Origin of the sequence: Clostridium polyendosporum, from assembly GCF_018332455.1 — a bacterium.
Classification (GTDB): domain Bacteria; phylum Bacillota; class Clostridia; order Clostridiales; family Clostridiaceae; genus Clostridium_AY; species Clostridium_AY polyendosporum.
Window position 1 is genome coordinate 1 of record NZ_BOPZ01000003.1, and the last position, 57,671, is coordinate 57,671.

The 57,671-nt window shown below is 30.9% G+C and carries 55 protein-coding genes and 2 pseudogenes (1 of these 57 running past the window's edge); 7 read left to right on the forward strand and 50 right to left on the reverse strand.

The genetic code is table 11. The features are described from left to right. Positions 1–132: 132 nt before the first annotated feature. From CPJCM30710_RS02105 to CPJCM30710_RS02135, 7 genes are all read right to left on the reverse strand, one after another. Positions 133–1,332 carry an ABC transporter permease gene (locus tag CPJCM30710_RS02105; protein WP_212902520.1) on the reverse strand — a complete coding sequence of 400 codons (1,200 nt, stop codon included), beginning with the start codon at positions 1,330–1,332 and terminating at the stop codon, positions 133–135. Then, entirely contained in the window at positions 1,329–2,045 is a 717-nt protein-coding gene (locus CPJCM30710_RS02110) for an ABC transporter ATP-binding protein (protein WP_281413944.1), read from the reverse strand. Before CPJCM30710_RS02110 ends, CPJCM30710_RS02105 begins: the two co-directional genes overlap by 4 nt. Positions 2,046–2,195: 150 nt before the next feature. Continuing rightward, positions 2,196–3,437, reverse strand: a complete 1,242-nt coding sequence (locus CPJCM30710_RS02115; protein WP_212902521.1) for an efflux RND transporter periplasmic adaptor subunit — start codon at positions 3,435–3,437, stop codon at positions 2,196–2,198. A gap of 199 nt (positions 3,438–3,636) precedes the next feature. Continuing rightward, the gene (locus CPJCM30710_RS02120; protein ID WP_212902522.1) at positions 3,637–3,897 is read right to left on the reverse strand and encodes a spore coat protein; all 261 of its coding nucleotides are present in this window, start codon (positions 3,895–3,897) and stop codon (positions 3,637–3,639) included. Between the two features lie 21 nt (positions 3,898–3,918). Continuing rightward, positions 3,919–4,128, reverse strand: a complete 210-nt coding sequence (locus CPJCM30710_RS02125) for a hypothetical protein (RefSeq protein WP_212902523.1) — start codon at positions 4,126–4,128, stop codon at positions 3,919–3,921. Positions 4,129–4,333: 205 nt separating this feature from the next. Next, positions 4,334–5,719, reverse strand: a complete 1,386-nt coding sequence (locus CPJCM30710_RS02130) for a sensor histidine kinase (RefSeq protein WP_212902524.1) — start codon at positions 5,717–5,719, stop codon at positions 4,334–4,336. Further along, positions 5,716–6,396 carry a response regulator transcription factor gene (locus CPJCM30710_RS02135; RefSeq protein WP_212902525.1) on the reverse strand — a complete coding sequence of 227 codons (681 nt, stop codon included), beginning with the start codon at positions 6,394–6,396 and terminating at the stop codon, positions 5,716–5,718. Before CPJCM30710_RS02135 ends, CPJCM30710_RS02130 begins: the two co-directional genes overlap by 4 nt. Positions 6,397–6,959: 563 nt before the next feature. Here CPJCM30710_RS02135 and CPJCM30710_RS18200 point away from each other — a divergent pair. After that, positions 6,960–7,070, forward strand: a pseudogene (locus tag CPJCM30710_RS18200) (hypothetical protein); the annotation flags it as partial. 187 nt (positions 7,071–7,257) lie between these two features. Here the strand turns inward: CPJCM30710_RS18200 and CPJCM30710_RS02145 are convergent. The 5 genes from CPJCM30710_RS02145 to CPJCM30710_RS02165 form a co-directional block, all read right to left on the reverse strand. Further along, positions 7,258–7,557 (reverse strand): spore coat protein, encoded by a 300-nt coding sequence (locus CPJCM30710_RS02145; RefSeq protein ID WP_212902526.1) that lies wholly within the window; start codon positions 7,555–7,557, stop codon positions 7,258–7,260. Positions 7,558–7,592: 35 nt separating this feature from the next. Next, the gene (locus CPJCM30710_RS02150) at positions 7,593–7,811 is read right to left on the reverse strand and encodes a spore coat protein (protein WP_212902527.1); all 219 of its coding nucleotides are present in this window, start codon (positions 7,809–7,811) and stop codon (positions 7,593–7,595) included. 126 nt (positions 7,812–7,937) lie between these two features. Then, entirely contained in the window at positions 7,938–9,509 is a 1,572-nt protein-coding gene (locus CPJCM30710_RS02155; protein WP_212902528.1) for a glycosyltransferase family 39 protein, read from the reverse strand. 164 nt (positions 9,510–9,673) lie between these two features. Beyond that, positions 9,674–10,384 (reverse strand): ATP-binding protein, encoded by a 711-nt coding sequence (locus tag CPJCM30710_RS02160; protein WP_212902529.1) that lies wholly within the window; start codon positions 10,382–10,384, stop codon positions 9,674–9,676. A gap of 170 nt (positions 10,385–10,554) precedes the next feature. Further along, a complete protein-coding gene (locus tag CPJCM30710_RS02165; protein ID WP_212902530.1) occupies positions 10,555–11,358 on the reverse strand; it encodes a type II toxin-antitoxin system PemK/MazF family toxin in 804 nt (267 codons plus the stop codon). Positions 11,359–11,655: 297 nt separating this feature from the next. Here CPJCM30710_RS02165 and CPJCM30710_RS02170 point away from each other — a divergent pair, with 297 nt between their 5' ends. From CPJCM30710_RS02170 to modD, 5 genes are all read left to right on the forward strand, one after another. Further along, positions 11,656–12,621 (forward strand): substrate-binding domain-containing protein, encoded by a 966-nt coding sequence (locus tag CPJCM30710_RS02170; protein WP_212902531.1) that lies wholly within the window; start codon positions 11,656–11,658, stop codon positions 12,619–12,621. A 918-nt stretch (positions 12,622–13,539) separates the two neighbouring features. Then, complete coding sequence (gene modA, locus CPJCM30710_RS02175) at positions 13,540–14,343, forward strand: molybdate ABC transporter substrate-binding protein (protein ID WP_212902532.1); 804 nt, start codon at positions 13,540–13,542, stop codon at positions 14,341–14,343. A 162-nt stretch (positions 14,344–14,505) separates the two neighbouring features. Next, positions 14,506–15,192 carry a molybdate ABC transporter permease subunit gene (gene modB, locus CPJCM30710_RS02180; RefSeq protein ID WP_212902533.1) on the forward strand — a complete coding sequence of 229 codons (687 nt, stop codon included), beginning with the start codon at positions 14,506–14,508 and terminating at the stop codon, positions 15,190–15,192. A 1-nt stretch (position 15,193) separates the two neighbouring features. Further along, complete coding sequence (locus CPJCM30710_RS02185) at positions 15,194–16,255, forward strand: sulfate/molybdate ABC transporter ATP-binding protein (RefSeq protein ID WP_212902534.1); 1,062 nt, start codon at positions 15,194–15,196, stop codon at positions 16,253–16,255. A 16-nt stretch (positions 16,256–16,271) separates the two neighbouring features. Then, complete coding sequence (gene modD / locus CPJCM30710_RS02190) at positions 16,272–17,114, forward strand: ModD protein (protein WP_212902535.1); 843 nt, start codon at positions 16,272–16,274, stop codon at positions 17,112–17,114. 82 nt (positions 17,115–17,196) lie between these two features. On the opposite strand, the gene purB is transcribed toward modD, so the two are convergent. Beyond that, positions 17,197–18,627 carry an adenylosuccinate lyase gene (purB, locus tag CPJCM30710_RS02195; RefSeq protein WP_212902536.1) on the reverse strand — a complete coding sequence of 477 codons (1,431 nt, stop codon included), beginning with the start codon at positions 18,625–18,627 and terminating at the stop codon, positions 17,197–17,199. Between the two features lie 141 nt (positions 18,628–18,768). On the opposite strand from purB, the gene CPJCM30710_RS02200 reads away from it, so the two are divergent. Further along, complete coding sequence (locus CPJCM30710_RS02200; protein ID WP_212902537.1) at positions 18,769–18,999, forward strand: DUF378 domain-containing protein; 231 nt, start codon at positions 18,769–18,771, stop codon at positions 18,997–18,999. Positions 19,000–19,094: 95 nt separating this feature from the next. On the opposite strand, the gene CPJCM30710_RS02205 is transcribed toward CPJCM30710_RS02200, so the two are convergent. From CPJCM30710_RS02205 to dprA, 37 genes and pseudogenes are all read right to left on the reverse strand, one after another. Beyond that, the gene (locus CPJCM30710_RS02205; protein WP_212902538.1) at positions 19,095–19,355 is read right to left on the reverse strand and encodes an HPr family phosphocarrier protein; all 261 of its coding nucleotides are present in this window, start codon (positions 19,353–19,355) and stop codon (positions 19,095–19,097) included. Between the two features lie 93 nt (positions 19,356–19,448). Next, positions 19,449–20,648: a pyridoxal phosphate-dependent aminotransferase gene (locus tag CPJCM30710_RS02210; RefSeq protein WP_212902539.1), complete on the reverse strand. Its 1,200-nt coding sequence runs from the start codon at positions 20,646–20,648 to the stop codon at positions 19,449–19,451. A gap of 1,177 nt (positions 20,649–21,825) precedes the next feature. Further along, complete coding sequence (locus CPJCM30710_RS02215) at positions 21,826–22,086, reverse strand: stage V sporulation protein S (RefSeq protein ID WP_212902540.1); 261 nt, start codon at positions 22,084–22,086, stop codon at positions 21,826–21,828. Positions 22,087–22,249: 163 nt separating this feature from the next. After that, positions 22,250–23,782 carry a ribonuclease Y gene (rny, locus tag CPJCM30710_RS02220; RefSeq protein WP_212902541.1) on the reverse strand — a complete coding sequence of 511 codons (1,533 nt, stop codon included), beginning with the start codon at positions 23,780–23,782 and terminating at the stop codon, positions 22,250–22,252. 263 nt (positions 23,783–24,045) lie between these two features. Then, a complete protein-coding gene (gene recA / locus CPJCM30710_RS02225) occupies positions 24,046–25,080 on the reverse strand; it encodes a recombinase RecA (RefSeq protein ID WP_212902542.1) in 1,035 nt (344 codons plus the stop codon). 205 nt (positions 25,081–25,285) lie between these two features. Next, complete coding sequence (pgsA, locus tag CPJCM30710_RS02230) at positions 25,286–25,876, reverse strand: CDP-diacylglycerol--glycerol-3-phosphate 3-phosphatidyltransferase (RefSeq protein ID WP_212902543.1); 591 nt, start codon at positions 25,874–25,876, stop codon at positions 25,286–25,288. Then, positions 25,863–27,197, reverse strand: a complete 1,335-nt coding sequence (rimO, locus tag CPJCM30710_RS02235) for a 30S ribosomal protein S12 methylthiotransferase RimO (protein ID WP_212902544.1) — start codon at positions 27,195–27,197, stop codon at positions 25,863–25,865. Before rimO ends, pgsA begins: the two co-directional genes overlap by 14 nt. Positions 27,198–27,287: 90 nt before the next feature. Continuing rightward, positions 27,288–29,588, reverse strand: coding sequence for an FtsK/SpoIIIE family DNA translocase (locus tag CPJCM30710_RS02240; protein WP_212902545.1), 2,301 nt, complete (start codon positions 29,586–29,588; stop codon positions 27,288–27,290). A gap of 77 nt (positions 29,589–29,665) precedes the next feature. Beyond that, a complete protein-coding gene (locus tag CPJCM30710_RS02245; RefSeq protein ID WP_212902546.1) occupies positions 29,666–30,364 on the reverse strand; it encodes a ClpP family protease in 699 nt (232 codons plus the stop codon). A 58-nt stretch (positions 30,365–30,422) separates the two neighbouring features. After that, the gene (gene dapG, locus CPJCM30710_RS02250; protein WP_212902547.1) at positions 30,423–31,616 is read right to left on the reverse strand and encodes an aspartate kinase; all 1,194 of its coding nucleotides are present in this window, start codon (positions 31,614–31,616) and stop codon (positions 30,423–30,425) included. Between the two features lie 18 nt (positions 31,617–31,634). Then, entirely contained in the window at positions 31,635–31,910 is a 276-nt protein-coding gene (locus CPJCM30710_RS02255; RefSeq protein ID WP_212902548.1) for a YlmC/YmxH family sporulation protein, read from the reverse strand. Between the two features lie 53 nt (positions 31,911–31,963). Next, positions 31,964–33,259 carry a M16 family metallopeptidase gene (locus CPJCM30710_RS02260; protein ID WP_212902549.1) on the reverse strand — a complete coding sequence of 432 codons (1,296 nt, stop codon included), beginning with the start codon at positions 33,257–33,259 and terminating at the stop codon, positions 31,964–31,966. A gap of 55 nt (positions 33,260–33,314) precedes the next feature. Next, on the reverse strand, positions 33,315–35,426 hold the full coding sequence (locus tag CPJCM30710_RS02265; protein ID WP_212902550.1) for a polyribonucleotide nucleotidyltransferase: 2,112 nt from the start codon (positions 35,424–35,426) through the stop codon (positions 33,315–33,317). An 81-nt stretch (positions 35,427–35,507) separates the two neighbouring features. After that, positions 35,508–35,771, reverse strand: a complete 264-nt coding sequence (gene rpsO, locus CPJCM30710_RS02270; RefSeq protein ID WP_212902551.1) for a 30S ribosomal protein S15 — start codon at positions 35,769–35,771, stop codon at positions 35,508–35,510. Between the two features lie 119 nt (positions 35,772–35,890). Further along, a complete protein-coding gene (locus CPJCM30710_RS02275; protein ID WP_212902552.1) occupies positions 35,891–36,820 on the reverse strand; it encodes a bifunctional riboflavin kinase/FAD synthetase in 930 nt (309 codons plus the stop codon). A 12-nt stretch (positions 36,821–36,832) separates the two neighbouring features. Next, positions 36,833–37,711, reverse strand: a complete 879-nt coding sequence (gene truB / locus CPJCM30710_RS02280; RefSeq protein ID WP_212902553.1) for a tRNA pseudouridine(55) synthase TruB — start codon at positions 37,709–37,711, stop codon at positions 36,833–36,835. Further along, positions 37,708–38,667, reverse strand: a complete 960-nt coding sequence (locus CPJCM30710_RS02285; protein WP_212902554.1) for a DHH family phosphoesterase — start codon at positions 38,665–38,667, stop codon at positions 37,708–37,710. The genes truB and CPJCM30710_RS02285 overlap by 4 nt, the downstream gene beginning before the upstream one ends. A gap of 2 nt (positions 38,668–38,669) precedes the next feature. Beyond that, positions 38,670–39,020: a 30S ribosome-binding factor RbfA gene (gene rbfA, locus CPJCM30710_RS02290; RefSeq protein ID WP_212902555.1), complete on the reverse strand. Its 351-nt coding sequence runs from the start codon at positions 39,018–39,020 to the stop codon at positions 38,670–38,672. A 13-nt stretch (positions 39,021–39,033) separates the two neighbouring features. Next, positions 39,034–41,109, reverse strand: a complete 2,076-nt coding sequence (gene infB, locus CPJCM30710_RS02295; protein ID WP_212902556.1) for a translation initiation factor IF-2 — start codon at positions 41,107–41,109, stop codon at positions 39,034–39,036. Between the two features lie 29 nt (positions 41,110–41,138). Beyond that, a complete protein-coding gene (locus tag CPJCM30710_RS02300) occupies positions 41,139–41,447 on the reverse strand; it encodes a ribosomal L7Ae/L30e/S12e/Gadd45 family protein (protein ID WP_212902557.1) in 309 nt (102 codons plus the stop codon). Further along, positions 41,437–41,706: an RNase P modulator RnpM gene (gene rnpM, locus CPJCM30710_RS02305; protein WP_212902558.1), complete on the reverse strand. Its 270-nt coding sequence runs from the start codon at positions 41,704–41,706 to the stop codon at positions 41,437–41,439. The genes CPJCM30710_RS02300 and rnpM overlap by 11 nt, the downstream gene beginning before the upstream one ends. A gap of 25 nt (positions 41,707–41,731) precedes the next feature. Continuing rightward, positions 41,732–42,778: a transcription termination factor NusA gene (gene nusA / locus CPJCM30710_RS02310; RefSeq protein ID WP_212902559.1), complete on the reverse strand. Its 1,047-nt coding sequence runs from the start codon at positions 42,776–42,778 to the stop codon at positions 41,732–41,734. Positions 42,779–42,795: 17 nt separating this feature from the next. After that, the gene (rimP, locus tag CPJCM30710_RS02315) at positions 42,796–43,257 is read right to left on the reverse strand and encodes a ribosome maturation factor RimP (protein WP_212902560.1); all 462 of its coding nucleotides are present in this window, start codon (positions 43,255–43,257) and stop codon (positions 42,796–42,798) included. Between the two features lie 310 nt (positions 43,258–43,567). Then, positions 43,568–44,611 (reverse strand): annotated as a pseudogene (locus CPJCM30710_RS02320) (helix-hairpin-helix domain-containing protein); the annotation flags it as partial. Between the two features lie 197 nt (positions 44,612–44,808). Continuing rightward, complete coding sequence (gene ispG, locus CPJCM30710_RS02325) at positions 44,809–45,858, reverse strand: flavodoxin-dependent (E)-4-hydroxy-3-methylbut-2-enyl-diphosphate synthase (protein ID WP_212902561.1); 1,050 nt, start codon at positions 45,856–45,858, stop codon at positions 44,809–44,811. An 11-nt stretch (positions 45,859–45,869) separates the two neighbouring features. Continuing rightward, positions 45,870–46,880 (reverse strand): RIP metalloprotease RseP, encoded by a 1,011-nt coding sequence (gene rseP / locus CPJCM30710_RS02330; protein ID WP_212902562.1) that lies wholly within the window; start codon positions 46,878–46,880, stop codon positions 45,870–45,872. A gap of 12 nt (positions 46,881–46,892) precedes the next feature. Then, positions 46,893–48,047 carry a 1-deoxy-D-xylulose-5-phosphate reductoisomerase gene (dxr, locus tag CPJCM30710_RS02335; protein WP_212902563.1) on the reverse strand — a complete coding sequence of 385 codons (1,155 nt, stop codon included), beginning with the start codon at positions 48,045–48,047 and terminating at the stop codon, positions 46,893–46,895. After that, a complete protein-coding gene (locus tag CPJCM30710_RS02340; protein WP_212902564.1) occupies positions 48,047–49,018 on the reverse strand; it encodes an AI-2E family transporter in 972 nt (323 codons plus the stop codon). The genes dxr and CPJCM30710_RS02340 overlap by 1 nt, the downstream gene beginning before the upstream one ends. A gap of 173 nt (positions 49,019–49,191) precedes the next feature. Further along, positions 49,192–49,986, reverse strand: coding sequence for a phosphatidate cytidylyltransferase (locus tag CPJCM30710_RS02345; protein ID WP_212902565.1), 795 nt, complete (start codon positions 49,984–49,986; stop codon positions 49,192–49,194). A gap of 14 nt (positions 49,987–50,000) precedes the next feature. After that, a complete protein-coding gene (locus tag CPJCM30710_RS02350) occupies positions 50,001–50,762 on the reverse strand; it encodes an isoprenyl transferase (RefSeq protein WP_212902566.1) in 762 nt (253 codons plus the stop codon). Between the two features lie 332 nt (positions 50,763–51,094). Further along, positions 51,095–51,652, reverse strand: coding sequence for a ribosome recycling factor (gene frr / locus CPJCM30710_RS02355; RefSeq protein WP_212902567.1), 558 nt, complete (start codon positions 51,650–51,652; stop codon positions 51,095–51,097). Positions 51,653–51,663: 11 nt separating this feature from the next. Further along, the gene (gene pyrH / locus CPJCM30710_RS02360; RefSeq protein ID WP_212902568.1) at positions 51,664–52,377 is read right to left on the reverse strand and encodes a UMP kinase; all 714 of its coding nucleotides are present in this window, start codon (positions 52,375–52,377) and stop codon (positions 51,664–51,666) included. Between the two features lie 86 nt (positions 52,378–52,463). Beyond that, entirely contained in the window at positions 52,464–53,378 is a 915-nt protein-coding gene (gene tsf, locus CPJCM30710_RS02365) for a translation elongation factor Ts (protein WP_212902569.1), read from the reverse strand. A 68-nt stretch (positions 53,379–53,446) separates the two neighbouring features. After that, the gene (gene rpsB / locus CPJCM30710_RS02370; protein ID WP_212902570.1) at positions 53,447–54,148 is read right to left on the reverse strand and encodes a 30S ribosomal protein S2; all 702 of its coding nucleotides are present in this window, start codon (positions 54,146–54,148) and stop codon (positions 53,447–53,449) included. 209 nt (positions 54,149–54,357) lie between these two features. Continuing rightward, positions 54,358–55,134 (reverse strand): GTP-sensing pleiotropic transcriptional regulator CodY, encoded by a 777-nt coding sequence (codY, locus tag CPJCM30710_RS02375; protein WP_212902571.1) that lies wholly within the window; start codon positions 55,132–55,134, stop codon positions 54,358–54,360. Positions 55,135–55,292: 158 nt separating this feature from the next. Next, complete coding sequence (gene topA, locus CPJCM30710_RS02380; RefSeq protein WP_212902572.1) at positions 55,293–57,377, reverse strand: type I DNA topoisomerase; 2,085 nt, start codon at positions 57,375–57,377, stop codon at positions 55,293–55,295. A 42-nt stretch (positions 57,378–57,419) separates the two neighbouring features. Then, positions 57,420–57,671, reverse strand: the 3' portion of a protein-coding gene (gene dprA / locus CPJCM30710_RS02385; RefSeq protein WP_212902573.1) for a DNA-processing protein DprA. It continues 804 nt past the right edge of the window; only the last 252 of its 1,056 coding nucleotides appear in the window; its start codon lies beyond the right edge, outside the window; the stop codon is at positions 57,420–57,422.

The following is a 57,671-nucleotide window of genomic DNA, read 5'->3' on the forward strand; positions in this document are numbered from 1 at the left end:
TAATCCTAACAGAGCTCCGTCAGACCATTACTCCCTAATTGTAAAAAAATAAGTGCAAATGTTCAACATCAGAAATTTGATGCTTAACACTTACACTTTTACAGTACCAAACATAGCTAAAATTTGTTATTTTTACTCGAATCTTAAAGCATCTATTGGATTTAATTTAGAAGCCTTATTTGCTGGATATATACCAAATATTATACCTACTAACACTGCGAAAAGAAAAGCAGCAAGTACTATATTATTTGATATAACAATTGTTGTTTGAAAAAAGGTCTGTCCTAAATATGAACCTAGATATCCTAGAAACACTCCTATTATTCCTCCTAAACCGCTTACACTTGCAGCCTCAATTAGAAATTGTAAGAGTATTGTTGCTCTTTTGGCTCCAATAGCCTTTCTTATGCCTATTTCCCTTGTTCTTTCTATTACTGACACTAACATGATATTCATAATTCCTATACCTCCTACAATAAGAGATATAGCAGCAATTCCCGCAAGCATAGTTGTCATGCTCTCATTAGTGGAATTAGCAGTATCTAAAATGCTTGTCTGACTCATAACTCTATAATAGCTTCTTGTAGAAGTACTATCACTGCTAGTGTTACTAATCTTGTACTTTTTATTTAAGAATAATTGTAGATAAGACATAGCTGTATCAACCTTCTCCTTGCTTTCTGCCTCAATATAGAAGGTTTTAACATCAGCACTCTTTAATAACCTTTTAGCTGTAGATAATGGTAATATTATTCTATCATCACTAGAACCTGAGGTTGAGGTTCCTTCTGATTTAAGAACTCCAACTATAGAAAACTCTATTCCATTTACATACATTTTTTCACCGACTACGTTTGTATTTCCAAAAACATTTTGAGCTGTTTCCGCTCCAATTACCAACACATTATATCTGTTATCAACATCTCTTTCATTTATAAATCTACCTGAGCTTACAGAAAGTTTTCTAATTTCTTCATAGCTTGGAGTAGATCCTTCTAAAGTCGTAGTGGAAGATTTACTTCCCGATTTTATATTTACATTTCCTTGGGATATTGTCGGTGCAATTTCTTTAATACCGGGCTTAGTTTTTAACTCTTCTAATTCCTCATCAGTTATTGTAGGCGTTCTGTTCCCCATAATATTAACAGTTATGAGGTTTGTTCCTAGCTTTTCAATCTGGTCACTAATCTGCTTTTGAGTTCCTTGTCCCATTCCTACAAGTATAATCACTGAAGATATACCTATAATTATACCTAACATAGTTAAAAAGGAACGTACTTTATTATTCCAAACAGAAGATATAGCTATTTTAATGATTTTCGTAAATTTCATGCTCCCACCTGACTTTCATTGAGTATATCAGATGTTATCTTTCCATCCATTACTGTAATAATTCTTTTTGCATGTGAAGCTATTTCTTTATCGTGAGTAATCATTATTATAGTATTACCTTCATTGTTCAAATCAGTTAACATTTTAAGTACTTCTTTTCCTGTTTTACTATCAAGAGCCCCTGTAGGCTCATCTGCTAGAATTATCTGAGGGTCTGTCACTAAAGCTCTAGCTATAGCTACCCTCTGCATCTGACCTCCAGATAACTCAGAAGGTTTGTGCTTTATGTGCTTATCAAGCCCAACCTTCTCAACTGCTATTTTTATCTTTTCTTTAGTTTTGTTGCTTGGATACCCTAAATATAAAAGTGGCAATTCAACATTTTCTAATACATTTAACTTTGGCAGTAGATTATAATTTTGAAATATGAAACCTATTTTCTTATTTCTTATTTCAGCTAGTTTATTATCGCTGCAGTTTGTATTTAAACCATCCAAAATATATTCTCCACTTGTAGGTTTATCTAAACACCCTATAATGTTCATAAGAGTAGACTTTCCAGCACCTGATGGACCAACAATAGCTACGTACTCTCCTTTAGAAATACTTAAATTTACGGTATCTAATGCTTTAAAGCTACTAGTTCCCATTTTGTATACTTTTTCTATATTGGTCATTTTAATTATATCTTTACTGTTTAAATTTTCTCCCATATCCTTCCCCCTATATTTCTACCTTACTAGGTAATCTATATTTACTGACTTCTATTAGCTAGGTAGCCTGTAAAAATCAATTTAAAATTTTAACCATGTATAAATTAGTAATAAACTTGCTTAATCTGAGATTAGTTTCTAGGTGCACCATTATTTATTTCCCCCTTGAGGTCTTGATCCTCCCATACTGCCGCCAAGACCTCCGCCCATGTCTCCGCCAAATCCTCCTAAGCTGTTTTTATTATTGTTATTAGTAGTACTACTTGTCTTCGGTAATTGTACTAAGACTTTTTGTCCTTCAGTAAGACCTTCAGTTATTTCAATATAATTATCAGTTTCAAGTCCAGTTTTAATGGCTACTAATTTGCTGTTACTTGCAGAACTTTGTGCTCTATTATTCCCACTATTACCTGCTTGTCTATTAGTTTGTCCACTCGTAGCTTGACCTTGTGAATTTGATGCAGCAGACTGATCTTTATTCTCAGAAGTGGTGCTGCCTGTATTTTCAACTCTAACATATTTTTGTCCATTACTCTCTACTAAAGCTTCAACAGGGATTACTAACGCATTTTCCTTGCTCTCTACCGCAATAGTTACATTTGCATTCATACCAAGTTTTATTCCTGCAGGATCTTTAACAGCTACAACTACATCATAGGTAGTTACATTATTTGAAGTTGTTCCTGTTTGAGCTATTGTTTCAACTGAACCTTCATAAGTTTTATCTTTGATAGCGTCAAATTTAATATCTGCTTTCTGACCTTCCTTTATCTTACCTATATCCAATTCATCTACTGATACTTTAATTTTTATTGAATTCATATCTACTACTGTAAGAACACTTGTACCAGATTGAACATTATCTCCATTGCTATTATTTACGGCAGTAATAATCCCTCCTATAGGAGCTGTAACTGTCATTTTATTTAATTGCGCATAAGCATCATTTAATTGAGACTTAGCCTCACTCACTGATAATTTATCCGATGCTATTTTATTATCATCTACTTTTTCCGCATTTTCATCGCTTGACAGTGTAAGATTTTGCTTAGTTAAATTGTTTTGTGCAGTGGTTACATTTTTTCTAACATCATCACTATCAGAAACAAAAAGCTTTTGCCCTGAAGTAACAGTGTCTCCTATCTTTACATTAAGATTTTTTAAAGTTCCATTATTATTAGGTGACACATCTTTGGTTATTGCTGCATAGGCAGCACCAGTTCCTTGAACGCTCACCTGTAAATTCATTTTTTGAGTACTTACATTATAATATTGAGTTGCTGCTGATACTGTTTTCTTTGTAAAATAAGTATTATACCCATAGTATCCTCCAAAACCAATTCCCACAACAACTATACATGTAACGATTGCTTTAATTAATCTACTCTTCATCTTTTTCCTCCTCGCTGTACCTTTATCTAAAATTATAACTATGAATTGTTGCACTAATATCAAATAATTATGTGAACTTTATGTGATTAAGAAACTAATTTTTGCGTATATAGATTAAGGTATGAACATAGTAAATACCAAAACTCAAAAAAATAATAAGGTCAGCTTATAGTTGCTGACCTTATTATTTTTATATGTTCTATTTTAATTCATTCATCATTTGATTAGCTTGATTTTTTAATTGATTTACATCATTATCAGGAGCATCTTTAGTTGTATACCATCCCTTTTGTTTCATAGCATCAAATATTTTATACTGAATATCCTGTGCACTCTTAAAGTTATTAACTAGAGTGTCTCTTAAATTAGTACAAGAGGACTCAGTTATTCCTACGCTATAAGCTGATATAGCTTGTTTTTCTGTGGCTAATAAATCATGCATTAAATCCTTTTCATTCATTATTCAATTCCTCCACTATTGTTATTGATGAGAATCAAGATATGATTTCAATGAATTAAAGTTTTGCTTGTGTACTTGGCTAGCTTGATTGCATAGATTTTTTAGTTGAGTGTCAGTACACATTGAAGCATATTCACTGCATTTTTTATTTAATAATGCTTCACAATTAAGCTGATCCTGAATCACTTTTAGGTTGTTAGCCTCTAATTGTTTTGTTGCTGTCATAACCATAAATATATAGCCTCCTTATAAATTTTAGATCTGACACAGAATTATTATTAGCTTTAATATTAGTAATTATATATGGAACTTTAAGAGAAAAAGGTTCAAGAAACTGAACCTTTTTTGTTTGACCTTATTAATACTATGATTTGTTACATATCAATATAAAAACTAATATAGCTAATAATTACAGGAGGTCACTGCTGGTTGTTTTTTATATAGGAAATTTAATTATAAAACTTACACCTTTATATCTATTTATAGCAAATATTTCACCCTTATAAAAATCTATAATCTTTTTAGAAATAGCCAGACCAAGACCAAAGTTTCCAGTTTTATCTTTATACAAATTATCAAAAATATGGTCAATATGCTCTTCGGTAATATTAGGACCATCATTATATATCTCTAGTACCGCAAAGGAATTTTCTTCTTTTAATGTTACACAAATTTTTTCCTCTGCATACCTTAGTCCATTTTCTAATATATTCTCAATAGAAACTTGTATTTTATCAACATTTCCACTAATAATTATTTCATCAATGTCTAAATTCCATTCGATTTTACTATTGACTACTTCAAATCTACTTGTAATATGCAAAAGCAAGTCATATAAGTTAATTTCAATGTTTTCACTGTTATTTTCCAAAACATAATTGAGGGTATTCAAATATAATATCTGTTTAATCTTTTTTTCTAGGCTAATAGCCTCATCCTTTATTATTTCAGCAGTTTTTTCAACAGATTCTATATAAACCCCATCAATAATTGCTTCAGCATGGCTCATAATTACCATAACTGGTGTTTTTAAATCATGAGATATACTTTGCAAAAACATCTTTTCTTCTTCATCAGCCTGCTGTAATTCTTTTTGCATACGATTCATTGAGTTTACCAGCCTTCCAATCTCATCATCAGTTTTAACCTTGATAGGTTCCTTCCAATCCTTATGTGCTATTCTTACTGTATAATCTTCAAGTTCCTTGAGCGGTTTTGAAATATAATTAGCAACTACCTTAGCTGTTAAAAAGCCTATAGCAATAAATATAATCCCTATAACGATCACTAAATATAATAAACTATTATCATGCATATTTGGCATATAAGATATTAAATACGACTTTCCTGTTGTATTGCCTTCAATTGAACTTATTATGAAAAGAAACTTGATATTATTATAAGACTCTTTAAATTGTTTTTGATAAACATTATCATCTTTAATGAAGCTAGACATCCAAATTTTCATTGAAATATCATTACCACCAGGTAGAGGTGGAATATCTTTTTCTTGATGAGGTAGGTAATCCTTTCTTTTGTTTATGCCAACTATTTTAGATATTTTACTATCATCTATTTTTACAATAAAGTGATCGCTTCCCTTAAGATTTCTTAGTTCATCAAATCTGTTTGGCTGATTAAAGTTATCACTCTTTAATAATATATCATGAGCAACTTTTAAATCTTGAATTTTAGCATTTTCATTAATTCTTCTAATAGCCACTAGATATATAAGTGAAATACTACATATAATTATTAAAATAATAGCTGTAAATGTAGTCCATATTCTCATTGTTAATGACTTAAATTTAAAACTCTTCATCGTTTAAACACCAATTTATAACCACATCCATATACAGTTTCAATACTTAGTCTATCCACTTTTCTACGCAATCTTCTAATGGTGTCATCAACTACTCTATCTGAACCAAAATAATCTTCACCCCAAACACTAATTAGAATTTGGTCTCTAGATAGTAGACTATTCTTATTTTCTACCAAATAACTTAATAATTCAAACTCTTTATTTGTTAGCTGAATCTCTTCATTTCCTAGAAAAACTGTTCTTTGTCTTTTACTAATTACATATCCTCCAATATTTAATTCCATATCTATAGATTCATTATTAACTTCTCCATAAACTCTTTCCATAAGCTTATTTGTTCTTATAACAAGCTCCCTAGGTAAAAATGGCTTTGATAAATAATCATCGCTCCCTAATTCCAACCCAACTACTCTATCAAGCTCTTCATTTCTTGCTGACATAAAAATAACAGGAGTATTTTTGTTGTTTTCTTTAATAGCTTTAATTATTTCATATCCATTAACATCTGGTAACATTATATCCAATATCCAAAGATCTGGCATGTCCTCTATTCTTTCTATTGCAGATTTTCCATCTGCAAAAGTAGTCACTTCATAACCTTCCCTTTGTAAATATTTATCTAATAAAATATTTAAGCTCATTTCATCTTCAACAAGATATATTTTTTTTTGCAAGTGTATCACCTCAAATATAATTAATATTTAATTTTTATAAAATATATATCTTTTGTATATATTCTAATACCAATAACTTAGTTTCCTTTTCATAAAACATTCCTAACTTCTAGCCAAATCAACACTGCCTGCGCCTTAGATAATCGTTAATAATTTTTACATTGTTGATTGTATTAAACTTTTCTTCAAATACGTTCTAGTTAAAACTAATTATAACAAAATCAAGTCTGATTTTGATATCATAAATTATTTTTAAACACGTTACTATATTCTTTTTATCTTCCATCAACACTTTATTCTCATTTTAATCATACGTATATAAAACTGTCTAAAAAAATATCATATCTCTTTATTTAGAATTATAACCAGCAATTGTTGCATTAATATCAAGTAATTATGTGAACTTTGTGTGATTAAGAAAAGTAAAAAAATAACACCTTCCAGTGCTCCTTTAAAGTAACGTAATAAAAAAATATTAGAAGATATTTTGAATTAGGTAAGGACAGATTAAATGAAAGACATGGAAACTGCATAGATAATACTTACATAGAAATTTTTTAGGACACCTAAAAAGTGAATTGATTTATCAAAATTCATTCAATACCTTTGAGGAGCTATCTGAAGGAATACATAAATTATTTATTAGTAGCAACAATGAAAAAACCGTACACTAGTTAAATTTAGGTGTACGGCTTAAAAATCATGAACCTCTTTAAATAATGTCTACTTAAATTGTGCTCAGCTCAGTATTACGTCTAGTCAATGAATCTTTTTTATCTTATACAAAATATAAAAGAGCAGTCCTGCTAAGGAATACTCTCTAAAATATAGCATAGGTACATCTATACCAATAAAGAGAAATTATTTGCTGACAAGGTTTAATGTAGTATCTGTTACCTGCATATCTACTCTAAACTGCTCTTGTGGATTATATGCATGATAATACCCATTGTTCATCATGTAGTTTGTTATTTTTTCATGAGTTGCGATAGCGGTATCTAAATGTCTTCTTAACATCTCCCTAACTTCTGGGGTTGCTGTTTCAGAAATTGCAAGAGCATAATTTTTAATCCCAGTTTTTGCTGCTATCAAAAAATCAGTAGCAATAGCTTGATCATTCATCTTATCCATACCTGTAAGTCCTTCGATAATTGCATTCATATAGATAACCTACTTTCCTTGATTTTATTACTGAATTATTGTGTAGATAAAGCCATATTTGATCGACTTATAAGATCTCTTAATTCTTTAATTTCAGATTGGGTTTGTGTAATATCTTGTTGCAAAATATTCTTTAGATTTGAATCAGAAACTAAAGCTGACATAGTAACTGCTTTTGTTAAACATACATTCTTGAAAGTTAAGATTTCATGAAGTTCAAATGCTTCATGTGGTGCAATTCCTTGTCCTGTCATAGTATCACCTCCTAAATTTGATACATAAGTATTGTTTATAATTCGAAAGATAATTATGTGATATTAATATTAATATAAATAACTGGCTCGAAAATAAAAAGTTGCTTAACACAGGGAACTTCACTATCAACGAAATACACATGTTTTTTTCTTAATGACAATATCCAATAAAATCTTTACCAAATAAATAAACAATAGAACATTGAGTAGTGAAGTAAATATAAGTGTTGGATTGAAAGATATGGAATTTATACCTTTTAGTGTTTCATAAAGAACATAATAGGTATTGATATAAATGGTACAGCTAAATCCAGCAGCTAACAGCAGCAGTCTTTTATCCTTAAGATATATAAAAGATAAAATTGATAGGGCTGCAGCAGGAAATAAATATCTTTCATGCATATCTACGGAAAAAGTGAATACACCTGCTATTTGAAGAAGTGCTGCTGCAAAAGCAAATACCCTACTGTTCCCTTTAATGTAAATAAACCATGAAAGTGCTGTGATAATAACAATAAAAATCATCCCCCAGCTATGATAGCTTAATATAAACATTGTAGCTGTATCCTTTGTATAGTTTTTACCAATCAAACTAAAGAAGTTAAATCCATTAACAGAAGCATATGAGTATTCTGACACAGTATTTGAAAACAGCCTAAAAATCCAAAATACATCTTGGTTCAAGGAAAATGGTAGTATGATAATTATCGTCGTAATTAATGCAAAAATAACTGTCTTTAAAAAACTTTTAAGATTTTTTAACCTTATCAATTCAAAGAAAAGTACAGGAAGAAAAATAATTCCTTGCGGCTTCATCATTACAGCAGCTGCAAATAGAGCAGATGAAAGACCTATTTTCTTTTCTGATAACATAAATATTGAACAAATAATAATTAATGTGAAGAATGAATCTACTTGCCCCCAAATTGTAGAATTGATAAAAACAGCCGGATTGAAGATATAAAATGCTGATACCAACATACTAATTTCTAAAGAAACGTATTTTCTAGCCAGCTTGTAAATAACTAAAGACGTAACAATATCAGCTAATATTGACGGAAGTTTTATTAGTAATGTGAAATATGGACTCACTGCTGGGATGCTAACACTCTTACCAATTAAAAATAAAATATACATATACAATGGTGGATAGTCACTTGATCTAGAATTTGAATAAACTTGAGACAGATTATTTGCAGCGGTAGTTGCCCAACTTTTGAAGATATTAACGTCAAAAGGATGACCTTCTATGAATGTGGCCATGGAAATCCGTAAAAGTAGCCCAACACCTGGCAAGGTTAACATTAATATTCTTTCATGCTCTGAATGAATTTTTACCTTTTTGTATACTAACATATAGTAAAATTCAATAAATAAAACTAAAAATAATATTGAATAAGTGATGAGTTGTGCATTATAATTCATACTTGTACTTGTAATTCTTCCTCTCATATGTTCATTGGCAGAGGCCACAGGTTGAGTTAATTTCCTATCTGGTTTCTGTTCTCGTGGTATTTGATTTTGATTATCAGCTAATTTATTTTTTTCACTTAGAGAAGGGTTATTAAATCCAACACCGCTTTGGTTTTGCGCAGTATTATTACTATAATTCCAAACTGTATGAATACATAAAAACCCTGCTGATAATAATATAAAAATCAAACCTATCTTAAATATATGCTTTTTTAAAAACACCATTGGAATTCTCCTTTCAAACGCATCCTTGTATCTCTTTATTTAGAATTATAACTAGCAATTGTTGCACTAGTATCAAAAATTTATGTGAAATTTATGTGATTAAACAACTAAAGCGGAGCAGGCATGTAGCCTACTCCGCTTTAGTTAGATTTCACTTAGTAAAATTAGTCTTCAATGATGCTTCCGTCTGTACCGATGGTAACAACATTCCACGGTATCATTTTTTCACTGTTCAAAAGAGCCTTTTTCACATAATTTACAATTCCGCTGCAGCACGGTACTTCCATACGGAGTACAGTCACACTTTTAATTTCATGATTCTGCAGAATTTTTGTTAGCTTTTCAGAATAATCAGTTTCATCCAGTTTTGGACATCCAATAATAGTTATCTTATTTCTCATAAAATGCTGATGAATATTTGCATAAGCATATGCAGTACAGTCAGCAGCCACAAGCAAATGAGCATTATCGAAGTAAGGTGCATTGACCGGAACGAGCTTAATCTGACACGGCCACTGACGAAGCTGTGACTCAACTTCTGTAACCTTAATCGGAGACACTATCTTTGCTTTTCTTTGGATTGTACTTGCATGCGTTCCTGGACAACCACATTCAAGTTGAGTAGGTGGATTTTTTTCTTTTTCCATGTGTTTTTTCACTGCTTCTTCATCAAAGGCTGCAGCTTCCCTCTCCTCAATAGTAATGGCTTCAGTAGGACATTCTGGTATACATGCTCCCAAACCGTCACAATATGCATCGGATACGATCTTTGCTTTCCCATTAACAATTTGTAATGCACCCTCGTGGCAGCCAGTTATACAAAGACCACATCCATTACATTTTTGTTCATCTATTTTTACAATTTTTCTCTTCATACTTATAAACTCCTCTCAACGATCTTAATTTCATTTATGAGTTAATTATAATATAATTAAAGAGAAAAATCGGTAGCTATGGTTACCAAGTTTTTTACTTTATACTTATTTACGATTATATTATATACGAATTTGTTACCATTTTTATAGCCATATCAAGGATATTATACTTACCTATAATTATTCAACCTACTTTTTAGTTTAGTATTTTCCTTCCTTAATTCATTGATCTCATCTTTTAGCTTTTCAATACTTTGATTATTTAAATTTATTTGTTTATTATAATCAACCATTTTATTAAATACATCTTTAGCATATAGATGTGCTATCTTGATTTCGATACACTGCTTTAAGTCTATATTATACGGGATAATAGGATCTGGTAATTTACTATTCAGTTCATCTACTGTTTCATTAGATAACATATAATCTTGTGCTGAACAATTTAAGTCTTTGAGTATTCTATTCTTAGAAATAACTCTTATCTGATTTAAATTAATTAAGGAATCACATGGAAAAACATTGTTATCCTTACGACATCTTATTAATGATAATTCCATCTCATTGGAAAAATTAGAACCGTCATCTGAAGTAGTTGGAATTACAACTGCTGTTTTAGCAAAATTATATAATATAAACGCCGGATGCGGCAGAGAAGTTTCCCATCCAATATTGCCACATCCAAAGTCTACAAATACTTTTCTTCCCTTTGAATACCGTAATTTAGCTTGAGGTCTATAACTCTCATCTTTTTTAGGGCCATATATACCATATTGATTCCAAGTATCATTCCATATAATAAAAGGTATTATATCTTTAATGTTTGCTGAATCTAACAATTTTTTAGTATCGTTAAAAGTATATTTAAGTCTATCAGCAACTAATTCGTTAGAAACACTAGAATTTAACTTAAGTTTAGGATTAACATATAAATTTCTTTCAACATGATTTTGATTATATTTATTTATTGGCATATTGACCCCTTCCTCTCACAATCATATTCCATTTACCCTATAAACAATAAAACTATTAATATAAAGTCCCCTTTTAACCTAGTCTCCAGATGATCTATTTTTATTTCAGTCACGTTATGTAATGTTATGTTTAGTTTCATTATATGGAACATATTGAAAAAAATCAATATAAATTTGGAAAAGTTTAATTATATCTATATATATTTTTAAAAGAAGTGTTATAATAAGTCTTAAGAATTTCGAAGATAATTTGTGTATATATAAAAATATCCACATTACAAAGGAAGGAGACTTAGAATGTCAAAAGATTCATCTTTAACACCCCAAGAGGTTGCGGATATACTGAAAATAGCAAAAAATACTGTATATGAATTAATAAAACGTGGAGATCTAAATGCTTATAGAATTGGAAGAAAGGTAAGAATTGATCCTGAAGATGTAGAGAATTATAAGAATAAAACGAAGAACATTAAAACTAGCAATCCTTCTATTACTGTTTCAAATAATACAATATCATCAAATCCTAAACCTATCTCTCTTGAAGACATGAAACCCAATAGAGGATTTGTAATTTGCGGTCAAGATATTATTTTAGATATTCTCTCTAGTTATCTAGAGCATCATCCTAAAGGAATGCCTGCTTTACGTTCATACCTTGGAAGCTATAACGGATTATTTTCACTTTATCAAGGTAGTGTACAGTTAGCTACAGTACATTTATGGGATGGCGATACAAATAAGTATAATATTCCTTATGTGAGAAGAATGCTTCCCGGTATTCCAGCAATAATTATTCATCTTGGCTGTCGTATGCAAGGCTTCTACGTAAAAAAAGGAAATCCAAAGGGAATAAAAAACTGGGAAGATTTAAAACGTCAAGATATTTCAATAATTAATAGAGAGAAAGGATCTGGTACTCGTATTCTTCTTGATGAACATTTACGCCGCATGGACATATATGGTTCATCAATTCAAGGTTATAGTCGTGAAACCTTATCTCATTTTGCAGTAGCCAGTACCGTTGCTAGAGGAGGAGCTGATTTAGCAATAGGCAGTGAAAAAATAGCATTACAAGTTCAAGGAATTGACTTTATTCCATTACAAAAAGAGAGATATGAACTTGTAATGAAAAAAGAGGACATGGAAAAACCGGAATTTCAAGCAATTATAGAAATTATACGTTCTAAAGAATTCAAGATGGAACTTGAAGGATTAGGTGGCTATGATTTAGATGAAATTGGACAAATTATATACGAAACTTAACCCCTTTACACTACATAATTCTTTTTATAAATTTAAAGATATGATGATGTCTATAAATTAATTTTTTATTACAATTATAACAACAATGAGCCATCTACTTCTAAGAGTAGGTGGCTTATTATTTAATTTGCTGCCATTTAGCAACACGAAATATTGCTAAAACTGAGAAACCTCTCTCATATGATAAATTCTATTATAAAATATAATGTTAATTTCATTTTTTGGTTGATTTGTTATTTAATATCATATATAATTAACATAACAAGACACAACATAACAAAACAACATGTAGCATATTATAAATAATTAATATAGTATAGAGATGTTTATACCTGCATAAGATATTAATCAAGTATTTTTTATTTTCCAAAATTATATTTTATTCTAGACAAATTCATGATATATAGTGATTAGTCATTTACCACCTCCTTGTTTCTTTTATTATATAGTTGCCACCTGAAACTATAATTAATAAAAATGTGTAAATGACTAATTTACTTTATATAAACTTAATAAGTTTTTAATTGATTTTTTACGAAATATTATATATAATCAAATAAAATATAACAACATAACTTCACATTTCGCAATAAAAAAATACAAAACATAATGCAAAATTATATTTTGTACTATAAATTAAATTTAATAGGCATAGAGCCTATTAAATTTAATGCAGATTTCACTTACTGAAATGACAGCAAATAAAATAATAATATAACTTTTTCATCTCAATGACGAGACTACAACAAATTACGTTGTAATCTAAGTCATTTTTTTATTTTCCAGAAATTTTATTTTCAGATATAGTAAATACGCAAATATAAGTGGCTAAATATTTATGTTCTAGTCTATCTCATGAATTATAGTACTTATAATTATAATCAATAAAATATATACATAATTAAGGAGGAAAACTATATGAAAAAAACGAACTCATTATTAGCAATAACTTTATCTATTATCTTTACCCTTTTAATTACAGGTTGTAGCAAAACCCAACCATCACAAGACATAAAAAAAGCAAACTCAGTAACCTTAACTGTATCTGCTGCTGCAAGTTTAAAGGATTCTATGGAAGAAATAAAAAAAATATATGCATCTGAAAAGCCAAATGTTTCAATAACTTATAATTTTGGTGCTTCGGGTTCACTGCAACAGCAAATTGAGCAAGGGGCTCCTGCAGACATTTTTATATCTGCAGCAACTAAGCAAATGAAAGCACTTCAAGAAAAAGGTTTAATCATCAATGAAACTAAAAAAGATCTTTTGGAGAACAAAGTTGTACTTATCACTTCTAAAGATAAATCAGATATTAAAGACTTCACAGATTTAGCTAATGAAAAAGTAAAAAAAGTAGCCCTTGGCGAACCAAAAAGTGTACCAGTAGGTCAATACTCCCAAGAGGTACTAACAAAACTTAATATTCTTGAAAAAGTACAATCAAAAGCAGTATTCGCAAAGGATGTTAAGGAAGTTTTAACATGGGTAGAAACTGGTAATGTTGATGCAGGTATTGTATATGAAACAGATGCAAAAGTATCACAAAAAGTAAATATCGTTGCTCCTGCTCCTGATAATTCTCATTCACCTATAATCTATCCTGCAGCTGCTATAAAAGCTAGCAAAAATGTTGATGAAGCAAAAGAGTTTATCAACTTCCTTTCAAGCGACAAGGCTAAAGAAGCATTTGAGAAATATGGTTTTCACGTTATAAAAAAATAATTTCTTAAATTTTTATGTTGTTCCTAGCTTTAAAGCATTGAATTTTCTACAGTTAAGAATTTTAAGTAGATTTTTCAATGCTTTTAAAGTTTAACTAACACAACAGATTTACTTAGAATATTCTTAAACATACAATAGGACTAACAAGAAAGGATGGTTATAATGGGAATCGATGTATCTCCTATACTAATATCTTTAAAAACAGCACTAACAGCTACTATTATTACCTTCTTTATAGGTATTTTTACAGCTCAAATAATGACCAACTATAATGGAAAATTTAAAGGAATTATAGATGCTATTTTTACACTTCCTCTCGTTTTACCTCCTACTGTTGTTGGTTTCTTCCTTCTATTACTTTTTGGTAAGAATGGGCCTTTTGGCAAAGCACTTCAACAAATAGGTATTCAGTTAATTTTCTCATGGCCTGCTACAGTCATTGCAGCAGTCGTAGTAGCATTTCCTTTAATGTATAAAACCACAAGAGCAGCTTTTGAACAAATTGATACTAACATTATAAATGCAGCTAGAACCCTTGGGCTTTGTGAATGGTCAATTTTTTGGCGCATTATAGTACCCATTGCTTGGCCTGGAATTGCTGCTGCAACTATCCTTGCCTTTACAAGAGCACTTGGAGAATTTGGGGCCACATTAATGATTGCAGGGAATATTCCTGGTAAAACACAAACCATTCCTATTGCCATCTTCTTCGCTGCTGAAGGTGGAGAAATGACAAAAGCCCTTATGTGGGTAATCATTATAATGAGCATTTCATTTATTGTCATTGTTTTAATGAACTATTGGTCAGAGTATCAGCGTAAGATTATGATAGGAAGGGGGAAGATGTAACATGGAGCTTTTAGTAGATATTGAAAAGGATCTTCCTGGGTTTACACTTAAAGTAAAATTTCAAGCAAAAAATGAAGCTTTAGGACTATTGGGAGCATCAGGCTGTGGAAAAAGTATGACCTTGCGTTGTATTGCAGGAATTGAGACACCTACCCGCGGCTCTATTATATTAAATGGCAAAATTCTTTTTGATTCTAAAAAAGGAATTAATCTTCCTGCTCGTAAAAGAAAAGTGGGCTTTCTATTCCAAAACTATGCCTTATTTCCCCATATGACTGTAGCTCAAAATATTTCTGTTGGTTTAATGAATCTTCCACTAAAAGAGCGATGCCGTATTGTGGAAGAAAAAATTGAAATGATGCATTTAAAAGGGCTTGAAGAGAGATATCCTTGCCAATTATCCGGTGGACAACAACAGCGTGTGGCTTTAGCAAGGGCATTAGCAATTGAGCCAGAAATTTTACTTCTTGATGAACCCTTTTCCGCCTTGGATAATTATCTGAAAAGTCAAGTAGAAAAAGAACTAATAGATGTTCTAGCCTCATTTTCAGGTGTTACTTTGTTTGTATCACATGACATGGACGAAGTTTATAGAATATGTAAAAATATTATTGTTCTTTCAAAGGGCAGGGAAGAAGCATATGGCCCCAAAGAGGAAATATTCAAAAGACCTCCTACACTAGCAACTGCTCAGTTAACAGGATGTAAAAACATCTCTAGAGCACGAAGGATTTCTTCTAATACGGTAGAGGCACTTGACTGGGGATGTACACTTCAAGTCAATGAGCCAGTTGATGATTCAATATCGTATATTGGGATTAGAGCACACCATATCATTCTTGGAGACATTGTTAATAATAAAAATGTATTTAATTGTACTATACAGAATATAAGCGAGACTCGTTTCAGCGTTAGCGCCTATATACAAGTTAACAATACAACTTTAGAAGATAAAACTCACTATTTACAATGGGAAGTTTCAAAGGATATTTGGAGCATGATACGCAACTCATCTTCACCTTTGAATGTATGTATTCCACCAGAAAAGATTTTTTTAATATGATAAGGAAGTGACGAAAATGTATATTACAGACCAAGCAATTGAGAACTTTATTAAAGAGGATGTCCCTTATATAGATTTGACTACCGCTATACTTGAAATCGGAGCACAGGAAGGTAGAATTCAATTTATTTCCCGTGAGGAAGCCGTACTATGCGGTTCAGAAGAAGTTACTAGAATATTTGATAAATTAAATATCAAAACAAAAAAATGTTTACCATCTGGTACACTTTTAAAACCAAATGTCCCATTCATCGAAGGTGAAGGAAATGCTGAAAATCTGCATATGGCATGGAAGGTATCATTAAATATCCTGGAGTATTGTTCAGGAATAGCAACTAAAACAAAGAAGTTAGTAGATAAAGCAAAAGAAATCAATCCAAATATCTCTATTGTTACTACTAGAAAATCCTTCCCTGGAACTAAAGAGCTAGCGATAAAATCTATTATCTCAGGTGGTGCATATCCTCATAGAATTGGGTTATCAGAAACTATATTAATATTTGAACAACATATAAACTTTATTGGTGGAATAGATAACCTTGTAAATATGATTAGCAAAATAAAATCAAGTGCTTGTGAGAAAAAAATAATCGTAGAGGTTGAATCATTAGATAATGCACTCAAACTTTGTATGGCAGGTGTTGATGGAATACAATTTGATAAAATAGCTCCTTACGATTTAAAAGACTATGTAAGTAGAATAAAAAATATAAACCCACACATAACTACAATTGCAGCAGGTGGGATAAATGAAAATAACATTGCAGATTATGCTCAGACTGGAGTAGATGCTATAGCAACCACCTCAGTTTATTTTTCAAAACCAATTGATATGTCTGCTAAAATTATAAAATCATGATTATACTAAAACGAAAAATAAGAGTGAGAGGATTAATACCCTCTCACTCTTATCAAATTTCAGTTTGTTATATATTATATAACTATACGTTAATTTCTGCCTTTACTCCAAGCATTTCTTTGTTTGCTTCTAGTATAGGATTTACAAAATCATCTATAAATTCTACTACTTGGTTTGGTGCTCTACCAACGAACTTTTTAGCATCAATTATTGATAATATTTCTTCTTCAGTAAGTTTGAAGCTATCATCATTTATAATTCTTTCTATAAGATCGTTATTTAAGCCTTCACCCTTAACTCTTTGAGCAGCAGCCATAGAATGTACTCTGATTTTTTCGTGTAATTCTTGTCTGTCTCCACCTCTTTTAACTGATTCCATCATTATGTTTTCTGTTGCCATGAAAGGAAGTTCATTGCTTACATGCGCTGCAACTACTTTTTCATAAACAACCATACCTTCAGCTATATTTATGTAAAGATTTAAAACACCATCTAGTGCTAAGAATGCTTCAGCAACAGCAATTCTCTTATTTGCAGAGTCATCTAATGTTCTTTCAAACCATTGAGTTGCAGCTGTTATAGCTGGGTTTAATGAATTAACAATTACGTGTCTTGCAAGTGCACTTATTCTCTCTGATCTCATTGGGTTTCTCTTATATGCCATTGCAGATGAACCTATTTGGTTCTTCTCAAATGGTTCTTCTACTTCCTTCATGCTTTGTAATAATCTTAAATCATTACTGAATTTATAAGCACTTTGAGCAATCTCTGATAGCGTATTTAATACGATTGAATCAACTTTTCTTGGATAAGTCTGACCAGTTACAGCATAACTGCTTTCGAATCCCATTCTCTCTGCTACCATTTTGTCTAGAGCCTTAATCTTTTCTTGGTCACCATTGAATAAAGTCATAAAACTAGCTTGAGTTCCTGTAGTTCCTTTTACCCCTCTAAGCTTTAGTGTATCTATAACAAAGTCTATGTTTTCTATATCTAATAATAAATCTTGAATCCATAGAGTTGCTCTCTTACCTACTGTAGTAAGCTGAGCTGGTTGAAAATGAGTAAAGCCTAATGCAGGCATATCTTTATATTTCATAGCAAATTCACTAAGAAGCTTTATAACATTGACAATCTTCTTTTTTGTTAGTAAAAGTGCTTCTTTCATTACTATTATATCAGTGTTATCTCCAACATAGCAGCTTGTAGCACCAAGATGGATAATTCCTTTTGCGCTAGGGCATTGTAATCCATAAGCATAAACATGGCTCATTACGTCATGTCTAACCTTCATTTCTTGTTCTATAGCATCATCATAGTTTATATCATATATATGACTTTTTAACTCTTCTATTTGCTCATCTGTAATATTTAAACCTAGTTCCTTTTCGCATTCTGCTAGAGCGACCCACAGCTTTCTCCAAGTGGAAAATTTCTTATCATCTGAAAATAAAAATGACATCTCTTTTGATGCATATCTTGAGTTTAACGGTGTGCTGTATAAATCTCTCATTTTTCATCCTCCTACGAATATACTTTATAAAATTTACTTTAACATTCGTATTATAACATATTTTTTAAGATTTAACAGTTATATTTTATATATTTTTGAAATATAAATACTATAAGAAAACATTTGATGGGGGTTGGTGGAGTGTACAAGCTTAATTCAATCGATAAGCTAAGTTTTTTATTGGTTATTATTGGAGCTATTAATTGGGGATTAATAGGCCTATTTAATTTAAATGTTGTTAGGGTTATTTCTTTCAATAGCTATGCTTTTGAAAGAATCATCTATATTTTAGTATTTGCATCTTCTATAAATTTAATTGCACTTATTATAAAAAGTAAGGCAATTAATGATACATTTTTATTTAAAAAATAAAGTTGAGTCGGCATTAAGCCTACTCAACTTTAATCAAATTCCACTTCATGAAATAACAATAATAAAAAAGGTTCCAAAGGAACCTTTTTTATGTATTATTCTTCTAAATTTTCGATTACTTTTGCAATTTCTTCAGCTGCTAAAGTTTCATCATCACCTGAAGCAACAACTTTTACTACTGCATCCTTTGTTACTCCTAAAGAAAGAACTCCGATTAAGCTCTTAACGTTTGCTTTCTTTCCATTGAATTCAAGGCTTATATCTGACTTGAATGAAGACGCCTTCTTAACTAATAATGTTGCTGGTCTAGCATGTAAACCTGTTGAATTTTTAACTACTACTTCTCTTGTAACCATTTCATGCACCTCTTTATCATTTTTTATATTTATTATAGTTAACTATTATATTATAATAATTTTTTAGCAAAATTTCAATAACTTTTGGTCAAGTTAGCATTTTTTTATATAATTTACAAATTTCTCCACTCTATCTAGACCTAACTTTATATTATCCATTGAAGTTGCATAAGATAATCTAATATAATTATCTAATCCAAAAGCACTTCCTGGTATAACAGCTACATTGTTTCTTTTTAGTAGCTCTTCTGAAAATTGAATGGAGTTCTCTATAATAGTATCTCCGATTTTTTTATTTAAATAGTTAGATATATTTACCATAACATAAAATGCCCCTGATGGATAAATTGTTTTTAAACCATCAATTTGATTTATTCTTTCTATCATAAAATCTCTTCTTTTTTCAAATTCTGATTTCATAGATTCAACTTCATCTTGAGGACCATTTAATGCTTCTATAGAAGCTACTTGAGCAATTGTATTAGGATTAGAAGTCATATGACTTTGTATATTTGTCATTAATTTAACAATCTCTTCTGAACCAGCAGCATATCCTATTCTCCATCCAGTCATAGAATAAGATTTTGATAATCCATTTATAACAACTGTTCTTTTATAAGCATCCTCAGAAATAGAAGCTATGCTTATATGTTTACCATCTCCATATATAAGTTTTTCATACATCTCATCTGAAACAATAATTAAATCATGTTCTTTTGCAAAATCTGCAATTTCTCTTAATTCTTCCTCAGTATAAATTGTTCCAGTAGGATTATTAGGACTGTTGATAATTATCGCTTTTGTTTTTGAAGTAATAACTTTTTCAAGTATATTTACATTATATTTAAAACTTTCATCTTCTAACGTCTCAACAAAAACTGGAACACCATCAGCAATTTTAACTAATTCAGGATAGCTTACCCAATATGGTATTGGTATTAGTACTTCATCTCCCGGATTTAGTATCGCCATAAAAAGATTAGCTAAACTTTGTTTAGCACCTGTTGAAACAATTACTTGTGAAGTTCTATATTCTAAATTATTATCTACTTTTAATTTATTAATTATGGCATTCTTTAATTCAATTAAACCAGATGCTGGTGTATATTTAGTTTGGCCTTCATTCATTGCTTTTATTGCTGCTTGGATTATATTATTTGGAGTATTAAAGTCTGGTTCTCCAGCACCAAATCCTATAACATCCAGACCATTACTCTTCATCTCTTTTGCTTTAGCAGTTATTGCTAATGTCAAAGATGGTGATAATGAACTTATTTTAGTTGAAAATTTCATAGTATACCTCCATTTAATCTATTGTTAAAATTAATTATTTTATATAAATTACTTTAATTTATTTCATACCTTCCAATAACTGTATTATGATCACATATATTTGACTCATGACAATCACTATCTTCAGTTATAATTAATTTATATTTTTTACTTAAATCATAGTAATTATTAATTTGGACTTTAGTATGTCCTGGATGATAAACTTCAAAATTTTAAATGCTTATTGTTTTCTTAAGCATCATATATTTATGTATTTTACCAGCATATGCTAACACTGGAGCTTTTTCAATATATTTCATAGCTTTATTTAAGCTAACATTGTTTATATCAATAAAATATCCTAATATGTGAGTAACTCACCGCTTATAGAGGCGAGAGCTTATAACCCTACTAAAGATAAATAACTTCAATCTTTAATCAATTCATGAAAATAGCCTCGACATGCAATGCTTTTTCATGAATTATAAGTTCAGTTATGAAGTTGTGTATCTATACATGTGCTGACTGAAGATACTAATCCCCCATCTGAAACAAGGTTACTATGGAGTTAAAACACCATCTGATAAATTAGAATGAATGTGTAAATCAGCATATTTCATCTAATACACCCTATTTATAGCATACATATATAAAATATAGCACCATATTGATTGAATGTAAATAAAAATGTATCCCAGCTATCACTTCCTACACGTAGCTATACAAAGAAATTCTCTTCATAACTTCAATTCACTTCTAAAAGGTCCAGACTCGCTATCATTGAAAGAGTTGCACTTTCTTAACGAAATCGCCTTAAGCCACTGAGAAAATTTTAATTATTTATTTAAACTACTCTTCCGTGATTAAGATACAACTTTCCTAGCAAGCCTTATATGTGGTTTGTGTCCCCCAGGCCGAGATTTTGCCTCCGGCTTCCTTCAGACTCCACCTCACGATGGACGCTCTTGTCATTGTCTAGTGGTTCCCACTACCAATCCCACAACGAACTTTCATCGCCAAGTTGTCGCCCATGCTGGGCACACATAAATAAAGCTGAGTAGGCTAGATGCCTACTCAGCTTTCACTTTCTAAAATAACGATAAATAAAATTTAATACATATCGAACCTATTAAATCTGAGCCAGATTTCACTTTGTGAAATGGCATCAAATAAAGAGGATATAGCTTGTCCCCTAAAATTATCTAGGTTGTACTATTAATTTTATTGCAGTTCTTTCTTCTCCATCAATTTGAATATCAGTAAAAGCAGGAACACAAATTATATCTTTACCACTCGGAGCTACAAATCCCCTAGCTATAGCTATCGCCTTAACAGCTTGATTTATTGCTCCGGCTCCAACAGCTTGGATTTCAACAATATTTTTCTCCTTAATTATAGCCGCTAATGCCCCTGCGACAGAATTAGGGTTTGATTTAGTTGATACTTTTAATACTTCCATTATTATTTACCCTCCTACATATTTATTGATAGATATCGTTTACAACAAATACTAAAACTTACTTATATATATAAATTCTATATAAAGGAAGAAAATCCTTCTAATTAAGATATGTTTTTAAAAATAAAATACATTTTGTATAAAACAAAATGTATCTTATTTACTATTTTGCGTAATCAACAGCACGGGTTTCTCTAATTACATTTATCTTTATTTGTCCTGGATATTCAAGTTGTTCTTCTATATTCTTAACAATATTTCTTGCCATTTCAATAGCCCCTGCATCATCAACTTGATCTGGTTTAACCATAATTCTAATTTCTCTACCAGCTTGAATGGCATATGACTTTTCTACACCTTCGTATGAATTTGCAATTTCTTCGAGTTTTTCTAATCTCTTTATATAAGCTTCTAGTGTTTCTCTTCTAGCTCCAGGTCTAGCAGCTGAAATAGCGTCTGCAGCTTGAACTAACACCGCTTCTAAAGATTGCATTTCAACATCACCATGGTGTGCTGCAATAGCATTAACAATTATAGGAGATTCATGATACTTCTTAGCTAACTCACCACCAATTAAAGCATGTGGTCCTTCATATTCTTGATCAACGGCTTTTCCTATGTCATGAAGTAATCCTGCTCTTCTAGCAAGATTAACATCTAAACCTAACTCTGAAGCCATTAAACCAGCTAAGTATGCAACTTCTATAGAATGTTTAAGAACATTTTGTCCATAACTTGTTCTATATTTCAATCTACCTAGAAGTTTAATTAATTCAGGATGTAAACCATGAACCCCAGTCTCAAAGGTTGCTTGTTCTCCTTCTTCCTTGATGTCGTTATCTACATCTTTTATAGCTCTTTCAACCATCTCTTCAATTCTAGCTGGATGAATTCTTCCATCTACTATTAATTTTTCCAAAGCAATTCTTGCAACTTCTCTTCTTATCGGATCAAAGCTGGATAGGATTACTGCTTCTGGAGTATCATCTATGATTAAATCTACTCCAGTAAGAGTTTCTAATGTTCTAATATTTCTACCTTCTCTACCTATTATTCTACCCTTCATTTCATCATTCGGTAGAGCAACGACGTGAACTGTGGATTCAGAAACGTGATCAGCAGCACATCTTTGTATTGCAGTTGTTATTATTTCTCTAGCCTTTTTATCAGCTTCTTCTTTAGCTTTCGCTTCAACTTCTTTAATCATAATAGCTGCATCGTGCTTTATTTCTCTATTAATTTCATCTAAAAGAATTTGTCTTGCTTCTTCACTTGAAAGATTTGATATTCTCTCAAGTTCTTCACGTTGCTTTGCATAAAGCTCCTGTATACTTTGTTCAAGTTGTTGAACCTCTAATATTTTCTTATTGAGATTCTCATCCTTTTTTTCAAGAACGTCACCTTTCTTATCTAATGACTCTTCTCTTTGGATTAATCTTCTTTCAAATCGTTGAATTTCACTTCTTCTTTCACGAGACTCTCTTTCAAAATCATTTCTAAGTTTATGAACCTCTTCTTTTGCCTCTAAAATTGATTCCTTTTTAATAGCTTCGGCTTCCTTTTTAGCATTTTCTAGAGTTATTTGTGCATCATGTTCTAAACTTGAAATTTTTTGTTTAGACACTTTTTGAATTACAGTATATTGAATTATCCCTAAAATAACTAAAACTACTAAGCCAATTAATACTTCAAACATATAAACACCTCCTTCGCGTAGTTAAGCAATGTATTAAAGTAAATATGAAAGCGTAAAAAGGTGTCATATTATTCTTACTGTAAATATTTGAATATGATAAACCAGTATTTGTTATTATTGTATATTAAAAATAAAATTATGTCAAGTTAATGATATGAGTGTAAAGAAAACTAAAATTAAAGCATTATACAACTTATATGTGATATATTATTTACAAAAATACTAATAATTATTACAAAAAAACAAATCGCATTTTTAGCGATTTATTTTTCCTCTGCTTTATCTTCTTTTTTAATTGAATAAATAGGTAGATTATACTTTTCTCTAATTTTATTTTCTATTTCTAATGCAATTTCAGGATTATCCTTTAAAAATTGCTTAGCATTTTCTCTTCCTTGACCTAATCTTACATCACCGTATGAGAACCAAGCCCCACTTTTTTGTACAATTTCATCTTTTACACCAACATCTACTATATTTCCAGTTTTTGATATTCCTTCAGCATACATTATATCAAATTCTGCTTGCTTAAACGGTGGCGCTATTTTATTTTTTACTATTTTAACTCTTGTTCTGTTACCAACTACACTATCACCTTGTTTTATTGAATCTATTCTTCTAATATCCATTCTAACTGATGCATAAAACTTTAGAGCTCTACCACCTGGTGTTGTTTCGGGATTACCAAACATTACACCAACTTTTTCTCTTAACTGATTGATAAAAATTGTAACACACTTTGACTTATTTATCGTACCAGCTAATTTTCTTAAAGCTTGTGACATAAGCCTAGCTTGTAAACCAACATGGGCATCCCCCATCTCACCTTCTATTTCAGCTCTTGGAACTAATGCAGCAACAGAATCTACAACTAATACATCAATTGCACCTGAACGCACAAGTGCTTCTGTAATTTCTAAAGCTTGTTCTCCTGTATCTGGTTGAGAAACCACAAGATTATCTATATCTACACCTAATACCTTAGCATAACTAGGATCTAAAGCATGCTCAGCATCAATATATGCTACTGCTCCACCAATTTTTTGTGCTTCAGCTGCAATATGTAACGCAACAGTTGTTTTACCTGAACTTTCTGGTCCATATATTTCTATAATTCTTCCTCTTGGTACTCCACCAATTCCTAATGCTATATCTAAATCAAGACATCCAGTAGATATTGCATCTAAATTCAACGTACTGTGCTCGCCTAATTTCATTATAGAACCTTTACCAAATTGCTTCTCAATTTGGCCCATAGCAACTTCAATGGCTTTTAACTTTTCTAAATTAACACCCATTTGGGACACCATCCTCTCTCGAACACTTGTTCTCTCTCAATTATAAAATAATTAATTGTTTTAGTCAACTAGAAAATAAAACTTAATATGTATAGAGCCTATTAAGTTTTCATTAGATTTACTTAGTTAAATGACTGCAAATAAAAGTTCCTTATAGTAAGGAACTTTTACTTAAAATTATTTACATATATTAAATTTCTAATCACTACTTTTCAGTATTTATAACAGATCTATTTTTCTTAAAATAATCAATACCAGAAACAACCGTTATAATTACAGCTAGATATACAGCTATATTAGGTAAGTATTGAAAAGATGAATTTAGAAATTCTTGTTTTTCTACTAATTTAGTTAAATATACAGAAGATCCAATATTTACTTTTAAAAGTAGAAGAATTAGTGCAACAATTTGTACTACAGTTTTAATTTTCCCCCACCAACTAGCAGCAATTACTATCCCATCAGATGCAGCTATAGTTCTTAATCCAGATATAGCAAACTCTCTTGCAATGATTATTACAGCAGCCCATCCTGGTATAACTTGCAGTTCTACCAAAGATATAAGAGCTGAAGTTACCAAAAGTTTATCTGCTAATGGGTCCATAAACTTACCAAAACGAGTAACTTGATTTCTACTTCTAGCTATGTAACCATCAAGTTTATCTGTAAGAGATGCTAGAATAAAAACAGCAGTTGCTATTGATCTACCATATGGTATTTGTTTAACAGCAATCAATATTAAAAAAATCGGCACTAACAAAATTCTAAGTAATGTAAGTCTATTAGCTAAGTTCATCACAAACAACTCCCATTAAATCATATTCCAGTGATTCTATTATCTTTACTTCAACAAATTCGCCTTTTTCTAATTTTCTATTTGTATTTATAAATATGTTACCATCAATTTCAGGAGCCATTTCATAACTTCTTCCGTAATGATATTCTCCATTAAAACCTTCTACTAGTACTTTATATATTTGGCCAACCTTTTGAGTATTTAGTTTTTCTGATATATCTAATTGTTGAAGCATAAGCAATTCTTCTCTCTTATCCTTTAATTCTTCAGATACTTGATCAGCCATAGTTGCTGCAGGGGTTCCCTCTTCTTGTGAATACTTAAACACCCCAACCTTATCAAGTTTTATTTCTCTAATAAAATCTTTTAGTTCCTTAAAATCATCATCATTCTCTCCAGGAAAACCTACAATAAGTGATGTTCTTAAAACTATATTAGGAACTTTTTCTCTTAAAGTATTTATTTTATTTATAATTGCTTCTTTAGTTGTCCTTCTTCCCATAAGTTTTAGAATTTTACTACTAATATGCTGTATTGGTAAATCTATATACTTACATACTTTAGAATTTATAGCAATTTCATCTATAAGTTCATTTGTTATTTCTTCTGGATAACAATACATAACTCTTATCCATTCAATACCATCTATTTCGCTTATTTCTCTTATTAATTCATGAAGTTTCTTTTCCTCATATATATCAATTCCATAGCTTGTAGTATCTTGAGCAATTAATATAACTTCTTTTACACCATTAGAAGCTAAAGCTTTTGCTTCTTTAAGTATATTTTCTTTATATCTGCTTCTGTATTTACCTCTTATTTTAGGAATTATACAATAAGTACAGAAGTTATTACAGCCTTCTGCTATTCTAATATAAGCAGTTTCTTTATCTGTAGTAATAATTCTTTCACCTTCATTGATATTTTCATTACTGTAATTTAAACTTAATACTTTTTTTTGCTCTTTAATAAAATTTGTTATAAGTTCATTAATTTTATTATAGTCATTAACACCAAGCATAATATCTATTTCAGGCATTAAATCTGCTAATTCTTCACCATATCTTTGTGTTAAACATCCAGTAGCAATCAAAAGCTTGCAATTATATTTATTTTTATATTCTGCCATCTCTAAAATTGTATCTATAGATTCCTGCTTAGCTTTTTCAATAAAACCACAAGTATTTACTATAATAATATCTGCCTCTTTTGGTTCATTGGTTATATCATAGTCAGTTTTTACCTTACCTAACATTATTTCAGAATCTACTCTGTTTTTGTCACATCCTAGACTTACTAATCCTACTTTATATTTTATCAATTTAATTCCTCCTGTGTTGTAAAAATCTGCGTTGTAAAAAGAATTCATAAATTAATTTTAAAACTGTTTCTCATTTAACACAAGTATTTTTTAATACATATCATCTAGTTCCTCTCTTGTTATAAGAACCTGTCTTGGTTTGCTTCCATCTTTTTCAGAAATAATGTTATTTTCCTCCAATTGTTCCATAATTCTAGCTGCTCTATTAAACCCAATTCTTAATTTTCTCTGTAAAAATGAAGTCGATGCCTGGCCTGTTTCAACAACTATTCTTATAGCTTCATCCAGTAGTTCATCTCTATCATCACTTATTGTGGCTTGAGTGGATTCACTGTTTATATGTTCTATTATATCAGATTCATAACTTATTTCGCTGGATGTTCCTTTTATAAAGCTTACCACTTTTTCTACTTCTCCTTCAGATATAAAGGCTCCTTGAATTCTTAAAGGTTTAGATTCACCAACAGGATAGAACAGCATGTCTCCCTTTCCTAGAAGCTTTTCTGCTCCTGATGAATCTAATATAGTTCTTGAATCTACCTGACTTGATACTGCAAAGGAAATCCTAGATGGAATATTCGCTTTTATAACTCCTGTTATAACATCAACAGATGGACGTTGGGTTGCAATAACCAGATGCATTCCTGCAGCTCTAGCCATCTGAGCCAATCTTGCTATGTAATCCTCCACATCATTGGGGCAAACCATCATAAGATCTGCAAGCTCGTCTACAATAATAACAATCCAAGGAAGTTTTTCACTAACTATACCTTTTGAAAAAAGTAAATTATATGATTCAACGTTCCTAACTCCATTATCTGCAAACAACTTATATCTACGTGTCATCTCATTAACCGCCCAATTAAGTGCTGCTGCAGCCTTTTTAGGATCGGTTACAACAGGGATTAATAGTTGAGGTATACCATTATATACATTTAATTCTACCACCTTAGGATCAATCATAAGAAGTTTTACCTCATTAGGTGAGTATTTATATAATATACTAATTATTAATGTATTTATACATACACTCTTACCTGAACCTGTAGCCCCTGCTATTAAAAGGTGAGGCATTTTACTTAAATCTGCAATAACACATTTGCCACCTATGTCTTTACCTAATGCAAAAGCAAGTTTATTAGATGTGTTTATAAATTCATCTGACTCTAAAACCTCTCGTAAAAAAACCGCAGTAAGTTCTTTATTTGGTACCTCAATCCCTACTGCTGATTTCCCAGGAATTGGAGCTTCTATTCTCACACCACTGGCTGCAAGACTTAAAGCTATATCGTCAGATAGATTAACAATTTTACTTACTTTGACTCCTGCACTAGGTTGTAATTCAAATCTAGTTACAGAAGGACCTTTAGTCACCTGAATAACTTTAGCTTCAACTCCAAAGCTGTTCAGTGTTTCTTCTAACTTAGCAGCATTAGATATCAGATCCTTTTTATCTTCTTTTTTCATTTTTAAATTAGTGTTAATGTTAAGAACACCTGTAGATGGATATTGATATTCAACATTATTAGATGGATCCATAAGTTTCTCCGAAAGTTCTTTATTAACAACCTCTTTCATTTCATTGTCTAGGGAGGTTTTCTGCTTTTCATTTTCCCTGTTATGCACTTCAATATTTTTATTCTCAACTATAGTATTTCTTGAAACTGCTTCCTCGCCACCTACTTCTTCATGAATAGAAGAACTTTTCATAAAATCTAATATCTTAATTTTATTATTTATCCCATTTATAAACTCTTCCTTATCAGGAATTCTTTTATCCTCTATCTTTATAAATTCATCTTTAACTAAAGTATCCTGATTTTTATCTTTAGTACTTCTATTTTTAGGTATAGTTTTTATAATGTTAAATCCTATATCTTCTAAAGTAAAATCAAATAATATTATTGAACATATAAAATAAAATGAAATAAATATGATATAACATCCTACTGACCCAACCAATTTGTATATGGGAAAATTAATTAAAAATCCAATTATTCCACTATGAACAGAAGATTTAGCAAAAACAATAGCTCTTAATGAATTCATAAGACTGGTTTCATCATAAAACTCCCTAAAAGTTATAGTTTGTATTAAAAGTAATGTATTTATTATTAGAACAGTTACGCCCCAAAAGGTTTTAGAAAGAGTAACTTCTCCTTTGGTTTTAATATACAATATAGCAATGTATATTAAATAAATAGGGAGTATAAACGCCCCCATACCTATTAAAGATACGAAAAAAAACTTAGAAAAATACGATAGATATCCAGCTGAGCTTGTATATAAACTTATCATCATAATTAAACTTAAGGCAATTAGCAATATACCTGTTATATCTGAATTCTTATCTTTTATAGTTTTTTTTGTTTTTAACCTCTTCTTAGCCATACATAATCACCCCACTTAATATTTTCTACAAATAAAAAGATTTTCCTTTAATACATATAAATAAACCATAGGTTTTCCTATGGCTTATCTAATTCTATCATTGAATTCAATTTAGAAAGCGCCTCTTTAACTCCCCCAACTTCATCTATTAAACCACAATCTACAGCTTCTTTTCCTATCAAAATAGTTCCCATATCATTAAGTAGCTCATCTGTTTGCATCATTAAATGCCTAAGAGTATCCTTATCCATTTTAGAAGTTCGGGTTATAAATTCATTAATTCTTTCTTGCATCTTATTAAAATATTTAAATGTTTGTGGAACACCTATCACTAAACCATTCATTCTTATTGGGTGTATTATCATCGTTGCAGAAGGAGATATAAAAGAGTAATTAGCCGCAGTTGCTAGTGGAACTCCAATTGAGTGGCCTCCACCAATTACTAAAGAAACTGTTGGCTTGCTTAAGCTTCGTATCATTTCTGCAATTGCTAGACCTGCTTCAACATCTCCTCCTACAGTATTTAATACCGTTAGAATTCCTTTTACATTCTCATTTTGTTCCATTTCAATAAGCTGAGGAATAACATGTTCATATTTTGTTGTTTTTGATTGAGGTGGTAAAACACCATGCCCTTCAATCTGCCCTATAATAGGAAGTATTTGTATCTTTTGATCATTCTTAACAACACTTGTGTTCCCAAACTCTTTTACTGCTTCTATCTTTGAATCAACTTTCTTTTCTTCACTTTCATCAAGGTTTCTTTTTTCGCTCATAACCATTCCTCCTGTACATTGTTATTTTGCACAGGTAAGTATATGGTTATACAGTTACTTACATAAAAACTTTATGAAGAGCTTTAATCGCTTTTTCAACATTATATGAATGAACCAGACACCAAATCGTCATATGAGAATCTGCTGTTTGTAAAATCTCAATATTATTTTCATCTAAAACATTCACTATTTTTGCTATCACACCTGGTATACCTTTCATTCGAGAACCTATAATAGCAATTTTACTGCAATTATCTACAATGGAATAAGATAATTCTTTTGATTTTAATACATTTTCAAGCTTTTCTTTGTCCTCAGAATCTATGGTAAATACTTTTTCTGTAGGAAAGATATTAATTAAATCTAAACTTATTTTACTTGATGCTAACATGTCTAATACACATCTAAATTCTTTATTTTCTTTATTTTCATCGAGCTTTATGATTACTTGAGTTCTATCTCCCATATGAGTAATACCAGTAACAATTCTAGAATTATCAGAATCACCTAATCTGTCAATTATTGTCCCTTGACAGTTTGATAGAGTATTCTTTATAACAAGAGGGATATTACCCTTCATTGCTACTTCAACTGCTCGTGGGTGAATTACTTTAGCCCCTTGATCAGCAAATTGGAAAACTTCATTATAACTTATTTTATCTATTAAATTTGCATTCTCAACTATTCTCGGATCAGCAGTCATGATTCCATCTACATCTGTGTATATTTGAATCTCATGAGCTCCTAAAGCAACACCAAGAATTGATGCGGATGTATCACTTCCACCTCTTCCTAGTGTTGTAAAATAGCCATTCTTATCAACGCCTTGAAATCCTGTTATTATAGGAACCTTACCTTCAGATATTATTTTGATGATTTTTCTTGTATCAACATCAATTAGAGATGCATTTGAATAGTTACTATCAGTTATAATTCCAGCTTGTCCTCCAGTTAGAGGAACTGCATTTATATTATTCTTGTAAAGTTCCTCACACATTTTAACAGAACTAATGATTTCCCCACAGCACATTAAAAGATCACATGAAAGCTTATCTTGTTTTTTAAAGCTGTTTTCTACTAGTGATAATAATGTATCAGTAGCATAAGGTTCTCCTTTGCGTCCCATAGCTGATACAACAACGACAGGAGAATATCCTTCCTCAATAGCTACTTTAATCTTTCGTACTACATGTTGTCTTCTTTCAGCAGTTGATACTGAAGTACCTCCAAACTTTTGTACTATAATATTCAAGCTATCACTCCTCTTGGCTTACAACTTCGTTCTTTTAATCACATCATCTTCCACATCTAAAATTATTGTTCTAGCTCCGATCTTTTTAACATACTCCCAAGGAATCTCCAAGAATTCATTGCCTCCAAAAATACTGAATTTAGAAGCATTCAAATTGATGATGAGAAATTGTAAACACCCTTCGTTATCAATTATTATATCATTACTAGCTAGAGAATTATATTTCTCACCATCATTTACATTTATAATTTCATAACGCTCTATTTCACTTAAAAACTTGACATTATCACTCATAGACATTACCCCCTTTAACATCAAATTATGATGTTATCAGGTGATTTATTCCATTAAATGTTATTGTCAATATTATTGTATGCTATTACCTCTTTTTGTGCTAATAGAGAAATATTTTTATGCTCTACATTTTTCCCTACAAATGCACCATTTACTATACCTGGTTTAAAACACTGCTCAAATATATATGATATTGATTCATAATTAATATCATCTATCTTTAAAATTATATCTTCGGGTTTATTTATTCTATTTAAAAACAACACTGACTTACCATTACTAAACATCCTACTACTAGTGCTTTCAAGTCCTAAAATATAATTAGCCTTAATTTTTTCCTTATTTTTGGAAAGCATATCATCACTTATACCTGTTTTAATAAATTTGTCTAGCTCATCTTTAATAACCTCTACTACCTTTTCTCCATAAACAGGGCTCAATCCTACATAAATGTTTAGTAATCCTATATTTTTATAAGAAAGCATGTATGAATAAACTGAATAACACAATCCTAATTCTTCTCTTATCTTTTGAAATAATATAGAAGAGGCTCCCCCGCCTAAAATATTATTTAGCAATATTAAACTATATCCTTTTTCATCACCTAGCTGAACACCTTTTAATCCTAGATTTATATGAAGTTGTTCTATATTCTTTTCAGTAAATAAGAAATTATCTTTTAAAATTGGAGCTGTATATTCAGTTCTGATTTCATTACCTACACACCAGTTTCCAAAATATTTTTCTACCAAATCCTCAAGCTGCTTGCTATCAAATTTTCCACATATTGATAATACACAATTATTAGGTGTATAGTGTTTTTTTAAATAATCAAGTATCATTGCTCTATTAAAAGACTTAACAGTATCAATGAAACCTAAAATAGGATATGAAAGTGAATCTTCCCCAAAAGCAGCCTTTGCATGGATATCTGCAAGTACATCTTCAGGTGAATCTCCATTCATATTTATCTCCTCAATAACTACACCTTTTTCCTTATCTATATCCTCTTCATTAAAATTGCTGTTAAACAGCATATCAGAAAGAACTTCAATACATAAATCTACATGTGTATTTAATGTTTTTATATAATAGCAGGTAGATTCTTTGCTAGTATACGCATTAATTTGGCCTCCAACATTTTCAATATCTTCTGCAATTTGTTTTGCAGTTCTATTTTTCGTACCTTTAAAAAACATATGTTCTATAAAATGAGAAATTCCACTATTTATAACAACTTCATTTCTTGATCCATTTTCAACAAATAAGCCAACACTTATAGAGTTAACATGTTCTATATATTCTGTAACTACTCTTAGACCATTTTTAAGTTTGTATAAATTATACATATTGAACTCCTCCATATATAAAAATAAAAAGGCAACTAAAAATTGCCTTTCATTCTTATTCTTGTTGTTGTTTATTTTCTTCTGAATCTAGTATGGCATCTTTTCTAGAAAGGTTAATTCTTCCTTGATTATCTATTTCAGTTACTTTAACAAGAATTTCATCTCCAACAGAAACTATATCTTCTACCTTATTTACTCTATTTACATCTAACTTTGAGATATGAACAAGACCTTCCTTGCTAGGTAATATCTCAACAAATGCTCCAAATTGTGCAATCTTAGTTACTTTACCAAGATATATCTCTCCAGCTTTAACTTCCTTTGTTAAACCTTCAATTATTTTAAGCGCTTGCTTTACTCCAATTGAATCAGAAGAAGATACAAAAATTCTTCCATCATCCTTTATATCAATCTTAACACCAGTATCAGCAATAATCTTATTAATTACCTTACCGCCTGTTCCGATAACATCTCTAATTTTATCTGGATCTATTTGAATTGTAGCAGTCTTAGGTGCATATAAGGATACTTCTTCTCTAGTTTGTGGAATACATTCCTTAATCTTATCTAAGATTACTAATCTTGCCTTTTTAGCATTATATATAGCAGTCTTTATACAATCACTTGATAAACCAGCTATCTTTGTATCAACCTGAATAGAAGTTATACCTACTTCTGTTCCTGCAACCTTGAAATCCATATCCCCAAAGAAGTCTTCTATACCTTGTATATCTGTAAGAACTTCTTCTTGAGATAAATCTTCTGAAGTTATTAGTCCCATTGCAATACCTGCTGCTGGTCTTTTTATAGGTACACCAGCTGCTAAAAGTGCAAGTGTAGAACCACAAACAGCTGCTTGTGATGTAGAACCATTTGAGCTTAATACTTCTGATACTAATCTTATAGTGTATGGGAACTCTTCTTCAGATGGTATAAGAGGTTCTAGTGCTCTCTCTGCTAATGCACCGTGACCTATTTCTCTTCTTCCTGGTCCTCTTAAAGGTCTAACTTCGCCAACACTATATGATGGAAAATTATAATGATGCATATATCTTTTAGATTCTTCTTCTCCAATGCCATCTAAAATTTGAACATCACCTATTGCTCCCAAAGTTGCAACAGTCATAACTTGAGTAAGACCTCTAGTAAATAATCCTGTTCCGTGAGTTCTAGGTAATATATCTACATCGCAACCGATTGATCTTATCTCATCAAATCTTCTTCCATCTGGACGTCTTTTTTCATTAAAGAGCATATTTCTAACTATTTCTTTTTGCATTCTATAAACTACATCATTAACATCTGACATATTATCTGGATACTTTTCTTTGAAATGCTCATTAATTTGCTTCTTAACTGCATCCATAGCAGTATTTCTTTCATCTTTATCCGTTATATACATACCTGATTTTATTAGTTCAAGTGAAAATTCTCTTACATCCTTTTCAATTTCCTCATCAACCTTATATAAAACAGGTGTTTTCTTTGGTTTGCCATATAATCTCATAGCCTCTTCTTGGAAAGCTACAATCTTTTTACACTCTTCAAAACCAAAACTTATAGCATTAATCATAACATCTTCAGGAATTTCATCGCCACCAGCTTCAATCATCATTACTCTATCTTTAGTAGCACAAACTGTTAATGCAAGAGAACTTTCTTCTCTTTGTTTTGAATTTGGATTTATAATAAATTCACCGTCTATAAGGCCAACCTGAACAGCGCCAACTGGTGTTGTAAATGGTATGCTTGATAGACATAATGCCGTAGATGCAGCATTAATTGCTAGAATTTCAGGAAGATTATCGTTTTCTACTGAAACTACAGTACAAACAACTTGAACATCATTTCTATAACCTTTTGGGAATAAAGGTCTTATTGGTCTATCTACAGCTCTGCCGTGAAGAATTGCTTTCTCTGATGGTTTTCCTTCTCTTTTAATAAAACCACCAGGTATCTTACCAACTGCGTATAATCTTTCTTCGTACTCTACACTTAGTGGAAAGAAGTCTATCCCTTCTCTTGGGTTTTCAGAAGCATTAGCATTTGTTAGTATTACAGTGTCACCATAGCTCACAAGAATAGCAGCATCTGAAAGCATTCCTAAGTTTCCAAATTTAATCTGCATTTTTCTTCCAGCTACAGTAGTTTCATGAATATAATTCATGTAAGTACCTCCTTTCGGTCCAATATGTAAAATTTTTCTTATAAATTTAAAATAATAGAGCGGTATAACCGCTCTAATTGACTATCTTCTTATACCTAATTTTGCAATTATATCTCTATATCTTTCAATATCTTGAGAAGATAAGTAATTTAAAAGCCCTCTTCTTTGACCAACCATCATTAAAAGACCTCTTCTTGAATGGTGATCTTTCTTGTGAGTTCTTAAATGATCAGTTAAAGAATTGATTCTATCAGTAAGTAAAGCTATTTGTACTTCTGGTGAACCAGTATCTCCTTCATGTCTTGCATGTTTAGCTATTATTTCTTGTTTTTTTGCCTTATCCATGTGTCATACACCTCCGTAAATTATCCCCTAATTCCAAGAATAAAGACGGCAAGACTATATTCTTAGGATTAGGTTCTCAAAGGTATTATAACAGAAGCGTTTATGAATGTAAATAAATTTTAAGAGTTAATTACAACTTTATGTTCTGCTGCATACTCCTTGTCTTTGTAAAGTTGACTTTGCAGTTCTTGTAATGAATTAAACTTTTTTTCATTTCTTATTCTTTCAATAAAATATATTTTTAATTCATCTCCATAAATATTTTTTTTAAAATCTAAAATATTTGTTTCTACTGTCAACTCTCTACCATTAACTGTAGGATTGAATCCAACAGATGTAATACCCTTATAAATCTTACTATCATGTTTAACATTTGTATAGTAAACCCCAACTTTAGGTATTACAAAATCTTTATTATAATCTAAGTTAGCTGTTGGAAAACCAATAGTTCTTCCTATTTTTTTCCCTTCCTTAACCTTACCCTTAAGCATATATGGTCTTAAAAGCATTACATTAGATTCTTCTATATTACCGTTAGAAATACATTCGCGAATTCTTGTGCTGCTTACTACTTCATCTTTATAGTTATATGCATTTAAAACATATAGTGCAAAACCTATTTCTCTACTTAAACTCTTAAGAAGAGCTATATCCCCTCGGTTTTTATAACCAAATCTATAGTTAAAGCCTACAATAATTCCCTTAGCTTTATACTTTTTTACTAATGTTCTAATGAACTCTTCTGGTTCAATTCTCATAAAACTTTCATCAAACTCAACTATACAAGATATATCTACACCTAATTTTTCAATAATCTCAAGCTTAGTTTCATTGTCCATTAGCAACTTAGGTGCTATCTCTTTATTAACTAAGGTTAATGGATGATTTTTAAAAGAGAAAACCATACTTAAACCATTATTTTCAGTAGCTAAAGAAATTGTTTTTTCTATTAAGCTTAAATGTCCTATATGTAAGCCGTCAAAACTTCCTAACGCAATATAAGTTTCTTTATGATAGTTCAAGTCTTTTTTTTCATCAAGCACAATCATCTATACTTACCTCTAATCTAATAGTAACTTTTCCATTTTAAAACCATCTTCAAATTTTCTTCCTAAACCTAAAAAAACACTATTTTCATCATAAACTCTATATAATACATTCTGAAAAACTTTATTTTCTGTAAGTCTTCTATCTGCAACCTTAACACCATTAATTAAAAGTTTACTAAAACCTTTATTTATAATAATTTTATCATAAACTTTTAACGCATCTTCAATAGATATTATATGCTGATGTAAATTTTCTTCATTGATATTATCAATATTAATACCATTTTCTTCGTTAAAAATACCATTAGCTGTTCTACATAGGGATGTCATAGTAGCACCAACATTAAGATCTTTACCTATATCATAGCAAAGGCTTCTAATATAAGTTCCTTTAGAGCAAGTTACAGTCATTGAAATATATGGTAAACTTACTTCTACATCATTGATATCATAAATAAATATCTTTCTTGCACTTCTTTCTACCTCTATTCCTTGCCTTGCTAAATCATACAATCTCTTGCCATTAACTTTTAATGCTGAATACATTGGTGGAATTTGTTCTATTTCACCTTTATATAAACTAATCACCTTAACTACATCATCTTCTTTTATTGCAGATATATCATTTTCCTCTAGAATTTTTCCCTCTAAGTCATAGGTATCTGTTATTATCCCTAACTTTAACTGAACCTTATACGTTTTTTTGTTTTCCATTATATAGTCTATTATTTTAGTAGCTTTTCCTAAACAAATAGGAAGAACCCCTGAAGCTTCAGGATCAAGGGTCCCCGTATGTCCTACTTTTTTTTCTTTAGAAATAAAACGAATTTTCTTCACTACATCAAATGAAGTCATTCCTGTATTCTTAAATACGTTTATTACTCCATTCATAATATCATCTCTTTTTCTATTTGATTTAAAATTAAGTTTTTAGCTTCAGATATAGTTATATTTTTCATTGTGACGCCAGAAGCTTTAACATGACCACCACCGCCATATACTTCAGCAACTTTTCTAACATCAAGATCTTTTTTAGATCTTAAACTAACTTTAATTGCTTCATCACTTTCACGGAAAAGCACTGCTGCTTCAACACCCTTTATTTGTAGTCCAAAGGATATGATATCTGATGAATCATCTAAAGTTATTCCAACTTTATTAACCATATCTTTCGTTATTTCCATTACTGAAACTTTATTATCTTGTACTAAATACATATTGGATAAAACAACACCTATTAGCTTAAGTTTTTCGTAAGTCTTATTATCAAAAATACGACTGTGAATATCAGAATGATTTATTGAATACTTTAATAATTCACCAGCTATTTCATGTGTTGTTGTAGTAGCATTTGAATGTCTAAAAGAACCAGTATCTGTAACTAAAGACGTATATAGACACTTTGCAATATTTTCATCTAATTCTAAATTTAAAAGCTTAAGAATTCTATAAACTATTTCTGCAGTAGCAGCAGCAGAAATATCAATATAATTATATTCGCCGAATTTATCGTTAGATAAGTGGTGATCAATATTAATAATAGTGCCTTTAAAGTCTGCTAAGTTTGCTGAAAGTCTTTCAACACTTCCACAATCTAATGTTATTACACAATCTGTGCCTTCTATCGGCTTAAAATTCATTCCATTAATTTCTTGGGAAAAAGGCAGGAAGCCTAAATTCTCAGGAACTAAATCCTTTGAGATTACATAAGCTTCCTTTCCAATCTTTCTTAACCCTTGTAATAGTGCTAGAACACTTCCTAATGCATCACCATCTGGTGATGTATGATAGGTTAAACCAATTTTATCCTTAGTTAATATTACATTAACTATTGAAGTTAGTTTCATAGCTACTTCTCCTTAATCTTTTCAAGTAAAGCATCAATGTGTAATCCATGTTCAATTGAATTATCCATCTCAAAAATAATTTCAGGAGTATATCTAAGGTTAATTCTATGACCAATCTCTTTTCTTACAAAACTACTAGAGTTCTTAAGTGCAAGAAAGGAATTTTGTTGTTCTTCCTCATTTTTACCAAATATACTTACATATACTTTAGCAAAACGCAAATCCTTTGTTACACTAACGTTTGTAATACTCACCATAGCAGTTAACCTTGGATCTTTGATATTATTTCGTATTATATCACTTACTTCTTTTCTTACTTCTTCGTTAATTCTGCCACCTCTATAGCTAGGCATTCATATCACCTCTTTATAGTTCTTTTCTTTGAATTGCCTCCATAGTAAATGCTTCAACAATATCGCCTTCTTTAATATCATTGAACTTTTCTACACTTAAACCACATTCATAACCTGAGTTAACTTCTTTTACATCATCTTTAAATCTCTTTAATGATGAAAGTTTTGATTCAAAAATAACAATTCCATCTCTGATAACTCTAACATCAGCATTTCTTGTAATCTTTCCGTCAAGTACATAACATCCTGCGATAGTACCAACATTTGATATCTTGTAAATCTGTCTGATTTCTGTTCTTCCAAGAACAACTTCCTTATATTCTGGTTCTAACATACCTATCATAGCAGATTTTACATCTTCTATAGCATCATATATTATTCTATATGTCTTTAAATCAACTTTTTCTTTTTCAGCAGCTGCGATGGCATTGTTATCAGGTCTTACGTTAAATCCTATAACGATAGCATTTGAAGCTGTAGCTAGAGTTATATCTGTTTCAGTAATTGCACCTACAGCACTATGAATAACTCTTACTTTTACATCTTCTGTTGACAATTTTTCAAGGGATGCTTTTAAAGCTTCCGCTGAACCTTGTACGTCAGCTTTAACAATTGCTGCAAGCTCCTTTACTTTTCCCTCTTTAATTTGGTTATATAAATCTTCAAGGGAAACTCTATGTGAAGCATTAAAGTTTTGCTCTCTTACTTTGTCTCTTCTAGATTCAGCCATTTGTCTTGCAGTCTTTTCGTCCTTAACAACATTAAATCTGTCTCCAGCAGCTGGAACCTCAGATAAACCAAGAATCTCAACAGGTATTGATGGACCTGCTGATTTTATCTTTTTACCACTATCATCAAACATAGCTCTTATTCTACCATAAGTTGATCCAACTATTATTGAATCCCCTGTATTTAAAGTACCATTTTGAACTAATAGAGTTGCTACAGCTCCTCTTCCCTTATCAAGTTTCGCTTCAATTACTGTTCCTTTAGCTTTTCTTGATGCATTAGCTTCAAGCTCCAACATTTCTGATGTTAGTACTACCATTTCTAACAATGTATCTATATTTTCATGTGTTTTAGCTGAAACTGGTACACATATAGTATCTCCACCCCAGTCTTCTGATATTAATCCATGTTCTGTAAGTTCTTGCTTAACTCTGTCAAGATTTGCACCAGGTCTATCCATTTTATTTATAGCAACAACCATTGGTACCTTTGCAGCCTTACAGTGGTTAATAGCCTCAACTGTTTGTGGCATAATACCGTCATCAGCAGCAACAACTAAAATAACTACATCTGTAACTTGAGCACCACGAGCTCTCATAGCAGTAAACGCTTCGTGACCTGGTGTATCAAGGAAAGTAATTTTTTCATTATTAACAGTTACGGTATACGCACCAATATGCTGTGTAATACCACCTGCTTCAGATTCAGTTACTCTTGCCTTTCTGATTGCATCTAGTAATGATGTCTTACCATGGTCAACGTGTCCCATAACAGTAACAATTGGAGGTCTTTTTTCAAGTTCTTCTTCAACTTCAACTTCCTCTTCAAAACTTTCAAGCTTTGATTCGTCTGCTTTCTTCTCTAAAACAACTCCATATTTCTCTGCTACCTTTTCAGCTGTTTGAAAATCAATTTCTTGATTTATTGCCGCCATTACCCCAGTAAAAATTAGTGTCTTAATAACGTCTGCACCTGGTTTTTTAAGCTTTTCTGCTAATTCTTTAACTGTAATTGTATCACCAATTTCAATGACTGCTCTTTCATCTTCACCATCTTCTGATGAATCATCCATATCGTGTTTCTTCTTTTTCTTATTTTTCTTGCCAGCTTTATTAACCTCTTCAGCAACCATTTCTTCATACTCATCTACTATGGTTTTTTTAGAATCTTCGTCTGATTCCTTTGATTCTGGATTATCAGTTCCTGCCAATAGTTCCTTAATAAGCTCAGCATCTTCATCTTCTATGACACTCATATGGTTCTTTACTTCTATACTAAATTCATCCATTAAAATAGCGATTAATTCCTTACTTGATATGCCTAGCTCCTTAGCTAGTTCGTATACTCTAATTTTTGACATAGATTCACCCCCGATAAAATTCGTTGGACTTATTTTATATTCTCATAATGTGATAAAAGCTTTTTTGCCATATTTAAGTTTGTTACTGCAAGAACATTTATCTCTGGTCTTCCAACACTTAAACCTAACTCTTCTTTAGAAAAAATATCTATCATTGGAATATTATGTTCCTCACAATACTTTGAAAACTTATGTTTTGTTCTTACAGAAACATCCATTGAGAATATAAATAAATGGATTTTCTTTTTATTTAAAATTTCTTCACATCTATTATAGCCTTCTACTAAGTGTCCAGACCTTTTAACTAAGCCTAAGAATTGTAGAAATCTATTCTTCATCAGCTATCTCATCCTTTAATCTTTGATAAATTTCTTCATCAATAACTGCTTCTAAATTTTTGTTTAGCCTCTTAGCTTTAAATGCTTTGTTGAGGCATTCAAGGTTTTTGCAGATATATGCACCCCTACCAGATTTTTTCCCAGTTAAATCTACTGAAATAATTCCTTCAGGACTCTTAACTATTCTTATTAGTTCTTTCTTTGGTTTCATCTCCATGCAACCCGTACACATTCTCATTGGAATTTTTCTTTGTTTCAAAAAAGTCACCTCCTAAGCTAAGCTCTTACTCAACTTGAGATTTACTTTTTATGTCAATCTTCCATCCAGTTAGCTTAGCTGCAAGTCTAACGTTTTGACCTTCTTTACCAATTGCAAGTGAAAGTTGACTATCATCAACTACAACTCTAGCGGATTTATTTTCCTCATCAACTACAGCATTCAACACCTTAGCAGGACTTAATGAATTTGCAATGTACTCTTCTGGAAGTTTACTCCACTTTATGATATCTATCTTTTCGTTTTTTAGCTCATTAACTATATTTTGAACTCTTGCCCCTTTAGGACCAACACATGCTCCCATTGGATCTACTGATTCATCATTTGAATAAACTGCAATTTTTGTTCTTGAGCCAGCTTCTCTAGCTATGCTTTTTATTTCAACAATACCTTCATAAATTTCAGGAACCTCAAGTTCAAATAATCTTTTAACTAAACCTGGATGAGTTCTTGATACAAGGACTTGAGCACCCTTTGAAGTATTCTTTACTTCTACAATGTATAACTTTAATTTTTCATTAAAGTTATATTCTTCACCTGACATCTGCTCATTCGGTCCAAGTATTGCTTCAATTCTTCCTAGGTCCACAAAGACATTACCTTTATCTTTTCTTATTACAGTACCTGTAATAATATCAAACTCTTTTTCTATAAATTCATTATAGATGATATTTCTTTCTGCTTCCTTTATTCTTTGAATAACAACTTGCTTAGCAAGCTGTGCAGCAACTCTTCCAAAATTACGTGGTGTAACTTCTATTTCCACGGTATCTTCTATTTGATATCTTGGATTTATATCCTTAGCTTCTTCAAGGCTAATTTCAGTTACCTCATCATAAACTTCATCTACAACAACTTTTTGAGCGTAGACATGTATTTCACCAGTTTCGCGGTTCATACTTACTCTCACATTTTGAGCTGCTGTTCCATAGTTTGCATAATTCTTTTTATAGGCAGCAATTAAAGCATCATCCAAAGTATTGAAAATTAAATCTTCACTAATACCCTTTTCTTTAACAATTTCCTTCAATGCACCTATAAATTCTTCATTCATTATATTACCCTCCTTATTTATATCTCCCCTTCAAGGTTAACTGCTTTTATCTTATCTTTAGGTACAGTAAATTTCCCATCATCATTTTCAACTATTAGTGTTTCTTCAGTTGCTTCAGCAAGAATACCCTTAACATTTTTTTTCCCACTTATACTCTTGGTAAATCTTACAAGAACCTCTGAGCCAATAAATCTATTGTAATGTTCCTCAGTAAATAAAGGTCTGTTAAGCCCAGGAGAAGATACCTCTAAATAATAAGGATCTTTTATTGGGTCTTCTACATCTAACATATCACTTACTTGTCTACTAACCTTTTCACAATCCTGTAAAGATATACCCTCAGGTTTATCTATGTATATTCTTAAAAAATACTCATTATTTTCTTTAACGTACTCTACATAATAAAGTTCATAACTTAAACTATCTACTATAGGTTTTACAAGTTCTGCAACTTTTTCAACAAGTAATTCCTTTTTCATCTGTTACCCCTCCTTTACATTACAGCATAAGCTGTCCTTAAATTTTATTATTCCCATTACATATAGACCTATGTTTAATTTATTTAAATTAAGCAAAAACGCAACTTTAAAAGTTGCGTTTACAAATATAAAGAGCGGACTTTTTCTGCCCACTCTTAAAAATGCTATTGTAAATAAACTACTACTTTATATACTATCATAGTAATTCTTGGATTACAAGCATTAAAAACAATTAAATGCTATCGTAAATAAACTACTACTTTATATATTATCATAGTAATTCTTGGATTACAAGTATTAAAAATACTTATTAACCAAAAAGACTCAATTGATTTGTTTCTTGTAATCCATCTAAACAACCATGATTGGTAAGAGTTTCAATTACTGTCTTCGATACCTTCGCTCTAATTCTTAAATCTTCCTTAGATATGAATTCCCCATCTTTTCTAGCCTCTACTATACTTTTAGCAGCATTGTCTCCAACTCCCTGAAGATCGTTTATTGGTGGTCTAATCGCCTCTTCTTCAATAATAAACTTTATTGCATCAGACTTATATAAATCAACCTTTAAGAACTTAATCCCTCTCTTATACATCTCATATGATATTTCAAGTATAGTTAAAAGTCCTTTATCTTTTTGTGAGATATTATTTCCTTGTACATATAGTTCATCTATTTTTTCTTTAATTGTTCTTTCCCCTTGACATATTAAATCTGCATCAAAATCATCAGCTCTTACAGTAAAATAGGTTGTATAATAAGCCTTGGGATAGTACACCTTATAATAAGCTATACGTACTGCCATCATAACATATGCTACTGCGTGGCCTTTAGGGAACATATACTTAATTCTTTTACAGGATTCAATATACCAATCCGGCACATTCTTTTCCTTCATAATTTTTTCGTATTCTTCAGAAACACCTTTTCCTTTTCTAACCTTTTCCATTATGTTAAAAACAGTCTTAGGAGGAACATCCTTATACATTAGATATACCATAATATCATCTCTAGTTGAAATACAATCCTTAAGTGTAGTATATCCTTCCTTTATAAAATACTGTGCATTATTTAACCAAACATCAGTACCATGAGAAAGTCCCGAAATTCTCACTAAATCTGCAAAGGATTTTGGTTGTGTATCTAGAAGCATTTAACGAACAAACTTGGTTCCGAACTCAGGCAACCCATAAGTACCAACTTCACAACTTAATTCCTCAGCAGTTACACCGAGTGCATCTGGTTTAGTGAATAGACTTATTACCTTTTCATCATTAAGTGGAATTGTTTTAGGGTCTAATCCAGTTAAATCCTGAAGCATTCTAAGCACCGTAGGGTCATCGTGTCCTAGTAGGAGTATAAGAATATAGCTACTCAACTTCATAACTTAATTTATAATTCGAATATAGCCTCGACATACAATGCTTTTTCTGAATTGATTGATGATTGAAGTTGTTTATCTTTAAAACTAACTAGACATAGAGTCTCTTCAGTTTTAACTAGAATTCACTTTGTGAAATCGTAACAAATAAAAAGCGACAAAGCCGCTTTTTAATAGTTTTCTATTTCCTTAATTAGTTCATTAACTAACTCCTCTTCTTTTACCTTCTTTACAATTTGACCTTTTTTAAAAATCAAACCTTCACCGTTGCCTCCAGCAATACCAATATCCGCTTCTCTGGCTTCTCCGGGACCATTTACTACACATCCCATTATAGCTACTTTTATATTCTTCTGACAAGAAGATAATTTATCCTCTACTTCCTGTGCTATTTTTATTAAGTCAATTTTAGTTCTTCCACAAGTTGGACATGAAATAAATTGTATTCCTGACTTTACATATTCAAATGTTCTTAATATCTCTTTTCCAACCTTAATCTCATCTACTGGATCTCCTGTTAGAGATACTCTTATTGTATCACCAATTCCTTCAGCAAGGAGAGTTCCTATTCCTATACTAGACTTAATTGTACCTCTCCAAACTGTACCTGCTTCTGTAACACCTAAGTGAAGAGGATAATCAACTTTCTGTGACATTAATCTATAACTTTCAATCATATTGATTACATCAGCTGATTTAATAGAAATAACAATATCATTAAAATTCACTGCTTCCAAAATCTCTATATGTCTTAAAGCACTCTCTACTAAAGCTTCAGGAGTTGGTTTTCCATATTTCTGTAACAAATCTTTTTCAAGAGAACCAGAATTCACTCCTATCCTTATAGGAATCCCTCTATTTTTAGCAGCTTCTGCAACAATTCTTACCCTCTCTTCACTACCAATATTACCTGGATTTATTCTTAATGCAGAAACTCCATTCTTTATTGCTTCTAAAGCTAATCTATAATCAAAATGTATGTCTGCAACTAAAGGTATTTTTATTTGTTTTGTTATTTCTTCAATAGCTTTTGCTGCTTCCATATCTGGAACAGCACATCTTATTATATCACATCCTGCATCCTCTAACTTCTTTATCTGCAATACTGTACTTTCTATATCTCTTGTGTCTGTATTAGTCATTGATTGTACCGATACTGGTGAATCTCCACCTATATATACACTTCCTACTTTAACCTCTCTAGTTTTTCTTCTTTTCATTAAATCATCTCCTAAAACTTAACTGGGAATAATATATCTTTTACAGTTACTAAAAACATAAGTATCATTAATAACGCTAAACCAAAATAGTTTAGTGCACCTATAAATTTGTCAGGTATTTTTCTTCTTGTTATTAATTCAATCAGAAGAATAAGAACCCATCCTCCATCTAATGCAGGAAAAGGTAACAGGTTAAATACTGCTAATTGAATACTTAAAAACGCCGTAAACCATATCAACGTCCAAATACCTGCCTTTGCAGCTGTTCCCGTCATCTTAACTATTGTAACTGGTCCACCAACATCAGTTTTAAAATTTGCCTTTCCGGTTACCAATGTTTTTAATGAAGAGAAAGTTTGAGTAACAAGTGCTACCGTCTCCTTAAAACTATAACGGATACTTTCAATAATATTTGGATTTTGAATAAATTCATGAGTTACACCTATTATATATCTTCCATCACTACCCTTAGTTGGAGTTACATTAACATTATATATATTATTTGCTCTTTTATATTGTAAATTAATTGGTTCATCTTTTGAAGAAGCAATTTGAAACACTAAATCATCTTTAGTATACATTTTTTTACCATTAACCTTTAGTAATTCATCACCTGCTTTTAATCCTGCGCTGGCTGCTGGGGAATTAGGGGATACGTCCTTTAATGTATTTAGTGTATAACCAAAATTAACTGTAATTAGGGTTAAAAGAACGATAGCAAGTAGGTAGTTCATTATTGCTCCAGCAGCAACAATTGAAATTCTCTGAAGAGGCGATTTACTTAGAAAACCTCTTTCATCACTAGTTTCTTCTTCTTCACCGTGCATTTTTACATAACCGCCTATTGGTAATGCCTTTATTAAATATTCAGTTTCTTTTCCCTTAAAACCAATGATTTTAGGGCCCATTCCTATTGAAAATTCTTTAACTTTAACATTGTTTATTCTCGCAAGCATAAAATGTCCAAGCTCATGAATTATTATAAGTAAACTAAACGCAATTATAGCTAAAACTATATACATTATAAATCCTCCCTAATTGTATTTTCCGTAGATGTAGTTTCTAACTGATGTATCAGTTTCTAAAATACTTTCAATGGTAACTGTCTTTAAATAATCAAACTTTCTCATACACTCTTCTATTATTTCTGGTATTTGAAGATACGTAATCTTTTTATTAAGGAATAAGTCTACACAAGCTTCATTTGCAGCATTCAATATACAAGGCATAAGCTTACCTGCTCTACCAGCTTCATAAGCAAGTTTTAAACACTTAAAAGTTTTAATATCAGGTTTTTCAAAAGATAAATCATTCATTTCATAGAAGTTTAATTTTTTTGCAATATTTTTTAATCTCATAGGATAACTAAGAGCATGTTGTATAGGTAATCTCATATCAGGACTTCCTAGTTGTGCAATAACACTTCCATCCTTATATTGTACCATAGAATGAATAACAGACTGCGGATGTATAACTACTTCTATATCATCATAACTGCAACCAAAAAGCCAGTAAGCTTCTATAACTTCTAAGCCTTTATTCATTAGTGTTGAAGAATCAATTGTAATTTTCTTTCCCATACTCCAATTTGGATGTTTCAGTGCGTCTTCAACTGTAACTTTTTTTAAAAAATCATTGTTTTTCCCTCTAAAAGGACCTCCTGATGCTGTAAGAATTATTTTATCTAATTCCTCTAACTTATTTCCTTGAAGACATTGGAAAATTGCATTATGTTCAGAATCAACTGGCAAAATTTTAACACCATATTTGTTTGCTTCTTTCATAACAATTTCTCCAGCAACTACAAGAGTTTCCTTATTAGCTAATGCAATATCTTTTCCTGCTCGTATTGCTTCTAATGTAGGTTCTAACCCTATCATACCAACTACTGAAGTTACAACAGTATCCACTTCCTTCAGAGAAGCTACTTTTTTTAATCCTTCCATGCCTACAAATACTTCTGTATTATATTTTTTCTCAGTACAATAGTTGTTAATTTGATAATATGAAGATTCATCATTCATTGCAACGTACATAGGTTTAAATTCATCAATTATTTCTTTTATCTTTTCTACGCTACTATTTGCAGTAACTCCTATTAGTTGGAAATTTTCCTTATAGCACCTTATAACATCAAGTGTCTGTATTCCAATAGATCCAGTAGCTCCTAAAATAGAAATTTTCTTCATCACTTCTCCTCCTGAGTTTTGTTTAATACAATATTTTTTGATAATAAAATATAAAATGGTCCTGCGATAATCCCAATAAGCCCAAAAATCTTCATACCAATATAAATAGATATTAGAGCTATTAGTGGATGTATACCGAGCTTTTCCCCTATATATTTTGTCTCAAGAATTTCTCTATTTACCTGAACAAGAATATATAAGAATATTAATCCTGCTACAACAAAATATTCCTTCAATATAATATTGTATATTATCAATGGAATAAACACAATAATTGTTCCTACATATGGAAGTATATCTAATAATCCACAAAAAATTGAAAATATAAATGCATTAGGTATTCTTAAAATTAAAAATCCTATAAGTGTTTCAATAGTACTAAAAAACATTAAAATGGTTTCAATAACTATTAGTTTTTTCATCTTTTTAAAGGTTAAAGATACATCCATAAAAAATGATGATGGAAATATATTTGAAGCATCATTATAAAACTCTCTCCAGTCAATAAGAAGAAAATATACAGCTATAGTTGCCACTATATATGATGTAATACCATCTGAAGTATATTGTGCACCTTTCTTTAATATAGAATTATCAATAATACTAAAATTATTTTGTAAATTATTAAAACTTGATTTATTAAGAAATATACTTCCTACAATATTTTCAATAAACATGTCCATCTTATGTATATTCTCAATTAAATTCTTCTGAATTAAAGAATAAAACTCACTCCCTAAATAAAATAAACTAGAAAACATAATTAAGTTTATTACTACTAAACTTAAAGCTGCTGATAATTTATCTTTTATTCCAACTTTTAAAAACAAGTTATAAAATGGTTTACAAATAAAAAATAGAACTAAAATATATATAAATGGTTTAAAATAATATTTAATAATGAATGTTATTATAAGTACTATAATGAGTAATATTAAGCAGTTTAATAGTTTTTCATATTCTTTTCTCAATAAATCATCCCTTATTTATTGTTTATATTATTTATATTAACTGCCTTCTTTTAATATACGAAGTTAAATTCAATTGTTTTTGAGCTTTAAATGATTACTCATTTAAGATGAACTTAATTAAGATTACTATAAGCTTTACATAGAAAAAAAGTATTGGATCACTCCAATACTTCTTAATACCCTAAAATAAAAGTTAAATAAAAATATATAATTGTACCTGCGAATAATATACTATCAAATCTGTCTAAAATTCCGCCATGTCCAGGAATTAAATTGCTATAATCTTTTACACCTACATATCTCTTTATTGAAGATGCAACAAGATCACCAAATTGACATAATATACCACATAGTATTCCTATGATAAAATAGTGATATAGCTTAATATCAGGAATATAAGCAGTAATTATATACCCATATAATCCAAGTGAAAGAGTACTACCTAATAATCCACCTATTGATCCTGCAATAGTTTTATTAGGACTAACTAAAGGACATAACTTCCTTTTTCCTAGGTACTTACCTGTGTAATATGCAGTTGTATCACAAAGCCATGAAGCTATAAAAATTAGCCAAACTAAAAATTGTCCTCCTAATTTACAGCTTACTAAATAAATAAAACTAAAAAACACGCCTACATATATAAATCCCATTATGGTTAATGCTACATCTATAAAATTATATTTTACATTAATAACAGGTATACATAATGATATAAGACTTGTAAAAATTAAAATATACATTAGTGCTTCAAAATTATTATTAAATGCATAGTACATTATCAACAATAAATAACCAACTAATGAAAGTGGATTGAATTTTTTTACTTTAACAACTTTATAAAATTCATACATTCCAAGCACTGAAAGAGCTACTATAAAATACTTTAAGAATACTCCACCAAGAAATATAAAAATAATAAATGGAGCAATTAGTAATGCACCTAAATATCGACTATTTAAATTCACAAGATCACCTCGCCTTATTTTATACCACCATATCTTCTTTCTCTATTCTGATAATCGTAAATTGCTCTACGTAAATCACTTTCAGTAAAATCAGGCCAATTAATATTTGAATACCAAAATTCTGAGTAAGCACATTGCCATAATAAAAAGTTACTTAATCTTTGCTCACCACTAGGTCTAATAATTAAATCTGGATCTGGAACTCCCTTTGTATACAGGTAATCTGAAAAAACTTTTTCATTTAGTGAGTTAATACTCTTTTTACCGTCTATGATATCCTTGCAAAGATCTTTAATACCACTTAATATTTCAGCTCTTCCCCCATAATTGAGAGCTAAATTTAGTACTACTCCAGTATTATTTTTGGTTTTATTATAAGCTTCTATAAGTTCATTCTGACATACTTTGGGAAGTTTAGAAATATCTCCAATATGACTAATTACAACATTATTCTTGTTTAGTTCATCAAATTCTTTTCTTAAGTATTCAACTAATAATTGCATAAGAGCATTTACTTCATTTTGTGGTCTTTTCCAATTTTCTGTTGAGAAGGCGTAAAGTGTCAGGTATTGGACACCAAGTTTATTACATTCCTTAATTACTTTTCTGATTGTTTCTATTCCTGCCTTGTGACCCATAGTTCTTGGTAGCTTCCTTTGTTTTGCCCAACGGCCATTTCCATCCATTATTATAGCTATATGCTTTGGTATTTTATTATAATCTAATGATACATCTATGCTACTTTTAACTTTGTTAGATTTAAAAAATTTAAACATCTAACAATACCTCCGCTTATTTAATATAGATAAACAACTTCATAACTAAACTTATAATTCAGGATATACAAGTTCATATCAAATTAAGAATTTTAGGAAAAGTATTGAACTCGAGACTGTTTCCTAAAATTCGTTAAGGATTGAACTTATATATCCTTGGAAAAATCATTGCATATCAAGGCTATTTTCCTGAATTGATTAAGGATTGAAGTATTTATCTTTAAAAATATAATTAAACCACTATTAACATTAAATTATGATTAAATTATCTATATAATTGCTTTAATATAAATTTCTAAAGAATAAAAAAACCTGCTAAAGAAAGCAGGTTTTTATATTGACATAATCTCTTTTTCTTTAGCTAGTATTATATTATCTATTTCTTTTACGTAGTTGTCAGTAATCTTTTGAACATCTTCTTCGCCTTTTTTTATCTGATCTTCTGATACTTCGCCATCTTTCTTTGCAGCTTTTATCTTTTCATTAGCTTCTCTTCTAATAGATCTTATAGCAACTTTTGCATCTTCTCCATGTTTCTTTACATTTTTAACAAGATTCTTTCTTGTTTCTTCTGTTAACTCTGGTACTAATAATCTTATAACTGATCCATCATTTGAAGGATTAATTCCTAAATCTGATTTAAGTATAGCTTTTTCTATTTCCTTAAGCAGTTGCTTTTCCCATGGAGTAATTAATAGTAATCTTGGTTCTGGTGCTGAAACATTTGCTACTTGGCTTAATGGACACATACTACCATAGTATTCCACTTGAATTCTGTCAAGCATTGTTGGATTTGCTCTGCCTGCTTTCATAGTTGCTAATTCGGATTTTAAGACTCCTAAAGTCTTCTTCATTTTCTCCTCAGAAGATTTTATAATATCTTTAATCATAATGACCCTCCTTATTTCTTACAAACTAAAGTTCCTATTTCTTCACCCATGATTGCTTTTCTTATATTTCCTGGTTGATCAAGACCAAATACAAGTATAGGAATATTGTTATCCATACAAAGAGATGTAGCCGTTGAATCCATAACTTGAAGACCTTGTTCTAAAACTTCAATATATGATAATGTATCATATTTCTTTGCATCAGAGTATTTATGAGGATCCTTATCATAAACACCATCTACTTTTTTTGCAAGAAGTATAACATCTGCTTCAATTTCAGCTGCTCTTAGTGCTGCTGTTGTATCCGTTGAGAAGTATGGATTTCCAGTTCCAGCTGCAAAAATAACAACTCTGCCCTTTTCTAAATGCCTCATTGCTCTTCTTCTAATAAATGGTTCTGCTACTTCTTTCATTTCGATAGCTGTTTGAACTCTAGTCATTACTCCTATTGATTCAAGAGAATCTTGAAGTGCAAGAGCATTTATACATGTAGCTAGCATACCCATATAGTCAGCAGTAGTTCTATCCATTCCTTCTCCACTTCTGCCTCTCCAGATATTTCCACCACCTACAACTGCTCCAACTTCTACTCCTAAATCTACTAGTTCTTTAATTTCACTAGCTATTCTCTTAGCTACAGCAAAGTCAATACCAAATCCATTTACGCCTGATAAAGCTTCACCTGAAAGCTTAAGAATTACTCTTTTATATTTGCAACATTCCATCTTCTAACCCCTCCACTAAATTATGTATTTTTTAAAAGACCATATTTTAAAAAAAGAGAACACAGTGTGTTCTCTTTTGTTGTTGACTATTTTCCCTGAACTTGCTTTGCAACTTCTTCTGCAAAGTTTTCTTCTTTCTTCTCTATTCCTTCTCCTCTTTCGAATCTAACAAATCTGTTAACTTTTATTGGAGAACCAACTTCAGTTGATTTTTCTTGTAAGTATTTAGTTATGCTCTTATCTCCGTCTTTAACCCAAGCTTGATCTAATAAACATACTTCCTTGTAGTACTTTTGAATTCTACCCATAACCATCTTATCTACAATTTTTTCTGGTTTTCCTTCATTTAGAGCTTGAGCTCTGTAGATTTCTTTTTCTTTTTCTAATGATTCATTGTCAACATCTGCATTTGAAAGGAATAATGGGTTAGCTGCAGCAACTTGCATACATAGTTCTTTAGCTACTTCTTCAACTACTGGACTTTCAACATCACAACCTAATTCAACTACAACACCTATTCTTCCGCCACCGTGAATGTAACTTTGAACTAGTCCTTTCTCTACTGAGAACTTCTCAAATCTTCTTACTGTCATGTTTTCTCCAAGCTTAGCTATTAAAGCAGTTAAAGCTTCTGTAACAGTTTGCTCATCATTAAACTTTTCACCTACAAATTCTTCAACACTAGCAGCACTAGTTGTTGATGCCATTTCAGCTAATCTTGCAGCAAATGCTACAAAGTCTTCGTTTGCAGCAACGAAGTCAGTTTCACAGTTAAGTTCAACAATTCCACCTTTTTTCTTATCTGCTGAAATAAAAGTTTTAACTATACCTTCAGCTGCAACTCTTCCAGCCTTCTTAGCAGCTGCTGCAAGTCCTTTTTCTCTTAGTACTTCAACAGCTTTTTCCATATCGCCATTTACTTCAGTTAACGCTTTCTTACAGTCCATCATTCCAGCGCCAGTTCTTTCTCTTAGTTCCTTTACAGCTTGTGCAGTTACCATGCTAATTCCTCCTTAAAATGTTAAGTTAAAAGGTAAATGAAGATATATCCTCACCTACCCCCTATATACTATTCTGCTAATTGTTCGCCTTGTCTTCCTTCGATAATAGCATCAGCCATTTTAGCAGTTATTAGCTTAACAGCTCTTATTGCATCATCGTTTCCTGGGATTACATAATCTACTTCATCTGGATCACAGTTTGTATCAACTATTGCTACAACTGGTATACCAAGAATCTTAGCTTCTGATATAGCATTCTTTTCTTTTCTTGGATCAACAACGAATAAAGCTCCGATGTTGTTTGAATTTAATTCCTTTATTCCACCTAGATTCTTTTCTAGTTTTTCCTTCTCATTTCTTAACTTAATAACTTCTTTCTTTGGAAGAACTTCAAATGTTCCATCTTGTTCCATTAGCTCTAACTCAGCTAATCTTCCTATTCTTCCTTTTATTGTCTTGAAGTTAGTTAACATTCCACCTAACCATCTGCTGTTTACAAAATGCATATTTGCTCTTACAGCTTCTTCTTGTATAGCTTCTTGAGCTTGCTTCTTTGTACCTACGAAAAGTACATCCTTACCTTCAGTAGCTACTTCCTTTATGAAGTCATAAGCTTCTTCTACTTTCTTAACTGTCTTTTGAAGATCGATTATATATATTCCATTTCTTTCTGTGAATATATATGGAGCCATTTTAGGGTTCCATCTTCTAGTTTGATGTCCAAAATGAACACCCGCTTCTAATAATTGTTTCATTGAAATTACTGACATTGTGTTACCTCCTCGATTGGTTAATCCTCCACTATCGTCATATCTATAGGAATTCCCATTGGGCACCATCTTATAGATTGGATAATGTGTGTATTTCTTACCTCTGATAGTATATCATAAGGATATAGGGCAGGCAATACATAAATTAAAAAATTATTAAAAGTTACCATAAAAAAATAAGAAGGACTGTATCCTTCTTACATTATAACCTATTTTATCTTTTTTAATTCATCAAGTAATTTTTCATTTAATATTCTAATATGAGTTCCCTTCATACCAAGAGATCTAGATTCAATTACTCCTGCACTTTCAAACTTTCTTAAAGCATTCACTATTACAGATCTAGTTATTCCAACCTTATCTGCAATCTTTGAAGCTACTAATAATCCTTCGTTGCCATCAAGTTCATCAAAAATATGTTCTACCGCTTCAAGTTCTGAATAAGATAATGTTCCAATTGCAAGTTGAACTACAGCCTTTTTTCTAGCTTCATCTTCAAGCTCATCTTGCTTTGCCCTTAACATCTCCATACCAACTATTGTTGCACTATACTCAACTAATACTAAATCTTCATCAGTAAATACTTCTCCAAATCTTGCAAGTAAAAGAGTTCCTAGCCTTTCTCTATTACCTACTACAGGAACGATAGTTGATAATTTATCAGACACTAGACATTTACCTTCTCCTCCAAACACGCATTCTCCTCTGCTTGAAAGGTTAGCTAGTGTGTCTTGTACATTTAAAAGCTTATTATTATAATCATCCGGAAATCTTTTATCATCTAGTACTTTTTTCTTCATGATATCACATTCAAAACTATCTGAGAAGGTATGACCTAGTATTTTTCCTTTTCTACTAATTAAATAAACGTTGCAAGATAGCACTTCACTTAACAATTTACAAACATCTTCAAATGCAACTGGCTCAGTCCCTGACTTCTGTAGTGTTTTATTTAACATCCTTGTTTTACTAAGTAGTGTTGACATGTAATTCCTCCTCATATTTAAACCATGTATGTTAACTGCAAATATATTTTAAATATTGTGAATTGTTTAAATTTTAAAAATTGTTTTGTATACCCAATAATCTTAACATATTGAATTACTAATTTCAACACCCTTTTTATATGATTCGACACGCCGACCTATTTTTCATCTTTATCTAACTTAACTTTATGGCTACATTCTTTATTTGTACACTCTAAGTAGTTACCTTTTGATTTACTATATTTTATCACCATGCAAGAATTACAATTTTCACACTTTTCCTTTGCTGGTTCATACCAACTAACAAAATTACATTCAGGATAGTTTGAACAACCATAAAACTTGTTACCTTTTTTACTTCGTTTAATCACAACTTTTCCACTACATAATGGACATGAGGCATCAATCTCCTCAACTATAGGCTTAGTATTATGACATTCCGGATATCCAGGACATGCTAAGAAGTTCCCAAATCTACCTTGCTTTATAACCATCATTTTTCCACACTTATCACAAGGCACATCACTTACTTTATCTTCTATAACAACTTTAGAAACTTCCTTTTCAGCCTTTTCTATAGCCTCTCTTAAAGGACCATAAAATTCATTTACAATATGAGTCCAGATTTCCTTTCCTTCTTCTATATAGTCTAATTTCATCTCCATCTCAGCTGTAAAATCAGTATCAACTATTTGTTTAAAATATTCACTAACTATATTATTAACTATAAATCCTAGCTCTGTTGGAACTAAGTTCTTTTTTTCTCTTTGAACATATTTTCTTTCTATTAATGTTGATATTGTTGGAACATAGGTACTTGGTCTTCCTATACCTCTTTCTTCTAACAATTTGACAAAAGATGCTTCATTATATCTAGCTGGAGGTTGAGTAAAATGTTGTTTACCATTAATACTTTCAGGAAGCAAAGTTTCTCCTTGTTCAATTTCAGGTATAATTATTCCATCATTATCATCTTCATTCATATATTCATATATTTTCATAAAACCATCAAATTGAACAGTTGATCCTGAAGCTTTAAGCTTATATTCCCCATTATTAATTTCAATAGAATTCGTATTTAAGATACAAGAAGCCATTTGACTTGCAATAAATCTTTGCCATATTAACGTATATAACTTATATTGTTCTGTTGAAAGATTCGCCTTTGCAACTTCTGGAGTTATTTCCACCATTGACGGTCTTATAGCCTCATGTGCATCCTGTATATTCTTCTTAGTTTTATAAAGTCTTGGAGTTTCAGGAGCATATTCTTTGCCATACTTATTTAATATAAAATCTAAGGCGCTATCTTGTGCTTCCTTAGAAATTCTTACTGAATCAGTTCTCATATAAGTTATAAGGCCTATTGTTCCATATCCTTTAACCTCAACACCTTCATAAAGTTGCTGTGCAATTGACATTGTTCGTTTTGTTTGAAAATTCAATTTTTTGCTAGCATCTTGTTGTAACGTACTTGTAGTAAAAGGAGGTAGTGGATTTTTATTTTTAGCTCCTTTTTTCACCTTAGAGACTACAAAATCATTCTGCTTTAATTCAATAATGACTTTATTTGCCTCTTCTTCTGAGTAGATTTCAAACTTTTCTCCCTTATATGTTGAAATTTTAACATCGAACTTTTTATTACCTTTTTTTAGTTTTGTGTCAACAGTCCAGTATTCTTTCGATACAAAGGAATTTATCTCCGCTTCTCTGTCGCAGACAAGTTTTAACGCTGCAGATTGAACTCTACCAGCACTCAAGCCCCATTTTACATTTCTCCATAAAATTGGACTAATTTCATAACCAACCAATCTATCCAATACTCTTCTAGCTTGTTGTGCATCAACTAAACTGTGATTAATCTCTCTTGGTGACTTAATTGAATTTTTTACCGCATTTTTAGTAATCTCATTAAATTCGATACGACATTTTTCTTTATCATCTATTTTTAATACGTTAGCCAAATGCCAAGAGATTGCTTCGCCTTCTCTATCAGGGTCTGTTGCTAAATATATCTTATCGCTTTTCTTTGCAAGCTTCTTAAGTTTATCCAAAAGCTCCCCTTTACCCCTGATAGTAATGTATTTTGGATTAAAGTTATTTTCCACATCAACACCTAATTGACTCTTAGGTAAATCCCTAACATGCCCCATTGATGCCTCAACTATAAAATTTTTACCTAAATATTTTCCTATGGTTTTAGCCTTAGCTGGTGATTCAACTATTACAAGATTTTGACCCATCACTTACTCCGTAAAACTTCGGAGTGTTCACCCCCTTAGTTTTTAATTTATCTTAACATAATAATTACCTAATAAACATATTATTTCATTTTTGAATTGCATTTCAAATAATAACTCATAAATTAATGACGTGTCAATATTGGTATTTCTTATAATTTCATCAATATGCACTGGTTTATCCTTTAATAACTTCAATATTTGAGATTTTAAGGTATTACTTGTTAATTTTTTATTAAGCTCTTTTATCTTTAATAACTCGTATAGTTCCTTAATATCTGTAAAAACAAATGCACC

Coding starts and splice junctions, on each gene's coding strand:
- CPJCM30710_RS02105 (WP_212902520.1), bottom strand. CDS start 1,332: ATGAAATTTACGAAAATCATTAAAATAGCTATATCTTCTGTTTGGAAT.
- CPJCM30710_RS02110 (WP_281413944.1), bottom strand. CDS start 2,045: ATGGGAGAAAATTTAAACAGTAAAGATATAATTAAAATGACCAATATA.
- CPJCM30710_RS02115 (WP_212902521.1), bottom strand. CDS start 3,437: ATGAAGAGTAGATTAATTAAAGCAATCGTTACATGTATAGTTGTTGTG.
- CPJCM30710_RS02120 (WP_212902522.1), bottom strand. CDS start 3,897: ATGAATGAAAAGGATTTAATGCATGATTTATTAGCCACAGAAAAACAA.
- CPJCM30710_RS02125 (WP_212902523.1), bottom strand. CDS start 4,128: ATGGTTATGACAGCAACAAAACAATTAGAGGCTAACAACCTAAAAGTG.
- CPJCM30710_RS02130 (WP_212902524.1), bottom strand. CDS start 5,719: ATGAAGAGTTTTAAATTTAAGTCATTAACAATGAGAATATGGACTACA.
- CPJCM30710_RS02145 (WP_212902526.1), bottom strand. CDS start 7,557: ATGAATGCAATTATCGAAGGACTTACAGGTATGGATAAGATGAATGAT.
- CPJCM30710_RS02150 (WP_212902527.1), bottom strand. CDS start 7,811: ATGACAGGACAAGGAATTGCACCACATGAAGCATTTGAACTTCATGAA.
- CPJCM30710_RS02155 (WP_212902528.1), bottom strand. CDS start 9,509: ATGGTGTTTTTAAAAAAGCATATATTTAAGATAGGTTTGATTTTTATA.
- CPJCM30710_RS02160 (WP_212902529.1), bottom strand. CDS start 10,384: ATGAAGAGAAAAATTGTAAAAATAGATGAACAAAAATGTAATGGATGT.
- CPJCM30710_RS02165 (WP_212902530.1), bottom strand. CDS start 11,358: ATGCCAATAAATAAATATAATCAAAATCATGTTGAAAGAAATTTATAT.
- CPJCM30710_RS02170 (WP_212902531.1), top strand. CDS start 11,656: ATGTCAAAAGATTCATCTTTAACACCCCAAGAGGTTGCGGATATACTG.
- modA (WP_212902532.1), top strand. CDS start 13,540: ATGAAAAAAACGAACTCATTATTAGCAATAACTTTATCTATTATCTTT.
- modB (WP_212902533.1), top strand. CDS start 14,506: ATGGGAATCGATGTATCTCCTATACTAATATCTTTAAAAACAGCACTA.
- CPJCM30710_RS02185 (WP_212902534.1), top strand. CDS start 15,194: ATGGAGCTTTTAGTAGATATTGAAAAGGATCTTCCTGGGTTTACACTT.
- modD (WP_212902535.1), top strand. CDS start 16,272: ATGTATATTACAGACCAAGCAATTGAGAACTTTATTAAAGAGGATGTC.
- purB (WP_212902536.1), bottom strand. CDS start 18,627: ATGAGAGATTTATACAGCACACCGTTAAACTCAAGATATGCATCAAAA.
- CPJCM30710_RS02205 (WP_212902538.1), bottom strand. CDS start 19,355: ATGGTTACAAGAGAAGTAGTAGTTAAAAATTCAACAGGTTTACATGCT.
- CPJCM30710_RS02210 (WP_212902539.1), bottom strand. CDS start 20,648: ATGAAATTTTCAACTAAAATAAGTTCATTATCACCATCTTTGACATTA.
- CPJCM30710_RS02215 (WP_212902540.1), bottom strand. CDS start 22,086: ATGGAAGTATTAAAAGTATCAACTAAATCAAACCCTAATTCTGTCGCA.
- rny (WP_212902541.1), bottom strand. CDS start 23,782: ATGTTTGAAGTATTAATTGGCTTAGTAGTTTTAGTTATTTTAGGGATA.
- recA (WP_212902542.1), bottom strand. CDS start 25,080: ATGGGTGTTAATTTAGAAAAGTTAAAAGCCATTGAAGTTGCTATGGGC.
- pgsA (WP_212902543.1), bottom strand. CDS start 25,876: ATGAACTTAGCTAATAGACTTACATTACTTAGAATTTTGTTAGTGCCG.
- CPJCM30710_RS02240 (WP_212902545.1), bottom strand. CDS start 29,588: ATGGCTAAGAAGAGGTTAAAAACAAAAAAAACTATAAAAGATAAGAAT.
- CPJCM30710_RS02245 (WP_212902546.1), bottom strand. CDS start 30,364: ATGAGCGAAAAAAGAAACCTTGATGAAAGTGAAGAAAAGAAAGTTGAT.
- CPJCM30710_RS02255 (WP_212902548.1), bottom strand. CDS start 31,910: ATGAGTGATAATGTCAAGTTTTTAAGTGAAATAGAGCGTTATGAAATT.
- CPJCM30710_RS02260 (WP_212902549.1), bottom strand. CDS start 33,259: ATGTATAATTTATACAAACTTAAAAATGGTCTAAGAGTAGTTACAGAA.
- CPJCM30710_RS02265 (WP_212902550.1), bottom strand. CDS start 35,426: ATGAATTATATTCATGAAACTACTGTAGCTGGAAGAAAAATGCAGATT.
- rpsO (WP_212902551.1), bottom strand. CDS start 35,771: ATGGATAAGGCAAAAAAACAAGAAATAATAGCTAAACATGCAAGACAT.
- CPJCM30710_RS02275 (WP_212902552.1), bottom strand. CDS start 36,820: ATGATTGTGCTTGATGAAAAAAAAGACTTGAACTATCATAAAGAAACT.
- truB (WP_212902553.1), bottom strand. CDS start 37,711: ATGAATGGAGTAATAAACGTATTTAAGAATACAGGAATGACTTCATTT.
- CPJCM30710_RS02285 (WP_212902554.1), bottom strand. CDS start 38,667: ATGAAACTAACTTCAATAGTTAATGTAATATTAACTAAGGATAAAATT.
- rbfA (WP_212902555.1), bottom strand. CDS start 39,020: ATGCCTAGCTATAGAGGTGGCAGAATTAACGAAGAAGTAAGAAAAGAA.
- infB (WP_212902556.1), bottom strand. CDS start 41,109: ATGTCAAAAATTAGAGTATACGAACTAGCTAAGGAGCTAGGCATATCA.
- CPJCM30710_RS02300 (WP_212902557.1), bottom strand. CDS start 41,447: ATGAAGAATAGATTTCTACAATTCTTAGGCTTAGTTAAAAGGTCTGGA.
- nusA (WP_212902559.1), bottom strand. CDS start 42,778: ATGAATGAAGAATTTATAGGTGCATTGAAGGAAATTGTTAAAGAAAAG.
- rimP (WP_212902560.1), bottom strand. CDS start 43,257: ATGAAAAAGGAATTACTTGTTGAAAAAGTTGCAGAACTTGTAAAACCT.
- ispG (WP_212902561.1), bottom strand. CDS start 45,858: ATGAAAAGAAGAAAAACTAGAGAGGTTAAAGTAGGAAGTGTATATATA.
- rseP (WP_212902562.1), bottom strand. CDS start 46,880: ATGTATATAGTTTTAGCTATAATTGCGTTTAGTTTACTTATAATAATT.
- dxr (WP_212902563.1), bottom strand. CDS start 48,047: ATGAAGAAAATTTCTATTTTAGGAGCTACTGGATCTATTGGAATACAG.
- CPJCM30710_RS02350 (WP_212902566.1), bottom strand. CDS start 50,762: ATGTTTAAATTTTTTAAATCTAACAAAGTTAAAAGTAGCATAGATGTA.
- frr (WP_212902567.1), bottom strand. CDS start 51,652: ATGATTAAAGATATTATAAAATCTTCTGAGGAGAAAATGAAGAAGACT.
- pyrH (WP_212902568.1), bottom strand. CDS start 52,377: ATGGAATGTTGCAAATATAAAAGAGTAATTCTTAAGCTTTCAGGTGAA.
- tsf (WP_212902569.1), bottom strand. CDS start 53,378: ATGGTAACTGCACAAGCTGTAAAGGAACTAAGAGAAAGAACTGGCGCT.
- rpsB (WP_212902570.1), bottom strand. CDS start 54,148: ATGTCAGTAATTTCAATGAAACAATTATTAGAAGCGGGTGTTCATTTT.
- codY (WP_212902571.1), bottom strand. CDS start 55,134: ATGTCAACACTACTTAGTAAAACAAGGATGTTAAATAAAACACTACAG.
- topA (WP_212902572.1), bottom strand. CDS start 57,377: ATGGGTCAAAATCTTGTAATAGTTGAATCACCAGCTAAGGCTAAAACC.